This is a genomic window from Streptomyces sp. NPDC054883 (assembly GCF_053610645.1).
This window is the reverse complement of sequence record NZ_JBSGYT010000009.1, coordinates 106,268-161,879: the sequence shown is the minus strand read 5'-3', so window position 1 is coordinate 161,879 and position 55,612 is coordinate 106,268. Positions and strand designations below refer to the sequence as shown.

Below are 55,612 nucleotides of genomic sequence, written 5' to 3'. Positions count from 1 at the left end.
GAGTTGCCTACGGGTCACGACCACAGTCCTACCGGATCCCACTCCGCGAAGAGTGAAGAACTCAGAAGCTGATCACGACATCACACAGGCCCTAGGTCACGGGCACAGGGCGCGGCATGGGGGTGCTCATGGGCGGGTCCTCTCGATGACGGCACTGTAGTGAACCGTTTCGCCGCCCCTGGAGATGACCTCGTGGGCGCGTCGCGCAAGTATTCGAACACATGTTTCACTAAGTGGATGGCACCACTCCTCTTCCCCGACGACCTGATCCACCTCCAGCAGCAGTGGACCCGCACGTACAACCTGCTCGCGGTCCGGCCGGAACGAGGTGGGGCGGAGCTGCGGCGGGAGCTGATCCGGCTCTCCTGCCTGATCAGCGGGCACCCGCTCTGGCGGGCCGGCGGGTACAGCGCGGTCCGGCGGGTGGAGCTGCGGCGGGCCGCCGAGATCGCTGTGGGAGGGGAACAGCAGCTGGTGGTGCACTACGCCGACGGCACCTTCACCGTCTCCGACCCAGGAGCGCGACCGTCATGAGCGACACGAAGGAGCGGCTGGAGCGGTGGCGGGCCGTCCAGGCGTGGCTGACCTGGCAGCAGCACCAGGTCGCGCGCACCATCGCCGCCCTGGAGGCGGCCCTGGCCGAGGAGCAGAGCCGCCTTCCCCTGCCGCCGCCTCCGGACTGGAAGGCGGAGGCGGAGGCGGTACGGACCCCCGGCGGCCCACAAGTGTTGCGTGTTCACCTCGGCGCGTGCCAGATGGGCAAGGGCAAGCCCATCGGCCGGGAGCAGGCGCGGCGCATGCTCGCCGAAGGCGTGGAACCCTGCCCGTACTGCGGCCCGGACACCGCTCTCGGCATGCCCGGCTGACGAACACGACATGGGCCCGCCACCGTCGGACACAAGCCGCACCGACCTCGCTCGGTACGCCGTCCGCGAAGGACACGTCTTGGTCCCCCACGGCCACACGGAGGAGCTGCAAGGCGAACGCCTGGCCGCCGTCCGCATCGGCTCATGAGTCACGGTGGAATATGAGGAAGGCAGCAGTAATCGCTGGTGCGGGTAGCCAGAACACGATGGATATTGCCACAGCCCACCATTCGACGAACCCAAGGGCCGCGGTGGATGCGAAGGCCGTCCAGATGGCGAGCAACGGGGCGACGCAAATGCCGATCCAGATCCATGGCGTCCCTTTGCCCGCCAGCACAGCACACCAGCGCTGTCAGTGTTCCGAACGTGAGGAGCAGCCATATCCGCACAGTGGCGGGCAGCGCCGTGTGCTCGATGCGGCTACTTTTGCCCGCCGCGCTGATCTTGACGATGTGGTCTTTCCAGATGTCGAGGTCCACGGCGGATCCGCTGTGCACGGCACGGTAGAGGTCGAAATCGACCACGAGATCGGTCTCGGTCTTCCCCGAGGGCCTGGTGGTGGTCAGCCGGTTGGGGGTGGCGTCGTCCCCGGGCTTCATATCCGCGACGTGTCCGGTCTCACGGCCCAGGCAAATCGGGATGTCGCGCTGATAGGACCTGAAGCAGGAAGGGTCCAGGTGCTCTCTCCGGCCCCGACCGGCCCTTGGAAGCGCATGCCATGAAGAAGGGAAGCTTGGCCGAACTCGGCGCAGTATGCCTGGGCGCACTGCTCAGCTGCGGTGCCGTATCGCGGCTCGCAGGAGCCAGGCGGCCAAGACGGCGGTGAGGACGATAGCGACCTTCGCCCCGCGGCGTGCCGACGTTGTGTCGCGGGCACGGTCGTACAGGCTCAGCGGCACGCCGGCCAGTGCGTTGCCGGGAGGCCGGCGCGGTACTGACGGATGGGGATGTGTGGGCGCAGTGCGCCGTACGGTTTCCCAGGCGGTGCCCAGCCTCCGCAGTCGTGCCCTGTCGTCACCGAGGCCTCCTGCAGGCGGGGAAGGAGCAGGTCTTCCTCGTCGCGGATGTCCTGGCGGATGACGTCGAAGGCCCGGGAGGTGAGTTCGCGGTGCCTGGGGTGGGCCGGATCTGTGCGCTCGATGGCGGCGACGAGGACGTTGATCTCCTGGTGTTCCTGCTCCACGCGAGAGGTCAGAGCATCGCCGTCCGGGTGGAGTCGCCGCAGGGCCGGCCAGAGAACGGTCTCTTCGGCGAAGGCGTGCGTAAAGGTGAGCTGGATGATGTCCTTGAGGATCTGCTGTCGCTCTTCGGGCGGGTGCGGGTCGGCGTCGTAGCTGCGCATGAGCCGGTCGAGTTCCTCGTGGTCCCGTCGTTGGCGGGTCAGGATGCTGGCTTCCCCGCCGAGCTGCTCGATGCTCTGTCGTGCGATGGACGAGGGCATGGGGTTGCTGCTCACACTTGGGCCAAGAGGATTCCGTCAGCTGTCCGGTCGGTTCGCGGCACGTAGTCAGGGGGCGAGCGCGCCTCACCGGCTCCTGCCCTCTCGCAGGCGCCGTAACGCCCGTCATGGATTGTCGGGTTACCTCGTTTCCGTTGTCTTCTGTAGGCGGGGGGCGTGCGGCCTTCCATCAGGGCGTGCACTCGTCCAGCAGTCTTTCGAAATCACGCCACGGAGCTGCCGGCTGCTCGGCGGCATGGGCGGACGTGTCGCTGCGACGCCTCTGGAGTTGGGGGCTGCGCCGTGGCCCGCCTCCTCGCCTTCGGGTCGCTCTTCGAGCCGTCGTCCACCAACGGGCTATGCGCTGACCTTGCCGGGTGCAGATGCTGTCTTCCACCCACCGGAACACTCATATTTTGGATGAACGGGGTCTGTGGATAACCGGGGCCGGCGGCCCGGCACGGAGATGGCCTGCCGCGGCCATGGCGGGGGCGCAAGCCCCGTTCGAGGGCGCGGCGGCCACCGGTCAACCGGGGGGGGTCGTCTTCCTCGACCGCTTTGACGAGAGCCGTAAAGCCCAGGTTCAGGGCGTCGGAGACCGCGACCGCAGCCAGCGTCCGCGCCACGGCGGACGCTGTCCGCGGCCAGACCATGCGGGCCGCGGTGAGGCCGGTCGCCACCCATACGCCCAGGCAGAACGGGCAGGTCAGCAGCTCCCCGACCGTCTGGTGGCCGGGCTTGGGCATCTCGTTGAACTCCGCCGGGGCTCCTGCTTCCTCCACGTCGGTGAATGGGGCGCGCAACGGCCGGGTGACCTTGGCCTTGCTGAGCAGTCGGGTCAGACGGAAGGTGGCCGTCCCCGTCAGCAGTACCTCCGGGAGCGCCACGGGCGCCGCATCACGGTTGCCACGGGTCCGTACCAGGAGAGCCCAGCAGCCGGCGTAGACCCCGAAACCGGCCAAGGCGAGCCCGTGCCTCGGCGAAGCGTCGCCCGCCCCGGTTGCCGCGCGGCCGTGGAAGTCCGCCAAGCGCCGTAGGCGGGCGATGGTGTAAGCGAGAGAACGGGACGGCCGCACCGTGTTCACAGCTCCTCCCCATCGGGCAGCCGCCGGCACCCGGACGGCTGCCCCGCCGGGCGGCGTGCGGGGGAGTGTCGCGAGTACACCATGTCGCTCATTCCGCGCAGGGGGGTGCGGGTTCATGCGAGGCCCATGCCCCCTGCCGCCATGCTCATATGTCCAAAGGGACATGCATCCACCGTCGAACGTGGGTCCGAATCTGCCTCCTCGTCCGAGCTGCACAAGCGCAGCCGGTCACCGGTCAGCAAGCCGACGCCGAGGGTGGAGGCGTCGTAGAAGTGGTGCCAGTGCAGTGCTGCCTCCGCCCGGTACCGCCTTCACCTCCGCAGACCTTCAGGGCGGTGCCCAGCTGATGTACTACGGCGGCGACATCGCCGAGATCGCCCTGGCCACCGTGCTCGCCGCCCAGTGGTACACCGCCACCGGCCGCGCCCGCCGCCGCGCCCGCCGTCGCTCCACCACGGTCAGGAGGCCGCAGACCGAGGACGCCTCCGCGTGAATCCTCGGCTCCCCCGGCGACATCGGGCGCCCGACAGAGCCTGCCGGGCGGCCGATGACCGGGGTGAGGGCGGAAGGGTCGCCAGGTCAGCTCTTGGCCCTTGCCTTGCGTACGGCCTCCTTGAGGCGCCTGCGCGAGCAGTGGCCGCGAGGCTGACGCCGGTGCGTGGGCGTGAGCTCAAGCAGGCATCGACTGCGGCGGCCAGGTCCTCACGCAGGGTGAAACATCCATGTGCCGGTCGATCATGCCCCGCACCTGCGGTGGAAGGCCGCTGAGATGGACGGCCAGGCCGAGACTGCGGGCGGCATCCAGAGATCGGGGATGGCACCGTCGAACACCGTGTGCTCGTCCAGGTCGAAGACCAGCACGCTCGTAGACCGTCGATCAGTGACGACGTCGCCCCGCCTGACAGCGGAAGGGGGGTGGCGTCATTGGTGACGCCACTCTGCGTAGGGCCTACCGGGCGGACGACTCCAGACCTCACCGGCGCCGTCGGCGACTTCGGCTGGCACATGATCCGCTGCCTCACCACCGGTGCCCCCGCCCTCGCCCCCGCCCCGGACCCGCCCAGGACCCGCCCCGGCCCCGGACCTGGACCGGCAAAAAGCATCCACGCGCCCCCACGGTGACCTTTACCTCCGGTGCGAAGTGTCTCGGCGCCTTTCATGCCGGTACCTGGGATGCTGAAAGCAACAGCCGCCCAGGCCGGAAGAGAGATGGCGGGCGTGGACGAGACCGAGCGTGTGCTGCGGATGTTCACCGGCATGCTCCGTGAGGGGCACCTGGCGGGCTTCGACCAGCTCCCGGAGCTGCTGGCCCAGCACACCAGCCAGGCGGGAATGACGGACGTGCGGCTGTACCTGACGGACCTGCGCCAGCAGGTTCTCATCGAGGTCACCGGACGTGGCCTGGACGCCGCCGAGGGCGGTGAGGTCTTCACCATGGACGGCACGCTGCCCGGACGCGTCTTCGCCAGCAGCCACCCCCAGCGGGGCGCGACCGGCGAACACGGCCGCTGGTGGGTTCCCGTACTGGACGGCACCGAGCGCCTCGGTGTTCTGCGGGGCGATCTGTCCGACGGCGATGGCTGCGAGCGGCTGGAGGCGGTGGCCTCGTTGATGGGCATGCTGGTGGCCAGCAAACGCCCCAGCAGTGACGCCGCCGCCCGCCTGGTGCGTACCGCGCCGATGAATGTGGCGGCGGAACTGCAGTGGAATCTGTTGCCGCCGCGTACGTTCGCCAACCGGGACGTGGTGATCGCCGCGGCGATGGAGCCGGCCTACGAGATCGGCGGGGATGCCTTCGACTACGCGATCGCCGGTGACGAGGTCCACATCGCGGTCTTCGACGCCATGGGACACGACAGCCACGCCGGGCTGACCGCCAACCTAGCCGTGGCGGCCTGCCGCAACCACCGCCGCCAGGACACCGACCTGGTCACCACCAGCGAGTGCATCGAGCAGGTCCTGGTCGACCACTTCGGACACCGCACCTACGTCACCGCGGTCTTGGCCGACCTGAATGCCGCCAGCGGACTGCTCAGCTGGGTCAACCGCGGCCATCACCCGCCGGTCCTGATCCGCGCCGGCCGCTGGACCACCACCTTGAACTGCGCACCCGCCCACCCGCTGGGCACACAGCTCAATCTTCCCGTCACGCTCTGCCGCGAACAGCTGGAACCCGGCGACCACGTCCTGCTCTACACCGACGGCATCACCGAAGCGAGAGACAACCGCGGGCGTGAATTCGGCCTCGCCCAATTCACCGACTTCATCATCCGTCACCACGCCGACGGCCTACCCGTCCCCGAAACCCTGCGCCGCCTCATGCACGCCGTCCTCGACCACCACGGCGGCAGACTCAACGACGACGCCACCGTCCTCTGCCTCGAATGGCACGGCCCCAGCCGCAACACCCACCTACGCCCCACCCACACGACCCCTGAAAGCCCCCGGCCGGAACCGCTCCCCACCCACACCAGCCCCGGCCAGGAATGACCCCAGCGTGCGATCGGCACGGCCGCGTCTTGACGTAGGCGTTAGCCGGACAGCAGCGAGGAACCGGTACGGCAGAGCTGGCCCATCACGACCTGGCAGGGCTGGCAGGAGTTCGCCCACACCCCGCCCCCAGTACCGCCCACACCTGATACCCCTCCCCGTAGCGTTGAGGAGCGGCTGGCCTACCACTCCGCGTTCGTCACCGTCCGCACCCCAGCCATCGACACCCTCGCCACCAGCGTCCGCACCCTGATGGTCCTCGGCCGCCACCAGCAGACCGCCCGGCCGTCCCTGATCGTCACCGGGCCTGCCGCAGCGGGAAAGACCACTGCCCTCCTCCACGTCGGACGCACCTGCCACCTCGCACATACCCGCACTGCGCCCCCACCCGGCAAGCCGTCGGACGTCCAGGTCCCCGTCGCGTACGTTCTGGTCCCGCCGGGAGCGACCGCGAAGATGCTCGCGGCGGAGTTCGCCCGTTATCTCGGCATCCCGATCACTGCCCGGATGACGCAGACCCAGATCACCGAGAGCGTCTGCCACACCTACAACCAGGCCGGGGTCCGCCTCGTCCTCATCGACGAGATCCACCGCGTCGACCCCCGCACCACCACCGGCGCCGAAACCGCCGACCTCATCAAAGACCTCACCGAACGCATCCAAGCGACCTTCGTGTACGCCGGCATCGACGTCACTCAGACGCCCCTGTTCACCGGTGTCCGCGGCGCGCAACTCGCAGGCAGGGCCTCACTCATCCAGTGTGGGCCACTCCCCGCACGCCTCGGCAACAAGCATCCCTTCACCGACACCGTCACCGACCTCGAAAACGCCCTCGACCTCCACCACCACAAACCCGGCACCCTCCCCCAACATGCCGCCTACCTCCACAGGCGCACCGCCGGCCGCATCGGAAGCCTCACCCGACTCATCCGACAAGCCGCCATCACCGCCATCCATGACGGCACCGAACGCATCACCAAAGCCACCCTCGACGCGATCCACCTCGACCACCACGCCGAAACCACACACCAACCAAAAACCCGCACCCCCACCCACCGAACACCGCGCTGACCTGCACAAACACCTGAGAACGCGAAATGACGCCTCAGTCCTTTAGACCCAGACGCCATCTGCAACACCAACAAGATTCTCAACCAACCTGAAAGAACAGCAGGTCAAACCGCTCCCACCCGGCGCACCCCGTTCTCAACCCAACCTGCAATATCCCAGCTCACCGACCCCCTGACATCCCAACTACCCACCCCCTCAACGACACACGGACCTCGTTGCATCACACTGTCCCCGACGCGCGGCACGCGTACCGACCTGACCAGCACAAACCAAGCACCGACCCACCAGACAGCCTCCGCGGCCCCATGGACAACCAAACGCCGCGTAGCAGCATCACCCCGGCGCGGGTCGTACGGGCCCGTACAGCGCCCGCGAAACCGAGCACGGCCACCACGTCTGGACGGGGCGGAAGCCTTCCACAAGGGCGTGACGGCCCTGACTCAGCACCTCGTCCGGCAGCCTGCTCGGCTGCGGGGCAGTCGAGAAGCTGCCGGACAGGGCCGAGCACCGCACTGTAGTGTGGCTGGCCAACCAACGACAACGCCGCGACCGGCCGGATACCGCGCAAATCATCACTCGGCTTCGCCGAGCCAGGGCCGGCCCTTCGGGCCGGTGTCCTGCGCTTCGCTTCGGACGGGTTCGGGGTTCCGCTGCGCTCCACCCGAACGGCCTGAGCAGGCCTGGGTGACCCCATTTCATGGGTCTGAGCCATCATCCCGTTGGGCGGGTCCGCTCCGCTCCCCCACCCGGGTCCTTCCGGCTCCGCCTCCAGGACCAGCCTCCGGCATGGCCCCGGTAGCCCCCGGGGCTGCACCTGCCAGCGCCCGAGGGCATCCTGCCGTCCTGCTCCCGTCAACTGACGAGCCGTCGCGCTTGGAGACGAATGCCGCTTCCGAAGCACCTACTCCTGAAGCGGCCCTAACCACCCTTAAGGCAGTACCCGGCCCCACGCCTGGTTCGCCTGCACTCCCCCATCCGCAAAACCGCCTGACCATTGCCGGGCAAGAGCCCCATTGGACTGACTCCAGTCGGCGATTTCGAGGAGCTTACCGCTGTTTTTATTCATGTATACCTTTCCAGTCGCATTGAACGCGGGGAACCACTTCTGGTTCGCGCCACCCGAACAGGTCCACTGGCGGACAGTGGCCCCATTCGCCTGGCTCCAGTCCGCGACCTCAAGGCACTTCCCACTATTCTGGTTGATGATGTTGCCTGCACCATCAACTGCAGATGCAGGTGAAGAAGAAAGAGCTACTGCAGCACCAATAACCGCCACAGAGAAGGCTCGACGCCCCCTACGAACAACACTGTCCCTCACAAAATCCCCCTCAAACTACCGACAAGTGCCGGCCCGGAAATACGACAATACGGATGCTAACTTGATCTTGATCCCAAAACCAAGACCCACCGCCCACCACTCCTGCCCCCTGTACGGCTGAAGTTAGAACCAGTTCCCTGGGCAAGCTCACCGGCGGGCAGGCTTGCCGAAGAGGCCGACAGCCACGACAGGCTGACAGTCACGACCGCCGAGAAGGCCGCGACCGGCGGGCCCGCTTCCGCCCCGGGCAAGCCCCCTGACGGGTTGGGCAAGCCTCTCGCTCGAGAGCGGGGCAAGCCTGTCTCGGCAACGCTGGCTCCCTCAAGCAGGGTCCGCCTTATCGAGCGAGCCGCCATACTGCACGGGTGACCGGATCTCGCGGGGAGTTGCACGGGTCAGTCACGCCGCTGAGCTGTGGTTTAGCCGATGGCGGGAGACGGATCGGTCACGTAGATGCGGGTGACCGGTCACGGGCTCGGTCGCCCGGTCGGGCAGGCCCAAGGCTAGGGCCGTGCCCCGCAGGCCTGAGTGACTCCGTTTCACGGGGTCCGGTCCTACGGCCCGTTGGGCGGGTCCGCTCCGCTCCCCCACCCCGGTCCTTCCGGCTCCGCCTCCAGGACCAGCCCGCTGACGCGGGCGGCTGGCAGCGCCAAACAAACGCACATCATCAGGCCGGAGTCCTGCGCTGCGCTTCGGAATGTTCGGGCTTCGCTGCGCTCCACCCGAACGGGCCCGTTCCGCGGGCCCGAGGGCCTCCCGCGGAACGCGGGAGGCTGACCCCGTTTCACGGGGTCCAGGCCTACTGGTCGAATGGGAGGAGTGTCGAGCCGAAGCGGAACGTGCCCGCCGGGTGGCCGTACCCGTCAACGTTAATCATCGCCGGCTCTGAACCGGCCTTGGACAGACGGGAATACTGTTGATAGCGGCCGTCCCAGGGGACGATGCAGTCGACCCAGTAGTAGGTCCCCGCCTCCAGGTACAACTCGCGGGTCGTGTAGCCCCCGTCAAAGGACATCGTCCACGTGTAGTCGGAACTCTTCAGCCATATGGTCCGATTGACACACGCCTGGTCGTCGGAGTCCTTCGGATGGCCGTTCAACCAGACACTACGCTGGTTGTACGCCATGACGCCCGCACTTGCGGGGCTCCCCGCAAACGTCACCAACGCCGCCGCAGCCGCAGCCGTCGCCACAAATTTTCCGATCTTTCCAGCCATGCGCTGTCTCCACCCTCAGAAGAACTCTACCCATCGGCACCCACACGAGCAGCCGCCAGCCGCTCTGCCAAGGCAGTGCGATTGGCCTTCGCAACTCACGCTGTGGCGCTCTCTCCAGCGGAGAATCTAGTCATGAGCAAGGCGCGGTAGTGGTCATTGCGTGCAGGGTTTCTGTGCTCTGCCTGCAGTGGGGCGGTCGGGGAGAACGCACAATGTTCGCCAGGGGCTGGTCCCAATGCTGCCGCCCTCCGCGGCGACCATGCGACGGCCCGCGCTCGCCCAACACCCAGGGCCGCCATATCTTCGACAACGCCGACTCCCACGAGCAGACCTAGGACCACGCCGTGCCGTGGTTGCGGCTGAACGTGTTCCGGTCCCTGCTCCTCTCCCGCCTCGGCGACGAGAAAGCCGCCACCGACGCGCAGGACCAAGCCCTCACCGAACTCCCCGCCAGACTGCCGCGCTTCGCCCGTTCAGATGGGGACGGTGTCTCCAGTAACGAAGTCAGGGCCGTGCGGGCAGCGCTCATGGCGTGCGGGGAGGGCCAGGGGACTTGTGCTCTGCGTGGCGTGAGGCGGCCAGGGAGAGTTCACGATGCTCGGTAGGGGTGACGCCGTAAGCTACGCGGAACGCCCGGCTGAACGCAGTGGCGTTGGAAAAGCCCCAGCGGGCCGCGACCGTCTGGACGGGCTGACGGCTCAGATCCGCGCTCGCAAGGTCGGTGTGGGCGCGCTCCAGACGGCTTTGGCGAATGTGCGCCGCGACGGTCAGGGGCTCGTCCTCGAAGAGCATATGGAGAGACCGCAGGGATATGCTGTGTCGATCGGCGATCATCTGCAGGGTCAGGCCCGGATCACACAGATTGTTCTCGATGAAGCGGTAGACCCGCTGCAGCGTCTCCTGCGCACGAGCCTCGGCAGGCGCCTCACCGGGGTCCCCGAGCCGCTGCGCAAGGAACGCCGTGGCCAAGTCGAGGGTGATGGACCCCATCCTGCGCAACTCTTCCGGGTGAGTGCCCGGGCCGCGGGTGAGCAGCGACTTCATGAAGTCGGCGAGGATCGCCCCTGAGCCCGCGTCTGCGGCCAGGCTCTGCCCAAGGAGTCTGTCCACCCGGTTCCAGCTCAGCGCCAGGGCCTGGCGTGGAATCCGCATGATGACCGTCTCCACCTGCCCACCTATACAAGCCCCCTCACTCGGTCGCGACGTGTCCGTGAGTACGAGTCCCCCCGCGAGCACCGAGTCGTTGCCACGCTGAGAGATCCTGAACGTACCTTTCGTGATGAGCGCCAGCTGCAAGTGCTCGGGATCGCCGCGCCGAACATGAGACAAGGTGCGGCGCGAGAGCACTGGTGAGCAAGCCACAGCGCCCAGCCCTACCACTCCGAGATCGAGGTGGGTCACACTCGCCTGGAAGTCGGCCGCATGGCTGGTGCTGAGCGTCACAGGCATCACATCGTTGGACACTGTCTCGCAAAACCAATCGAACCTGTCCCCACGTGCCTCGACAGCATCCGACGTAACCTGCAGTCCCATAGCCCCCCGCACCTCGACGTCTCGGCGACCGCTACTACCGGATGCGCCCCCAGCCCCAAGCACGTCCCGAACGATTATCAGCCACACCAGGCCGAAATCTCGCCATCAGTGCAGGTCAAACAGCCCTGGCTTCGTTCACGTTCAGCAGCACACCAGTCCCGCTGTGGCCTCACTGTGTCACCAGATCTACCGCTGACTGGCGAGCCATCGCGCAAGAAATCGAACACGTGATGGAATAGAGACCCCCTCACCCCGGGAGCAGCGCCACGACCTCGCCCGCCCCGGCCCCCACCGGCAGACCACAGATCGCCACCTGGTCCCTTCGCAGACCGGCCCCTGCGCAAAGTGCCACGCCCCCATATGCCGGTACGGGTTTAGGGCCAGCTTATGCGAGGCGTGCAAGGCCGCGCGGCGGGCGCAGTACGGGAGCTGAAGAGCCGTGTCCGTCCTGCCGCCCGACCTGTCTCGCCTGCGGACACTGGTCACCTACCTGCGCGGCCAGCTCGGCCGCGCGGAGCGCGCGCTGAACGCGGCCGAGGAGGCCAAGGCCGCCGCGGCACTGCGGCGCCCGCAGAGAGAGCCGCCCGCGTGGCTGGTCGAGCGCGGGATCGGAGGCGGCCGGCCCCCGGCCCGAGTCCACGCCGGGGACTGCTGGGACACCGGCCAGCGCTGTGTGCCCGCGACCCCGGAGCAGCTACGCGGCCTACTCGCCGACGGCGTTCCTGCCTGCCCCCACTGTCGCCCTGATACCGCCCTGGGAGTGCTGGAGTGAGCAGCGCCCGCCAGGGTGGAGGGATGAGCCCTGCCCCGCGTGTAGTCGTCTATCCGCCGGACGCCCAGGGCGGGCGCCGCGTCCGCTGCGACGGTGAGATTCTCGGCCGCGCCCTCGGCCCCGCCGACTTGCTGGAGTTCCTGCGGCGGGCCGGCCTGGACCCCGACACCGTCCGCCTGGACGATCCGCTACTCATCGAGTGGCGCGGAGGCGGTCCTGCCGTCTGGAGTCCCTCGGGCGAGCAGTGAGAGCTGTAGTGCGGGCCGCCACCCGATGAGGATGGCGGCCCTGCTGCGCCGGTCAGCGACTCCGGCCCCAGGAGTCGGCTACCGGTTGCGACACCGCACTCCGGTGTCCAGGACAACTCATTTCGATGACACCGGCTTCACCGCGCCAGGCTGTCCCACGCACCACGGCTACCAGCCCAAACAGGGCAATCGACCGACAGGACAGGCCATGCAGCCCAAGGGACAATCACACGCGGCGTCGCAACCAACCTGCGCAGCCAGGCCCCAGCTAGGAACTACACAGGTCAGACAGCTGCGTGCCCCAGACTCTACGGAGATTCGGTGAGCCAGTACAGTCGGCAGGCAACCACTCAGCCAACCTGCACAACCGCAGGTCACAAGCGTGACGACTGCTCAGGGGCCATTGTCTTTAGGACTGTAAAAACAGGCACGCTTATGACAGCGAGCCACCTTCTCGCTTGGCACCTGCCAGCACCAGCTTGGTCACTCTGTGACAGCCATATACCGCGGCTCAGCGTGCCCAGGGACACCCGTCCCGCCCTCGCTGACGCCCACCCAGTGCCACCACCGCACCCATTCACAGGCGCAGTTAGTCTTACGATCATGGCCTTGCGACCCGATGAGTTCTACGACCACGCACGTGCGGCTGCGGATGATGAGCTTCGGCTTCCGCTGGCAAGAATGGCCGGATGGGACATCAGCCCCTTTGAGGCGGATGGACTACGCGTGTCTGCGCTCCGCCCGCCGGTTCTGCCCGAGCCGCGGCGGCACGGTGAGGACCCGACGGACTGCGATGAGTGCCGCTCCCGCGACAAAGGTATCTGGCTCAACGACCGCTGGCGACTGGCCCGGGTACCAGGCGTCGGTGTGCCATTGGTGCTGATGCTGTACCCACGCGACCACTACGACATGGCCGATCTGCCTGACGGGCTGGCCGCCGAGCTGGGCGTGCTCACCACTCAGATCGTCCGCCACGTGCAGGCACTGCCCCACATCTCTCGAGCGCACGTCTACCGGATCGGCGACGGATCCGCACACCTGCATGTGTGGTTCTTCGCCCGGCCCGAGGGACAGACCCAGTTGTACGGGTCGTGGCTGGCCGTCTGGGACGACCTCCTGCCCGAATACCCGGCAGACGTAGCCGACGCAGATGCGACCGCCGTTGCCGAAGCCCTGACCGCCTCGTACGGCGGCACCGCTCATACACCAACAGGCAAATGAGCCCCTCATCCCCTCGCGCGCACCGGACCAGCCAAGGCAGGACCCGCACGCCAGTCGACGAATACCACGCCGGACTGCCCAGCCCGCCTGGCCCACAGCTCCTCGCCGAGGGTGCCGCCTGACCGTGGTCGACCCGGGGGCGACCCAGCAAGGGAAGGACATCGGACTCTGGCTCACCACCCAGCCGCGCGACTGGAGCCGGCTGGACGACGAGCAGCGCGAACGGCTCGGCGAACTCGGCGTGAAGAAGGCCGTACGGGCCCGAAGGACTACCGCGAAGACGGCCGTGACTCCGCCTCCGGGCGGGGTGCGGCGGCCTTCCAGGCGGGCGTTGAGGCCCTCGCGCAGACAGGATTGCGGGATGGGTGACGCCGCGTTCCTCCAACCAGCACGCGAAGGTCCCCACGAACAGGACGTGGCGTGGATAAGGCTGGCGCTGGCACATGATGTCCAGCTCGCTCCGCGCTCGTACCGAAAGCTCTGCGGCAGTTCCAGATTGATCTGATTCCAGGTCAGAAGCCGGAAGGACTCTCTGGTCGTTTTCGGGTATGTCTCCCAGTGAATCGTGGCCTGTGTGCGCTGAGGTTGCCGAGAAGCGGTGCCCGAGTCCACACCGGATCCGCGTATCGGCTGATTGGGCCGCCGGCTACGACGCGGTGCGGCGGGACCACTGGATCGTCGGGTCCGGGCACGTCCTCCCACGAGTGAGGCAGGGACACCAATCCAACAGGGAAGTGAGTACAGCGGGGCCACGGTGACGCCGCCGTGGTGCTTGTAGTCGATCTCCACCGATCTGGCCGGGGCAACCCAACCGAGCCTGACGTCCTGGTCGAAGTCAACGTGGCGGACGCCCAGGTGCCGTGCGGCCTGGTCGGGGCCGAGAGGGACGTGCCGGTCGAGCAGGGCCGGCGGGTCCCGGCGGCGCGCGAGGGCCGCCACCCGACGACCGGGCTGCGCCGGAAACATGATGAAAGATCCCGTTTACTGTCAAGAACCTTGCTTGGGGGGAGTTGGGAGCACCCCGCACAAGCCGCCTACGCGTACGCGAGGGCAAGAATCACCCATGCGGGGGGCTGCGAACCGGTGCCAGACAGGCGGAAGCGGGGGGCGCCTCCGCGGACCCCGCCACTCGCCGGACGGCCTACAGGTAGTCGGCCGGCTCCGCCGCGAAGGTGCCGCCATGCACGCCGCACAGCGGGGTGTCCGTCAGCCGGGACCGATCCACGCGGCCCCCGGGGCGCCGAACGGTGACCACGGCGCCCGGCTGCCGCGCAACGGGATGCGCGAGGTCGGAACCCAGGAGGAAAGGCGCCAGGCGATCCCGTACAGGTCGGCCATCGACATATGCCGACTACCGATCTATGGTGACGTGCGTGGACACCCGAGCCCTGCGCGAACCGACTCTCCTCATCCTCACCGCGATCGCCGACGCCCCGCGGCACGGGTACGCGATCGCCCAGGAGGTCGAGAAGATCTCGGAAGGCCGCATGAAGATGCGTACCGGAACGCTGTACGGGGCCCTCGAACGGCTCCTCGACCAGCAGCTCATCGCCGTCCACGAGGAAGAGGTGGTCGACGGCCGCAGGCGGCGCAGCTACGCGCTGGCGCCACAGGGGCGCGAGGTCCTGGCCGCCGAGGCGGCCCGGATCGCCCGCACCGCCCAGGAGGCTACCCGGCGCCTCGGACTCGGCGCGAAGGCTGCGCCCGGCCCGGTCGGCTTCGCGAAGGGGACGGTGACAGCGTGACCGCGCTGCTGAGGCTCTACCCGGCTGGGTTTCGCCGGGAGTTCGGCGACGAGATCGCCGTGGCCCACCGCGAGGCCACGCGCGGAGCGGGCCGGGCCGCCCGGATCCGGGAGGCCCTGGACGTCACCGGGCACGCCCTGCGCATGCGGCTCGGGGTCGGTTCGGCCCGGCGCTCCGGGCAGCTCCTCGCGGCGGTGGCCCCGTTCGCCATCGCGGCCGTCGGGGCGAGCGCGGTCTGGTGGACCGGGATGATGCTGCCTGCCGTTACAGCGCCCACCCTGCCTGCAGAACTCGCCGTCCCGTTCATCATGCTGGCGGCGACCCACTTCGTCATGGTGCTGGGCGCCGCGACCGCCCTGAGCGGCCACTGGACCGCAGGTGCCTGGACCGTGGCGGCGGGCTGCGCGGCGACCGGGGTCATCGACCTGTACAGGCTCGGCGGAGGTTTCGAGCCCACGTTCTTCGTAAGGACACCGCTGTTTCTCGCCGCACTGGCGGCCCTGTTCTGCCCGGCCGACATGCGCCCGCAGCCGCGCGTCCGTACGGCGGGCGGACTGGCCGCCGTACTGGTGTGGACGGCGTTCCTGACCGGCGTGCTGACCCTGGGCCCCCTGCCGGAGGCAGCCGACGCCCTCCGCTTCGCCGTACCGGCAGCAGCCGGACTGGTCCTAGCCGGACGCCCCGCGTTCGCCCGGCTGCGCACGGCACCCGCCGTCCTCCTCGCGGCCCTGCCCTTCACCGTACTCGGCATGGCCGCCTGGGGATGGGGCGTCTTCACCGGACCTGTCCTGTTCTGTCTTCTCCTTGCCGCCGCAACCGCGGTGAGCATCCGCCGACGCCGCAGCAGCAGACCCCCAGCCACCGACGCCTGACGGCGGGCGGGCGCCGTCCGCGCGGGGTTCGGTGACCACCGTCCCGGCCAGCGCACTGCCACCGGCCCGGCGCTGCCTGCCCGTCATCACCATCCGTCTCCCCCTTCCTCGCGGTTCTCCCCGGTCAGGCGCCGGGCCCAGTGCCGCCTCGCGTACGGCGTGCCGCGGGACTTCCTTTGAGGGCGGGCCCGGCCGGAGGCGGGGCGGGCTGCGGCCGGTATACGGCGCCCGGTACAAGGAGGCCACGGCAGCCGTGCCGCCCAGCACCGTCAGAGTGAAGTCCGCCTGCACCAGACCGAGGTGGTCCCCCCACCACGCGGCCGCGAGCAGAAGCGCCAGCCAGCAGCAGGCGCCGGGCAGCGATCCAGTCCCGGCCCGACAGCGCCCACCAGGCCGCCCGTACCCGGTCCGCGCCCGCCCGGACGCCCCGCCGACGGGTGCGGGAGTTCCCGCCGTCACCGCGTACGCCCCGCGGCCTTGGCCGGTGCGGCCTGCTGCCGGCGGGTGGGGACGGCGGCTTCCGTCGGGGCCTGCTGCCCGGGTGCCGCGGCGGCGGGCCTGGTGATGGACCGGGAGCGGGCCGCCTCCAGGGAGACCCGGGCGAGGCGGCCCACCGTGGTGGAGACGGGCCGTCCTTCCCGGAGGTGTTGTCACCGAGGCGGGCCAGGTGCGCGGCGAGAAGGCCGGTGCCGCCCTGATCGCGGATCTGGTCCATGCGGTGGGCTAGCAGGGGCCACTGGCGAGAGCCGACCAGGAGGCCCACCTGCGTCTCGGGCAGCACGTCCTTGACGACGCCCACGATCGCGGCGTGCGCGAGCCGGTTCACGCCGAGCTGTTCCAGCGCCTTCGCCCGGTCGCCGAGGTCCAGGTCCCGGGGCACACTCAATCCCTCGGTCAGCGGGCCCCAGGAGCGCTTCGCATCCGTACTCGCGGGCGGCTCCCACGGATCGACGGCCTCCCGCACCGGCGGCGGCGCAGCGGCAGGAGCGGGAGCGGTGCCCGGAGCAGCGGCGGGTGCGGGCACACGGGCGTCAGCCGGAGCCGAAGCCGGAGCGGTCGCGAGCGGGAGCTGTGGTCGCCGCCGGAGCGGGCGCGGGTGCTTGGGCCGCAGCCGCGGCGGCGACGGCCTGGTCGACGACCGCTCAGGTGGCGTGCGCGTCAAAGCGACGACCAACCCCGTCTGAACCGGCGCCACCACCGTTCTTTCCTGCCGCGCACGGCGGCGGCGTTGGACCACTTCACGGCCACGGCGGGACGTTGCGGGAGAGCGCGAGAGGGCAGCCGCCCTCTCGCCCCACAACCCGCAGCTGCGCATCTCAGGCCTGCCAAAATGACCGCAGAAAGACAGCGAAGGGCACGGGTCCCCAGGGGCGCTGATGCCTGCTGGAAGCGTCGTGCGAGGAGGAGTCCTACGGTGATCCGGATCTTGGTGCAGGAACCCCTCCCCCGACCAAAACGGATCAGGCCGGGACACTGGGTTGCCATTGACGGCGCGTACCAGCGTCTGGTCCGGGCGGTCGCATCTGAGGACTTTGCGCACGTCGTCGGGGCGGCCAAGGAGCTGACCGAGTCCGTCGCCCGGGTCACCACCGAAGCGAACGGCGACGTGTACGCAGACAACGCTCCGTACAGCGCGCTCCTCAGCGCGGCGCACGGGATCGTCGCTCACGCCGTCAAGCCGAACCTGGCACCGAACGACGTGCTGCGGGCGATACCTGACAACGCACGGAAGATGGCCACGCAGCTCGCGGAGATCCGCGACCGGTACGGCACCGGCCATGGTCGCGCCGACGTCCACGAGGTCACCGAGGAGGTTGCTGAGACGTGCGTACATGCTCCCTGATCTGGGTCCGCTGGGTGCTGGCACGGCACACCACGGTGCTGTTGGGCAACGTGACTCAGCTCGTCAGCGATCTCGAAGCGGAGACCTTCTTCGGCGGGCAACTCGCGAAGCGTCTGGACGCCGCCAACGTCCCCGGACTGAAGGAACCCGAGCAGCGGCGCCTCGGCGTCGCTGTCGGCCGGCGCACGGCCAAGGACGCGGGGACCGTGCGAATTGATGGCGTCCGCGCCTGCTCGACGAACGCGGAGCGGTGGCCCGACGCCTACCGGACGGGCGTCATCGAGAGGGGCTCTTCATCAACGGGGACAACCAGGCCGACGCGTACCCCGCAGCGAGCGCGGACTGCGCCGCCGAGCTCCTGCAGCACCACAGCGATGCGGCCGGTGTGCTCGCGGAACTGCATCGGCTTCTCGGAGCCGCCTCCTGGTCGTCTCTGCAAGTGAGAAAGGCCCTTCGAAATTGTCCATCGACCAGACGTCCTGGGAAGCGGCGGTACGGCACCTCTACGAGGACGCGTTCGCGTTCAGCGCCACCGGTCCGCGCAAGCACGAGGACTGGCGGACCGACGTGCTCGCCGTCATGGAACGCGCCGTCCCCGACCCGCGCGGCTGGGCCGGGCTCGATGACACCGCGAACGAGCGCACGACGGAAGTGCCCGCCTTCCCCTTCCGCCCGCCCCATGAGGCCAATCCCCAGCGTCGGCTCACGCCGGCCGACGTCGGGGAACGGTTGCACGAAATCGACCGTGCGAGCGCCGAGAACCTCCTCCTCGCACTCACCGACGGCGGCTGCACCCTGCGGAACCTCGAACGGTTCACCGAGAGCTTCGACGAGCTGCAGGCCCTGGCCCGCACCATCCTCGCCCGCTATGGGGACACGTTCACCTGCTACACCAATGTCACCGTCGGCGCGGGCAGGGACGGCACGCTGGACTTCGGGGCCTCCCACTGGGGCTATACCCCGATGACGTTCTACTGGGAGGACGCCGGCCTGGTCATCGTCTCCGACACCGAGGTCGGGCTGTTCTGGACATTCGACTGCTGAGCCCGAGAGGAGGAAACCGTGCCGACCCGATCCATCGATGCCGTCACCTGGGACGCCGCGCTGCTACGGCTCCTGGAGGACGTCTACACCCTCGCCAGGAGCGGCCCCCGGCTGCACGAGGGCTGGGCCGAGGACGTCCTCGCCGTCATGGAGCGGTCGGTCGCCGATCCACGGGGCTGGTCCGCCCGGGATTCGGAGACGTTCAAGGAGGGATGGGAGGGCGGTTACCCCTTCTACCCGTTCCTTGCGCTGACCGCCGAGAGTCTTCGCGCCGGGCTCCGGCCGATCACGGCCGGCGCCGCCGTCGAGCTGCTCGCCTCGCTCGCGCAGGAGTGGTTCTTCGAGGGCTCCCCGGTCCGGTCCCGGGAGGACCGGGACGCGGTGCTCGCGGACGCCCGGACCGTGCTGGACCGGTTCGGCCCCGATGCGGCGTTCTGGACCTCCTCCGATCTCGCCCGCACCTGCGACGCGCCCGACTTCCTGGCGCGGGACCTCGAAGGCGGTCACCCCTTCACCGACTTCATGATGGACCTCGGCCTGATCGCGGTGTCCGCGGACGAGGTCGGCGTCTTCTGGTCGTTCAACGCGAATTGAGACAATGATCCGATGCTGACCCGATCCGCCACCTACCCCGACCGGGAGGCCGCCCAGTGGGCCACCCAGCAGGTGGTGACCGCCAACGAGCAGGTCATCCACCGCTGGCTCGCCCAGGGGACGCGGGGTCGCCTCACCATCGAGGCCGCCTAGCCGTCCCGTGAGGAGCCCGTCGGCCGGGTACAGCTGGAGGCGATGCTGCTCGCCGGGCAGGAACCCGTCGACGTCCGCGCCGCCCGCGTCGTACTGCGCCGTGAGCCGCCAGCCCGTACGGGTTCGTCGTTCTGACCACCGTCCCGTTCTACCTGTAGAGGCAACCGACCGTGTTCCTGAAGCCCCTCGAACACGACCGGCGCTACGGCGAGCTCGATCAGGTGCTGCGCGCCTAGCTCGGCCAGCCCGCGAACGAGACGGCGGAGCGGCGCAGCCGCGCGCTGGACGCCTACCTGCGCCACACCTGGCACACCCGCCCCCGGGCCATCACGGAGGCGGAGCGCCAGCTGCGCGAGTACGGACGCCCCCCCGGGCGCATGCGGATCGACCTCGGCGAGTTCTACGCCGTCCCCGCTCGCCGACCACCTCAAGCAGAGCATCGAGGACGGTGAGGTGCCGGCGCCGGCGAACCCGCAGACGCACTGGGAGTGGCACGCACGGTTCCCGGAGACCGCGCAGCTGCTGGGCGTCGGCAACCCATCGGTATTTCGTGATCATTCGTGTCGGGTTCCGGATCGCCGACGCCGGTTGCGGGCGGTTGTGCTCGCGCTGGCGCTGCTGCCCGCATCGCTGCTTCCGGGACGGCGGCCCTGACGGCGGCGCGGGGGGGTGTGTTCAGGGTGACCAGGTGTGCCCCCGGGTCAGGTGGCCGTTGCCCGGCTGCGACACAGTTCGATCAACCGCTCCCAGGCGGGCACCGGCTTGCCGGTCTGCGCTGCCATCAGCGTGACGGCGACCAGGGCGTCGAGAGCCAGGATCGGCTCGGCGCCGTCCGAGCCCGGCGTACGGAGGCCGCCGAAGCCGTTCACCTCGTCCGCGAGCGCCTCCAGCCGCGGGTCGTTGCGGTCCCAGCCGGCGGCCTGGTCGGCGGTCAGGTACAGCCGCTGGAAGGCGGGGTCCTCGAACATCGCCTGCTTCTGCAGCGCCCACCCCGGCACCTGGTCGGGGTACTGCGCCACCAGCAGGATCCACGAGTCGCGCTCGGTCCGCACCGCCTCCGGACTGAGTCCGATCTCCTGGAGGCGGTCCAGCAGGACCACGACCTCCTGCGGCAGGAACAGCCGCTCGCCGGCAGACAGTTCGGCGATCCGGCTGCGGCGCCTCTTCAAGTCCCTGATCTGGTCCCTCAGATCGTCGTCGATCGCCGCGACCGAGGACGAGAACTGTGCGGGCGAGGCCCCCATCAGTTCCTCGATCCGTGCCAGCGGGACGCCCGCGTCCGACAGGGTCCTGATCCGCACCAGCGTGACGATCGCGTCTGCCCCATAGCGCCGGTACCCCGAGACATCACGCGCCGGCTCGGGCAGCAGACCCCTCTGGTGGTAGTGGCGGATGGCCCGCACTGTCACGCCCAGATAGGCCGCGACCTGACCGATGGTCAACAATAGTGCCCCCCGGAAAACCTTCGGAACAGACCGCTTGACCCTGACCCTGCGTCAGAGTCGGACGCTCTACCCATGAACACGACGACAACGTATCGACAGGCTACCGAAACCGCCTTCGCCCGGCCCGCCGCGATCACCGCGACCGGCCTGCGCAAGTCCTACGGCGACCAGCTCGTCCTGAACGGTCTCGACCTGACCGTCACCGCGGGCACGGTCTTCGCCCTACTCGGTCCGAACGGGGCCGGCAAGACCACCACGGTACAGATCCTCTCAACGCTGATCGAATCCGACGGCGGCCAGGCACAGGTGGTCGGCCGTGATCTGGCCCAGGATCCCGGCGGCGTGCGGGCCTCGATCGGGGTCACCGGCCAGTTCTCGGCCGTCGACGGCCTGCTGACCGGCCGGGAGAACCTGATCCTGATGGCGGACCTGCACCACCTGGGACGAGCCGAGGGCCGACGCCGGGCCGACGCCCTGCTGGAGCGGTTCGACCTGGTCGAGGCCGCGAAGAAGCCCATCTCGACCTACTCCGGCGGTATGCGCCGCCGGCTCGATCTGGCGATGACCCTGATCGCCAACCCGCGCCTGATCTTTCTCGACGAGCCGACCACGGGCCTGGACCCGCGCAGCCGCCGCGACCTGTGGGAAATCATCCGCGCTCTGGTCGCCGACGGGGTCACGATCTTCCTGACGACGCAGTACCTGGAAGAGGCCGACCAACTCGCGGACCGGATTGCCGTGCTGGACCAGGGCAGGCTGGTGGCCGAAGGGACCGCGGCCGAACTCAAGCGCCTGATCACCGGCGGCCACATCCGGCTGCGCTTCGCCGACGCGCCGCGCCTGGAGGCGGCCGCCCGGATCCTCGACGTGACCTCACGCGACGACGACGCGCTGACCCTGCAGATCCCGAGCGACGGCGGGGTTGCGTCCCTGCAGTCCCTTCTCGACCGGCTCAAGGCCGAAGCCGTCAACGTCGAGGAGCTCTCCGTGCATACCCCGGACCTGGACGACGTCTTCCTCGCCCTGACCGGCAACCGCAGCAACCCCGCCGCCGACGCCCGCGCCATCGGCAAGGAGATCTCCGCATGAGCACCAAGACCTACGCCCTGACCGACACGGCCACGATGCTGCGGCGCAATCTGCGTCACACACTGCGCTATCCCGCCATGACGACCGGGTCCGTCTTCGGCCCGGTGATCATGCTGTTGCTCTTCGTCGGAGTCCTCGGCAAGACGCTGGGCGCCGGGATCGCCGCGGCGGGCGGGCACCACGGGGGCGGGTACATCGACTACATCGCGCCCGGCATCATCATCACGGCGGTGGCATCGGGCAGCATGGCCACCGCGGTGGCGGTCTGTGCGGACATGACCGAGGGCATCGTCGACCGGTTTCGCACCATGCCGATCGCCCGAGGCTCAATCCTGACCGCACACGTGATCAACAGCGCGCTCACCACCGTGGTGAGCACGGCGTCGGTGATCGCCGCCGCACTGCTCCTGGGCTTCCGGCCCACCGCCCATCTCGCCGCCTGGGCCGCCGCGGCCGGACTGCTCCTGCTGCTGACCTTCGCCCTGACTTGGCTCGCAGTGGCGATCGGGCTGGTCTCGGGAACGCCCGAGGCGGCCAGCAACAGCCCGCTGCCGATCATCTTCCTCCCGTTCATCGGCAGTGCCTTCGCCCCCGCCGGCTCGATGCCGCCCGGCGTCCGCCAGTTCGCCCAGTACCAGCCCTTCACCCCCGTCATCGAAACGATCCGAGGCCTGCTTACCGGCACCCCGATCGGCCACAACGGCATCCTCGCGATCGCCTGGTGCACCGTCATCGCCCTCGGCGGCTACCTCTGGGCCCGCACCGGGTTCAACCAGAACCGCGCCCGCTAGGACGAGCGTGGCTCAGCCCACGCCAGGACGTGACGGGACCCCCACGTCGCGGCGAACGTGACACCCTCCCACGGGTGTCCGGGATCGCCGGCCGTCAGGTGCTCCGCGACCAGGCGGGCCGCCTCCGTGCGCAGCGGGACGGTGCGGCCGACCGCCCGCAGCCGGCCCGTGTGGTCGTGGCGGCCGAGGCCCGCAACGGGGTGGGCGCCAGCCCCTTGCGCGGGGCGTGCAGGGCCGGCGGGTGCAGTACGGGGGATGAGCGGTGTCTGTGCTACCGCCTGATCTTCCGCGTCTGCGGACGCTGGTCACCTACCTGCGCGGGGAGCTCGGCCGTGCGGAACGGGCGCTGAACGCGGCCGAGGAAGCCGAGGAAGCCGCCGCGCGGCGACGGCCACCGGCGGAGCCGCCCGCGTGGCTGGTCGAGCGCGAGATCGGCGCCGGCCGGCCGCCGGGTCGCGTCCACGTCGGGCCACCCGCGCCGGACCGGCGCCTCGTGGCCGCTTTTCCGCATCGCCTGTCAGTCCCCCCGCCCGACAGGTCGTGCGAGCCCGCGCACCGCAACCCGGGCGGGGCCCGCACCGTTGAAACTGGGGTAGCGGCCACGAAATGAGGCGAGAGTTCTATGAGCAGTCGTGTGTTCCTCTCCGCAGGGGCCATCGAGGCCCTCCGGCACATGAAGGAGACGCGGGAGATCAACACGGTGGTATTGCGCCGTGCGGATGTTGCAGGCGCCCTGGTGGTGGAGGTGGAGGCCAACTTGACCCACGAGGAGCTGCTCCAGGCCCTGCCTATCGGGGAGCCGCGTCTGGTCGTCCACGAGCTGTCCTTTGCCTCCCGGGAGGGCGCACGCAGACACGAACAGCTGTTGATCCTTTGGCTGCCGACTGCTGCTGGCGGCGGCGGTCAGATGGAAAGCTACGCGGCGGCCTATGCCTCCCTCAAGAACTGCCTTGGCGATGCCCGCGTCCACCTGACCGCTGAACACACGGACCAGTTGGAGTACCGGAAGCTCGTCGCCCTGGTCGGCTGAGGCTGCACGGGGACGGCGGCGCAGAACAGCGCCACCTGGGACGAGGCCGCGGGCCGCCCACTGCGCGGAGCGAGCCCGGACCGGGCGCTGGGAGCTCCACTGGCCTCAGGGGGAGCAGGTACAGCAGGCGTTCCACCGCCTGGCAGCCCTAGGCGATGTTTCTCGGATCATGTCCGGAGCCAGATCATGAGGGCTGCGAGGGTGACGGTGCCGAGGTAGATGTAGGCGCGTTTCTCGTAGCGGGTGGCGACGGCGCGGAAGCCTTTCAGCCGATTGATGGCCCGTTCGACAGTGTTGCGTTTCTTGTAGATCTCGCTGTCGAAGCCGGTCGGCCGGCGGCCTCGGGATCCTCGCTTCTTCCGGTGGTTTTGCTGGTCGCGGCGTTCGGGAATGGTGTGGGCGATGCCGCGTCGTCGCAGGTAGCAGCGGTTCGTGCGGGACGTGTAGGCCTTGTCCGCCAGGACACGATCGGGTCGCGTGTGAGGTCGTCCGGCCCCGGTGCGGGAGACCGAGATCTGGCTGAGGACGTACTCGAGTTGGGGTCCGTCGCCGTGGTGTCCGGGTGTCAGGACGAGGGCGAGGGGCTGGCATCGTCCGTCGGCCGCGAGATGGATTTTGGTGGTGAATCCTCCGCGGGAGCGTCCCAGGCACTCGCCGAGCTGACCACCTCCTCCAGCCGGACGACCAGTTTCCGCAACACCGGGTCGACCTGGTTTGTCCCCCGGACGGCCCCCCTTTGAGGCAGCGCGGGAGGAGGTGCTGTCCTCGCGCCGGCGGCATGCTGGTGGGCCCGCACTACGGTCGAGTCCACCGACACGTCCCAGTCGATCTGGCCCGCGGCGTCTTCGGCGGCCTGGATCCGTGACAGCAGCATCTTCCACGTTCCATCAGCCGACCAGCGGCGATGCCGCTTATAGACGGTCTCCCACGGCCCGAACCGCTCCGGTAAGTCCCGCCACTGAACACCCGTCCGGACTCGGTAGAGGACCCCGTTGATCACCCGACGGCGATCACTCCACCGGCCCCCACGCGCACCACCAGGAGGCAAGAACGACTCCAGGCGATCCCACTCCGCATTCGTTAAATCCCCGCGACCCATACAGCCAGCCTGACGCCAACACGCCCCCGACGTCAGGAGATCCGAGAAACATCGCCTAGGCGCGTGAGGTCGGCAACCAGCGGTCCCGCGCAGCGATGCTGACGCCCGAAGGAGTAGGGCAACCCTCAGCCATCGCCATGCGGTGGGCCTAACCGAACCGGAGAACGCCTATGGGTTGAAGCCGCCCGGTCACCTCTCGCCCACCGGGCCACCGTTGGGGCAATTTCGAACCTTTGTAGGCGTAATCTTGATGGCAGGGCACGGCGGTATGCCATACACGCCGCGATACCCCTCGGGGGCATCGTAGGAAGCGCTGGGTCAAGACGAAACTCATCAGCCTCTTCCCGAAGCAGTTCACCGACCGCCCGTGGGCCCGCTACGTCAAGCAGGGCCGCGACATGGTCGAGGAAGATACCTCAATCCAGTTCCGGCTGGGCGATCCGACACTGAAGATGATCAAGCCCAAGGGGCGTGGGATAAACCATGGTGTCTTCCTGGTGCTGGACCGTTTCGCGGATGAAATCGGCAGCGCCGCCAGAACCGACACCCTGTGCACGGAGTCCGCAGTGACTGCCCAGCCCATCACGTGACTGGTACCGCGGTCCTCGAACCACGTCACACACACCTTCGACAGGCTCTTGTCGGGCATCGGGGCCGTTAAGGGAGCCTCTCCGGCACTGCGTCGACGGCCACCTCAGCGGGATGCCTTGCGGCGCAGGCGCAGCCACGCCCAGGTTCCGACGCCAGCCGCGGCCAAGGCGGCAGCGGCCCCGAGGAACCAGTGGCCTGGAGATGCCGCTTCGCCGGCCTGGGGGCTGGGCACGGGATCATGGCAGTCGGCGAGGGGTGCGGTGACCCGGTAGCGGGCCCACTCCTTGGCGGGTTTGCCCTTCTCGTTCCAGTGCACGACGTAGACGCCGGGTTGGGCGTCGCACCGGATCCGGACCGTGGCGCTCACATGCTTGTCTCCGTGCATCACCACCGGCCGCGTGAACCCCGGGGACGACAGCTCGACCATGCCGTCGTTGCCCATCTCCAGCCCGTCCTCGGCATGGAGATCCCCGCCGGCCGGCACGGAGCGCACGTCCCAGGGCGACGCCGGCCATTCTATGCCTGCGGGGTAGCGCTCTTCCATGGACTCTGGCGGCCGCGCAGCCACCTGCCGCGCGCACTCCGCCCGATCCGCCGCATCGGCCGGCGCCACCCGTATCCGGCCCCACAACCGGTCGATCTTGGAGGCGTTCTCGTCGCCGAGAGGCGAGCCGAACCGCACCTCATAGGAACCCGGCTCGGTGGCGCAGGAAACTGTCGCCACCGCCTTGAGGAGGAGATCGTCCATCCGGAAGGTGCCATCGGCGGCGAAGGCCGGCGAGGTCACCCGGACGTCGCTGAACGCGTCCCCGGACCTCATAGCCTCGGTCGTCACGATGACCCGCTCCCCCAGCCGGACGGACAACTCCGCACTGCTGGGCAGCGGCCGGGGCGGGTCCTCGGCCGATGCCGCTAACGCGCTACCCGCTCCTGTCGCCAACAGCAACGCCAGCACTCCGACGGCACCGATCCTCGTCGTTTCTATCCACATTTGAACTCTTTTCCTTTCGTTGACGATCTCCAAGCCCCTGCATACTCTGCCTACTCGTCGAACTGACGCGTCATGACGGCTTTTTGCGCTGCGTCATCATCCCGCTCAGGTAGCAGTCCCTTGTCCGCGACCGGGTCCGGACGCTGATGCGGGAGGACGAAAGCGCCACCAAGGCGGTCGAGGAATGCTTCCAGACCGCGAAACAGGAGTGCGGCCTGGACGACTACCAGGTCCGCCGCTACGACGGCTGGCACCGCCACATGACCCTGGCCATCGCCGCCCACGCCTGCCTCACCGTCCTACGGGCCCGCGAACTCGACACCGGGAAAGCAGAAACGGATCCTCCCAGCTCATAGCCCTGAGCCTGCCCGAAATCCGACGCCTGATCAGCCGGCTCACCAGGCCCCGCTCGAGCGTCGACCACGTCCTGCACTGGTCACGCTGGCGCCGGCGACGACTTTTAGGCACGTGTCAGCCACTACAAACGCCGTGGCCACACACCACCAGAAACTGCCCAACCGTCAAGGCAAGCACCGTTGCAGTACTAAGACGACGGCGACCGGCGCGGGCGCAAGAGCTTCGCCTGGACCGACTACCGCGACCTGCTGATCGCGGCCCACCAGTAGCTCGGCGGCCCGATAGTTCTCGTCTGGGACAACGTGAACACCCATCTGACGCCGGGAATGCGGAAGTTCACAGCCGAGCGGGACTGGCTGCACGTCTACCAGCTACCGGCCTACTACACCGGACCTCAACCCGGTCGAAGGCATCTGGTCGCTCCTGCGACGACGTCCTCTGGCGAACACCGCCTTCGCCGATGCAGACCATCTCACCCGGACCCTCCGGACGGGATTACGCACGATCCAGTACCGCAGTGACCTCATCGACGGGTGCCTCACCGAAACCGGCCTGATCCGCACCAGAGCATACTCAGCGATACCATGCTTTAAAGCTCAGTAGGACCCGGGGGCCGGGGGCACTGTGTTCGTATCCCACAGGATGCACACCCTGAACGCGCTATACCAATGACCCTGGAAAGTCGATACGAAAGGCGCGCCCTCGCACGGCGAAGTCCGATGTGTCCCCGTCGCCACGACTGTCGTCCGCCCAAGTGACAAAGGCATGCTCCGAGCTGCCGTCGACAGCGGTCGCGGCACAGACCTGGAATCGATCACCAATCGATGCCGTGCTGACCTGGACCTTTTCACCGAGCGTGCCCTGACTGTCGGAACAGACCTGTGCCATTACAGCAGGGACCGTGTCGACGGTGGTCGCGCTCTTCTCCACCCAGGAGAGCAGGAAGCGCCCGCCCGTCAGCGGCGCGACAGCCGGCCACGAGCGGTTGAAGTCTCGTGGAGGGCCCACGCTCACACTGGTCCTCTCCGTACCGTCCGCCTCGAAGATATTGGCCACGACAGTGCTCTGCTGGACCCCGAGACCGCTTAATGTGGTCGCGTTGATGCTCGCGACGACAAATCCTCCGTTGTCGAGAAGGGTCATTGAATTGGCACCCGGGAACAACCCACCAACGTGGGTCAAGATTATCTCGTCTCCCTGGGGAGATCCATCCAAGTCGAAGACTCTGAAGGTGAGTCGACCTCCTTCGACCCCCGAGGGGTCGTCGGTCCAGGCAATGACGTACCGCCCATCGTCCAGCACCGTGGCGACAGGGCGCCGATGGAACCCTTCGGTGACGTTGGCAGTGAACTCGGGGCCAGCCTTGCTGCCCTCATCATTGAAGCGTTGGGCACGAATACGCTGATCCTGACGGGAGTCCGCCCAGGTGACGACGAACCCACCATCGATCATATTGGTGACGGACGGCCGATTCTCCGGGTCGATATCGGTGGTACTCACCTGGATCTCCGGCCCTGCCTTCTGGCCGTTCAGAAACCTCTGCAGTTTCACCTGAGGAAAGGGTGGGGGCACGTTGAAGGGCTCTTCGATCCACACTGCGACCTCACTCAAACCTGCGGGGCCGGCCGTCGGCCACTGCCGGTTCGTGTTGCTGTCCTCAGGAGTTGACGTGCTGACCTCGAACTCGCCACCGCTCTGCGCTCCGCTTGGCCTAAATCTCTGACCCTTGATGCTGGAATCGCTCCTGTCCGCCCAGACGACCATGAAATTTGAATCGCGCAATGAGACGACTGCCGGCTGGAACTGAAGACCAGATGTCGTCGTATTGACCAGAAACTCGTTGCCCATGTCTGATCTCCATCTCCGACATCTCGCTTGGAAGGAAGGTGCGAGGACAGCGGCCATGTAAATCGTGACATGAACGGGACGCCCTTGCATCCAGAGCGGGCGCTCTAGCGCTCAGGAAACGGGGCGGAGAATTTTAGCGACGTCGGGGAAACCCAGGTCCTCCGCGTGCTTATGTGCCTCAAGCAGCAAGTTGTTCATCTCTCGCTGTCCTGCGCATCGCTGCGGCAAGTACCGCTAGGTCGGCTTAGTCGGCGAGAGCATCTCATCTGCCGGATCAACGATGTGCGCTGACTGAGACTGATCTTGTACGGGGTGGTCTCTCATGGTCGGTCCTGACATCGTGTTTCAGGGTGTACCCACTTGAGTGCCCCCCCCCGGGTGGCCTGTCCTCGGCGGGGTGCTGCCTGAAGTTCAAGTATCACTCTGGCGGGTTCCCACGCGACCCCGGCACTGCAATGCCGGGGTGCGGGCGATCGTCCCCGAGCCCCACGGCGCGACGCAAGACTGCGACCTCGGGGAAGAACACCAGATCATGGGCGGACGAGCGCGTCCCGCTCGACGCCTCGAGTACCGGGTCCCATGCGGACGGCGCGTTCACCGGCGACGGCCGAACCGGCCGCGGCCGGCACTCGCACCGTCCACGGTGAAACCACAGGTCGGCAGTATCGACAACCTCAACCCTTGAACCCAAGGGCCGATACGCTCTCTGGCCGTCCGCAGCCTACGGGTTCGCTAACGAGCTCGTGCATGGGTTGGCGGTGCGACGCTGCCTCTCGATCCCTGATCATGTTTGTGTGGTGGGGAACGGGGCTCGTGCAGCGATCATCAGCGACCGGAGGATCACATGGCTCTCGGCCGATGTGATCGCCGAACTCGTCGCCGAGGTAGGTCCGTTATGGCACGAGCGACACCAGGCGAGACTGGGATCCAGGCCACGGAAGCGGGCCGTTGGCGCGGGTGCACAGCACCGGCTGGTCTTCATCGACCGGCTCCTGGCCACGCTCGTCCACCTTCGCCACGGGGCCACTCACGACGTGCTGGCCTACTGGTTCGGCGTTGGTTCCTGCGCCTGGCAACGGCATTCGCGGCCGAGGTGGCCATCCCCTTCTCCCCCTTCCCGCGGTGGCCCCTGTGGAAGGACGGAGTCAAGATCGACAAGGATCCGGGAAAATCCAGCGGCATCGGTTACAACGCCTTCCACATGGACCTGGTGAACGCGACCCTGCCCCCGGACTACACCACGCTGCTGTGCGTCCGCCCCGACCCGCTCGGCGGCGGCCCCAGCATTCTCTCCGACGCGCACGCGGCCGTGACCCGGCTGTCGCAGGACCACCGCGCCGTGCTGGCCGAGTCGGCCTACCACTACGGGACCTTCTACGACCTGCACGGGGTCGGCCAGGAGTACAAGCCCTTCCCGATCCTGGACGGGAAACCGGGCGAGGGCTTCGTCCGGTTCACCGCCAAGATGCTGGAGAGGTCCGAACTCGGCCAAGAGCACGCCGACGCCGCCCGCGCGCTGGGCGGAGGAGCTCGTTGAGGCAGCGCGGGAGGAGGCGCTGTCCTCGCGCCGGCGGCATGCTGGTGGGCCCGCACTACGGTCGAGTCCACCGACACGTCCCAAGACGGTCTCCCACGGCCCGAACCGCTCCGGTAAGTCCCGCCACTGAACACCCGTCCGGACTCGGTAGAGGACCCCGTTGATCACCCGACGGCAGTCCCCGGGTCATGGGCCAAGGAAGTCACCTCGGGCGTTTCGCGCCCTTGTCCGCCCAGCTCCTGGCCGCCCTCGCCATCGACTGGGCCCAGTAGGCCGCCCCGGCATGCCGGCCCGTGCCGGCGGCCGTCACCTCATGTTCCGGATCCCAAGCTCCGATGGGTCCGGCCATTCGGCTTGAGATGGCCGGTGTCCGGGCAGGCGGCGAGACACCGAGGCGTCCCTTCCCTACCTTCGACGGTGTTCCTTGCCCGCTCGAAAAAGGTGGATGCGCGCGATCTGTGCGTTTTCTCGTCACCGTCCTCGCCGCCGGCATTGTAGTCCCCGGCGGTGCGTCCGCCACCAGCGCGGACGTGAATGTCAACTATCAGCCCCAAGACTCCTACACCTTCGTCTTCGGCGACTGGACCCAGGTCACCGGCGACGACCTCTTCAACGCCGGCCACGACAACACGGTCGGCTCGAAGAACTGACAGTGACAACCCGCAATGCCCTTGCCGGACGGCAAGGGCATTGCCCTGTGCTGCTTCCCGGGTCCTCGAAACCAGTGATGAAGCCAAGGGATGAAAGCCCGGTCCGGCGGGGGCGCGGCGAGGAGACAGGGCCCCAGGGGCCTGATGCGCTCGACCGGCGCAGGACGCGCCTCGACTCCGGGGCCCCGGAAGAGGCCATGCGGTGTGGAGTGTCCGCAGCGTGGCGGTGATGCGGTGTGGTTCTGTCCAGCGAGGTTGTGGACGGGTGCAGGTCACGGCTGAGGGATCTCGAACGGGTGAGGGCCCTCCGGTTCGTGTGGAGTGCGACATCTACACCGACCAGAAAGGCCCTCGCGGCACACCGTAACCCAGCCCTGACCGAGACCGGACGGCTGCGCCTTGCAGCGCTGCATGATCGAGGACAGCCGTCCGCTGCGCCGGGCCGCCGAACGCTTCCAGGCCTCACCCACCACCGGCGAGCGGTGGGCCGCCCGTTACCGCGCCCTCGGTGAGGCGGGCATGAGCGACCGGGGTCCTTGCGCCCGCACCACAGCCCCCGACCGCACCGCGCCCCGCCCCGCCCGCCGACAGGACTGAAGAGGTGGCCCGGGTCACCGATCCGGCCCAACCGCCGTAACCGGCCGTTCGCCCGTGCTGTTTGAAGGGTCGCACGTGCCGTACTCCCTGCGGCAGGTCCACATTCATGAGGAGATCTTGATGTCGCGTATTACAAAGGCCGTAGCGATTACCGCCTCAGCCGCTGCCATCCTCGCCGGGGGCGCCGGCCTGGCAGCCGCGGACGCCACGGCCGAGGGCGCTGCCATTGGCTCCCCCGGCGTCCTGTCCGGCAACGTCGTCCAGGTGCCCATCCACATCCCCGTCAACGTCTGCGGCAACACCGTCAACGTCGTCGGCCTCCTCAACCCCGCCTTCGGCAACGTCTGCATCAACGACGGCGGGCGTGAGAAGGAAGACCACTACAAGGCCGAGCACCACCACAAGGACCAGCACGGCGAGTACTGAGCACCACAGGCCTCTGGCCTGCCGGCAGCCACAGTGCCGGAGCCGACAGAGCACGTGATCCTCTGAACCAGCCGCACAGCACACCCCCTGAGGCTCCGGCCTCCCCGCACGTCCCGGGGAGGCCGGACCGCCACCCGCCACGGCACACAGTTCGCGCCCCGAAGGTGGGATTGCCCGCAACGTGCCACGCCGGCCCGGGCGGCGGCGCTGCGGTCGGCGGGTACGCCTACCGCTTCGGAGGACGTGATGGGACGAGACAAGCCCGGCAAGCCGCACAAGCAGAACAAGACCGGAAGGCACCCGCAGCACACCATCGCGCCCGCGGACAGCCACGCCCACGGCAACTTCTGCATCTCCGACGACACCACACACCCGGGCAGCGAGAACCGGCGGATCGACAATCGCCTCCTCAGCCAGGCCATCGGCACAGCCATGGACGGCTGCAACAGCTGCCACGACCCGCTGCTCACCCTCCTCGCAGGGGACCCGCCACCACCGCCCGCGTAGTCGAGCTGGCATGCATCGCCGTCCACCAGGTATACGGAGGGCTACCCGCCTCCATGACCCAAGACGACGCCGGCGGCACCGCCGGCCCCGAGTTCACGCGCATGGCCCGCAGGCCTCGACGGCGCAACGACGCGATGTTCACCGAATGCGAACACATGGCACCCGCCGAACGCCGCCACGCCGCGAACACCGCCCTCGACACCCTCGCCGACTTCATCAGCATCGACGCCTGAACGCCGACCCCTGCCTCCCGGTTCACCGCACGAGGAACCTCTCAATCACCGCCGCCAGGTCCTCTGGGCTCTCGTCCGGGGCGAAGTGACCAGCGTCGTTGAAGACCTCGAGCTGGGCGTTCGGATACCACTGCAGCCAGGTAGACCGCATGGTGTCGGGACCCATCGCCGGGTCGTTCGCACCGGCCACTACAAGAACCGGAGTCGGGTTTCCCTCAATCCGATTGTGGATGTCGGAGCCGCGCGTCCAGGATTCGAGGTACGAGTGCAGGGCCGCCGGGGAGGAGCGTTCCGAAGCCCTCACTCTGGCATCTAGCCATGCATCATCGTGACGACTGCCGGTGGTAACCTCGAAGATCGTCCTGCGGTTGCCGGACTCCTCCACGGCCCCGGCGAACAGCTCCCACATCTCTCCTTCGAGCGGGAACCCGGACGCGGGGACCGGTGAGATGCCAATGATCGAGCGGACCCGCGAGGGGGCGTCCAGCAACATCAGCTGGGCCGCCTTACCGCCCATCGAGTGACCGATGACCGAAAAGGTGTCCCAGCCGAGGTCGTCGCCGACGGCGAGGGCGTCCGCCGCGACTTCCTCCATGGTGTACATGCCGGGGGTATCCATTGCCTCGCCGTACCCACGGCAGTCCATGAACGCGTAGCTGAACGCCCTCCCGTTCAGGTGTCGCCGTAGTTGGTCGAAACTCGACCTGTCGCTGAGCCAGTGGTGCAGTGCGAGAACCCCTTCGGGCCCGCTGCCCTGTACCTCGTACGGAACTACTTGTCCTGTTACCTGACCTGTCACAGGGTTGGTTCTCCCCCTGCCGGCCGAGCCCAGAATCCCCTCCGCTGAGGCTTCGCCCCAACGGCGTAGCGGGCGCGAGCGGACGGCCGAAGGCAGTGAGACGCCACGCCCTTCCACCTATCCGCCCGAAAGCCTGCTTACCGACCGTTCCTGGTCCGCCTCCTCCCGCCCCGAGCGGAACCGCCAGGCAGGCGGGCAGGCGGGCAGGCGGGCAGGCGGGCAGGCGGGCAGGCGGGCAGGCGGGCCGCGGTCTCGTACCCGAACCCCCGGCCCACCAACCGCCCGCCCAGCACCGTGCCCGCCAGCACGCTGCCAGCGGCACCGCGCTGCCTGCCCGTCACCACCACCCTCGATCAAACCCCGGGCTCGGCGCCCGCCTCACGGGCGGCATGACACTGCACTTCTTCCGGAGGCCGCACCCGCTGCCCGGCCGTACGCCGACCGGGCTGCGGCCGGTACACGGCGCCCCGGTCCATGGTGGCCAGAGCGGGCTGCTCGGGCTTGCCGAGTCCAGGCGTTTACGTGGCAAGGGAATGACGGCCCGTCGGGGTGGGGCCTCAGTCGCGATCCTTATCCCACAGGCTTTCCAGCGCGAGCGCGCTCTGGGCGCCCGCCCGGGCCCGGACCGTGATCTGCCGGCACAACGCGTCCAACGCGGCCCCGTCGTCCGCGACGTACGCCTCGACCACCGCCCAACCCGGCAACCCGTCCACGCCCGGCAGGCGCACCAGGCGATGGTCACACCGGCCGGTGATCAACACGGCCAGCAACGCCAGGTACTCACGCTGCAAGTCGGAACCGAAGCCGTCAGCCTCGCCGTCGGGGCCGGCCAAGAGAGCGGGATGCCCGCCGGCCAACAGCGCGCACGTCGCGTCAGCAGCCCGGATCACCGCCTCGAACCCTCTCGCACCGATCCGTGCCCGCAGGCCCTCCAAATAGGTGCCGAGTAACAAGTCATCTCATTTGGTCAGCCTTCGGTAGCAGATGAGGATGCAGGCGATGCTGGTGAAGGCAAGGAAGTGTTCGGCCTTGCGTTCGTAGCGGCGGTGTAGGCGGCGGCAGCCGGCGAGCCAGGCCATGGTGCGTTCGATGGTCCAGCGGTGGCGGCCCAGTCGCTGCGAGGACTCGATGCCCTTGCGGGCGATGCGGTGTGTGATGCCGCGCTGACGTAACCATCTTCGCAGGTGGGCGTAGTCGTATCCCTTGTCGGCGTGCAGTTTGCCAGGCTTGCGCCGTCGGCGGCCGCGGCGCGAGCGGATGGGCGGTATACCGCGGACGAGGGGTTCGAGGGCCTGGCTGTCCTGGAGGTTCGCCCCTGACATTCCGACGGACAGGGGCAGACCGGTCCGCTCGGTAATCAAGTGGATCTTCGATCCGAACTTACCCCTGTCGACAGGATTCGTACCCGTCAGGTCCCCTTTTCAAGGCCCGCATGTTCACCGAGTCGATCGCACAGCGGGACCAGTCCAGCTCGCCACGGGCACCGAGCTCATCGAGGACCAGGCGGTGGAGTTTCACCCACACCCGCGCCTTCGTCCACTCAGTGAACCGCCGGTGGGCTGTCGCCCCCGACGGCCCGAACGACGCCGCAGGCAGCTGCTGCCAGGTACAGCCCGAAGTGGCGACGAACACAATCGCTGCCAGCACCTCCCGGTCACCATGCCGGCGCCGGCCACCGCCCTGAGGCCTCGACGGCGCCTCCGGCACCACCTGCTGGAACAGCACCCACAACTCATCCGGCACCAGCCGCTCAACAATCCCCGCCACGACCGACAGCCTACCCAAGCACCCAAATGAGATGACCTCTTAGAGGTCGTTTTACCCTGGATTGCAGGATTCTGTTGTGCTTCGTGAGGCGGTTGGTCGCGGTGCGGTGGTGACCATGGGTGGAGTCGGTGCCTGTGGAGCGGGTGGGGTGGCGGGTGGGGCGGGCTGGTTCTTGTTCCTGTCTCATCTCAGGATGTCCAGCCATGGGCGGCCCGCGTGCTTCCGGTGTCGCAGCTGTGCGCCTGGGCGCACTCGGTCCGCGGCAGTACGCAGGAACCATGACAATGCGACGCCCGTATCCGAGTGATCCGTCCGATGCCCGCTGGGAGTTGATCGAACCGGTGCTGTCCGCGTGGCGCTTCGAGCGCCGTGGCAGGGCTCTGGACTTCGGCCGGCCGCCGCGGCATGACCTGCGCGAGATCATGAATGCGATCCTCTACGTAGACCGCACCGGCTGCCAATGGGCTTACCTCCCGCATGACTTCCCGCCGCACCAGAGCGTCTACGGCTACTTCGCCAAGTGGGCGGATGAGGGCGTGTTCGCCCAGCTCAACGGCCTGCTCAGGCAGCTGCTGCGCGAGAAGGAAGGGCGGGGCGCGGAGCCGACGGCCTGCGTGATCGACGCCCAGAGCGTCAAGACCTCCACCAGCGTCCCCGCTGCCGGCCAGGGCATCGACGCCGGGAAGAAGATCGTGGGACGCAAGCGGAGCATCGTGACCGACACGCTCGGCCTCCTGCTAGCCATGCTGGTGACAGCAGCGAGCGTGCAGGATTCCGTCGCCGGCACCCGGTTGCTCGACCAGGTCGCCGCCGAACACCCCGCCATCCGCAAGGTGTGGGTCGACGGCGGCTACCGCCAGCACCTCGTCGAGCACGCCGCGACCCTCGGCATCGACATGGAGATCACCGCCCGCAAGCCCGGGACCAGGGGTTTCACTCCCATCCCGAAGCGTTGGGCGGTTGAGCGGACTTACGGCTGGCTCATGCTCCACCGCCGCCTGGCCCGCGACTACGAGACCCTGCCCACCCGCTCCGACGCCGTCATCCACCTCCCCATGACCGACCTCATGGCCCGCCGCATCACCAGCGAGAACACCATCTCCTGGCGCGCCCCAAAGAACGACACTGAACAACCCATCCCGGGATGAAACATCGGACGAAAACGACCTCTCAGCTCAGCGTGCGCGGCGGCCCAGTACACGATCGAGGTTTGCACGCCAAGTTGTCCTTGATCAATGACCGCTCCCTTTGTGCGTCTCACCTACGCCGAGGTCTAGGCGCATGGCCTCCCTTATGGACTTCAGCGGGGTCCACAAATCCTTCAGTAGACGCTTGGCCTGCTCAACGGTGTCGTTTGGCTGCGGGACACCACAATCGATGCGTCGCAACAACCCGTAGATGATGCTGATCAGGTCGTTCACGCTGCGGATCTCGTCAAGCACTGTGTCCGAGACGAGCATTTGCGCTTCGTCAAACTGGACCCGGTGGACACTCATGGCGGTGGCGGCGGTCTGGCGCACCTCGTCTGTCAAGGTACCGGTCGCCATGGCCTGGACGTAGTCAGCCAGCGCGTAACGGCAGCTGCGAGCCCCGCTGTTGACACCGATGTAGCAGTTGCGAAGGCTGTCAAAGCGCTGGCGCTCACTCTCGCGACTCAGCGTCCGAAGGGATGTGCGTTGGGCCAGGTAACCCGATGTCACGGTTCCGCCAACACCTGCAATGCCGACCAACAGAGTGGCTAGGGCTGCGTCCACCGGCCCAGTACAGCAGGTCATGCTCATCTCAGTATCCATGGCATGGCAACCTTGACGGTTCATCACACTATGCGCGTAATGAGTGCGCTCAGCCACTTGTCATTTGGTTCCTGTCCGTTACGGCGCCCCGTCTTGTACCGGCGAGCGCGGCTGCCGTTGCCCAGGTCCAGATCCCTGATCAGCCAGCCTTGGCCGGGGGGCCGGAGCCGGTGACCGGAAATCGCTCTATCGCTCACCGTGACTGATCGGATTCGCTTGGCATCCAGCCTGTCGATAGCCCAACGAGGAGTACTTGTGACCAGCAGCGACGAAGCGACCGTCCCGGCCGCCCCCGACGGAGTCCAGCTCGTTCCCATCCACATCAATCCGGTCGAGGTCCCCGCCGGCGTCGGTGCCCGTGACGCGCTGCTGCGGGCCATCGCCCAGGAAGCACAGCACCTCGCGGACAAGCTGCCCGGCCAGGCAAGGCCCTCGCCGACCTCGCCCAGGCTTACGCCTTGGTGACCGCCGGCACCACCGTGGTCGCCGACCCGGCCACCCCCTCGGGGCGCATGCTGTCCCTCAACACCAACGTCATGTCCCTCACCACCCAGAACTACCTGACTGAGACGGGATCAACGATGGGTGCAACGCCCGGGCGCTGAAGCACGCCCAACGGACCCGCCACGACAATCGCGTGGCGGGGCCGTCGAACCAGCCGCCCGGCACCCGGCCGTGGACGTCCCCGAAGTCGGCCTCCGCATCGCTTCCCGGTGCGTGGGTCTGCGGGACGAACATCTCTGCCGGCCCGCGGCCGGCCTCCGCTCGACCAGGAGGTCGTCCAGCCAGCCCTTCGGCGCCAGCCACAGCGCACCCGTACGCTCCATAACCCTCGCTGCCCCGGTGCTCCTTCCACGCTCGTCGCAACGTCAGGTCGTTCTGCCACGGGAAGGGTCAGTGGTGCTGGACTCGACATCCTGGGTCACGACTGCGGTGCTTTCTCGGATGCGGATGAGGAGTCCGGCGCCGGTCTCTGCTCTAGGTCCAGGTGATGGTGATGTGGCCGTGGCCGCCGTCGCCTCCGCCGGCGGCGCCGAAGAGGCTGCCGCCGCCTCCGCCGCCACGCCTGCCGTTGTCGCCGCCGCCTTCTTTGTAGCCGCTGCCGCTGCCGCCGCCGTCACCGCCGACGCGGTTGCCTCCGGAGCCGCCCCGGTGGCCGTCGCCGCTGCCACCTTTGTTGCCGGCGGTGACTTCGCCAAGCAGGTTGCACCGGTCGGTGAAGTCACCGCCGCCACCCCAACCGCCACCACCTCGCGATGCGCCGCCTCCGCCACCGCCCCCACCGCCGGCGGTGACGAACCCGTCGACGGTGGTTGCGCCTCCACCGCCGCCCGCGCCGCTGCCGTCGGCGCTGTGTTCTCCTCCCGTGCCGCCTGCTCCGGGGTTCTCGCCGGCGCGGTTGCCCGCAGGGGTGGCGCCCTGGCCGCCCACACCGCCAGCGCCGGACTTCCCGGTAGTGGCGGCGGTGGCGCCGCTGCCGCCGGCGCCGTTCGCCCCGGCACGGTTGTGGAACTTTCCGCCTCCGCCCCCACCGGCCACGAAGCCGCCGATGGTGCCGCCCGCGAAGTTCTTCAGTTCGCAGACAACCCGACCGCCACCGCCCCCGCCACCGCCACCGCCGTAGGCGCCGCCCCCGCCCCCGCCCGCGCCCATGGCGGTGATCGTGACCTTGGCGCCGGCCGGGATGCGAGGCGAGGTGAAAGCACCACTGGCCTCGCGCTCGAACTTCCCTCCGGCCGGTGCATGGGCACCAGCCGGAGCGGGCAGGGCCAGGAGACTGCCGACGGCCAAGGCGGCCGCGGCTGTCAGGGCGCGATAGGGGAATCGGGCGGTACGACTGTGCATGGGCTCCACCGTTTCAAGGCCAGGGGCGCTCGGGCCGGCCGGTTGAGTAACCGACCCCTCCGGGGCACCCAGACGGCCAACAGGCGACCCGGCATACAGGACACCACTACTCACTCCAACGAGGACATGCCGGCGGGCTGTCCTGTGTGCCCGAGGAAGCCGTTCCAGCCTCCGGCCGGACCTGGTGCGCGCATGCAAGGGAGTCTTAGGCGGCAGGGTCTGTCGTCAAAGTGATCTTGGGTTGTGGAAGTGGAACCCGGCGCCCACCCGACGAGACAGCCGGTCCACCAGCCCGCCCACCACGCGCCTCACAAGACGAAGCGGGCCGCCAGAGAATCCGACGGACCGTCACGCAAGATCGAGGCTAGCTGTTAGGAATCGGCCACGGCTCCGGGGGCTTTCGAGGCAGAAGCAGCGGCCGTCGTTAACCGATAACGGGCAAGGCCTCCCCGGTGGCAGGTGCCTTACTCCTCACCCTTATTTTTTTGGTAAATACCCCGCGTAAAGCCCAAGAGGCCCGTTGACGTATGTTCCCCCGGCCCCGAACGCCTGAACGTTTGAATTCGCGCCTGCTTGCTCACCGAAGCCGTAGACGACAGAGCCGGTGAAGCCCGAGAGGTCGGCGCTGGCGTACCTTGCGTTGACCTTCGCTGGACCCGCCGTGGCTGTCGTCGGGTCACACATCACCAAGGCGTAGGCGCGGGCAAGCTCCTCCAACGCTTTGGACGCCTGACCCTGGGACCTCTCCGCGAGATGCTCGGCCTCCTTGCCGATGGCTTGTAGCAGGGCGTCGCGAGCCTCGGCCGCAGCAGGCACCACCTTTACAGGGATCACCAGGGGGACCTGCTGGATTCCCTCCCCAACGACGTCGGCGGTGGGCTCTGTTTCACTGTCGGCCATATGTACCTCTTGGGCTTGGGATTAGGGTCTCGACCAGGCTAGGGTCGCGCGTGATGTCCCAGGGTAGAAATGGGTCTAGGAAATCGGCCATATTTGGCTGCTCGGCGATGCGTTGGCATGCCCGGTCGTGCGTCGTGCAACCCGGTGAGACAGCGATACCCGGAGCGAACCGGGGCGCTCTGGCGACGTCAGAGACCAGCGACTTCAACCACCTCGCTGAGCAGGCAGCATTCTGGCCGCACGATGATCCGAAACGGAAGCCCAAACTGTCGGTCTTGCCAAGGTGGGGCCTGGTCGAGGCGTAACCCCCTACCCATGCCGAGCGTCGTAGGTCGCCTCCTGTATCGAGATCGGACGGCTGTGCCTTGCAGCGCTGCGTGATCGAGGACGGTCGGTCGCTGCGCCGGGCCGTCGGACGCTTCCAGGTCTCACCCACCACCGGCGAGCGGTGGGCCGCCGGTTACCGCGCCCTTGCCGAGGCAGGCATGGGCATGCTGGGGGCGTTGTGGGGCCGTGTCAGAGGAGTGCGGCGCCTGTGGTGCCACTGCCACACCGGTTTGGGGTCACTGGTTCGGCCCATTGCCCGTGACGGGTGGGCGGCTCGGGGCGTTGTGGGGTGCGTCGTCCGTGCCGTTTTGCCCGGCAAGTTGTGAGAGCCAAGGAGATTTTGATGTCGCGTATCGCGAAGGCCGTAGCCGTTACCGCCGCCGCCGGTGCCGTCCTGGCAGGCGGGGCCGGCATGGCCGCCGCCGACGCCACTGCCGAAGGCGCCGCCATCGGCTCCCCCGGCGTGCTGTCCGGCAACGTCGTCCAGGTCCCCATCCACATCCCGATCAACATCTGCGGCAACACCGTCAACGTCGTCGGTGCTCTCAACCCGGCCTTCGGCAACGTCTGCATCAACAAGAGCGGCGATGACAAGGAAGACCGCTACAAGGCCGAGCACCACCACATGGACCAGCACGGCGAGTACTGAGCACCGCAGGCCCCTGGCCTGCCGGCAGCCGCAGTGCCGGAGCCGACAGAGCACGCGATCCTCTGAACCAGCCGCACAGCACAGAGGCGGGCGACCGGTTGGTCGCCCGCCTCTTGCATGCCTGGCCGGCTATGGGCAAGCCCCGCAACCCGCGGTGCCGCCCGTACGGCCGGCTCACCGGGCGCAGCCGGCGGCGGCCGCAGTCATGGCGCCGATACGCTGGCGCGACAGCTGCGTGCAGCGGATTCCACCTCCCGGGTGCCACTCCATCACCGGCCCGACCTCCCGCCCGTGCTCCCGACACCAGGAGACGGGCAACGACTCCCCCGCAGTCGTGGCGCTTGCACGCGCACGCCTCCCCCGGGCCGGCGTACGCGACCGCGTGGCGTTCCACGCCGACCGATCCCGCCGAGGCGGCGCCCCGCAGGCCGGCCGGCCGGCCGGCCGGCCAGGTGAGCGTGGGGCGCAGGCCACCGGATCCGGAACGGAACCGGTCCATCACCCGCACCTCCCCCATGACCGCCAACTGGCCGCTACCGGCGCGTTCAGCCGGCGCAGCGACGCCCCGAACTCGTCGGCCGCCAGCTCCGCCACCGTGTCCTCGTCCGTGTCGGTGGACCAGCCGGACAACACGTCCTCCCCGTTGGCGTCGTCGGCCAGGGTCAGCCACGGGTCATCGAGCCGGAACCTGTGTGTGGCGCCGTCGGGGCCGGCCAGCACCAGTGAGGCGACCGTGGGCCCCGTGGGGATTCCGATCTTGTCGTGGGCGAGGAGCCAGGTGACCACCTGGGAGCGGTCGAACTGCGGGTGCACGTCCGTGCCGGCGACCGGGTCGGGGAAGTCGTCATGCCGGCGGCGCCAGTTCACGACCGCCGCCCGGCCCACCCGGGCGATCCGCGCCACCTGCGCCAGGAACACCCGATCAGCGCCCGGGGCAATCGGGTCGAGGGCGGCGAGGGGGGAACGTCGGCCCGCCGCCACGGTGCGCACCGCTCGCCAGTCCACCGAAGGCCGGACCACCTCCAAAAGCGCGACGTCCCGGGCGTCGTACAGAGGGACCGTGGTCACCCCGCCCTGCCGCTTGTAATCCACCTCCACCGAGGCGACCGGGGACAGCCAACCCAGCCGCACCACCTGATCGAAGTCGGTACGGTTCAGGCCGGGCCCGGAGACGGCGCCGACCTCACGGGACGGGACTGGCCGGCGCAGAGTAGGTCGCTCCGGCCCGGTGGGCGAACCTGTGCCGAATGCGGCATCGTGGTTGTTGGGTGCAGCGGCTTTCCGAAATGCCGCGGACTGGGCGAGGGGAATGGCAGGTGAACATTCCCCCTTTGATTTATTCGCCAACCTTTAGGAGGGGCAACATGCCCCGGAGTCACGCGAGCACGCGCTGGGTCCTCGCGATCACGACGGTCTGGCTGCTCCTTTTGACGGGAAGCCCCTTCGCGCGGGCCGTTACGAATATCCAGCCGATCCGGCCGGGCACCTGGCAGACGATGGCGCCGAACACCGACGGGGCGACGGGTATCAGCACCGTTTCCCAGCGGAACGGCCACCTGGACGTCTTCTGGGTGGGACCCGACGGCTCGATCAGGTCGACCTGGTGGGACAGCGACCCGAACGGCGCCTGGGCCAAACACCAGCCGTTCAGCATCACCCCACCGAACAGCGCTGCTTTGAAGTCGGGTATAGCCGCGGTCTCCCAGCGGAACGGCCACCTGGACGTCTTCTGGGTGGGACCCGACGGCTCGTCAGGTCGACCTGGTGGGACAGCGACCCGAACGGCGCCTGGGCCAAACACCAGCCGTTCAACATCGCCCCCGCAAACAGTGCCGTCCCGAACTCGGCCATCAGCGCGGTCTCCCAACGGGACGGCCACCTGGACGTCTTCTGGATCGGGCCCGACGGTTCGATCAGGTCGGCCTGGTGGGACAGCGGTCCGAACGGCGCCTGGTCCAACCGGCCGTTCAACATCGCACCCCCGGACAGTGCTGCCTTGAATGCGGGTATCTCCTCCGTCTCGCAGAGGGACGGCCACCTGGACGTCTTCTGGATCGGCCCCGACGGCTCGATCAGGTCGACCTGGTGGGACAGCGGTCCGAACGGCGCCTGGTCCAACCAGCCGTTCAACATCACCCTGGGGCACAGCGCCGCCCTCAAATCGGCCATCAGCGCGGTCTCGCAGCGGGACGGACACCTGGACGTCTTCTGGATCGGCCCCGACGGCTCGGTCAGATCCCACTGGTGGGACAGCGGGGCGAACGGCGCCTGGTCCACTCACAGCCCGTTCAAGATCGCACCGCGGCACAGCGCCGCCTTGAATGCGGGTATCTCCTCCGTCTCGCAGCGGGACGGACACCTGGACGTCTTCTGGATCGGCCCCGACGGCTCGATCAGGTCGACCTGGTGGGACAGCGGCCCGAACGGAGCCTGGTCCAACCAGCCGTTCAACATCGCACCCCGGGACAGTGCTGCCTTGAATGCGGGCATCTCCTCCGTCTCGCAGAGGGACGGCCACCTGGACGTCTTCTGGATCGGCCCCGACGGCTCGATCAGGTCGACCTGGTGGGACAGCGGCCCGAACGGAGCCTGGTCCAACCAGCCGTTCAACATCGCACCACAGGACAGTGCTGCCGTGCCCGGCGGAAGCACCCCACCCCAGCCGAACCCGCAGAATCCGCCCGCACCCTCGGAGGAGCAGCGGTTCCTCGACCTGATCAACAGTGCGCGTCAAAAGTTCGGGTGTGTCCCGCTGAAGGCCGATCCGAAACTCACGGAAACCGCGCGCGCCCACAGCAAGGACCTGGCCGGCAACCCGAACCTCACGGCTACGGGCACCGAGAATCGCGGTCACGTGGGCAGTGACGGCTCGCTGCCCTGGGACACGAATGGCGGCGCGACCACCGGGCGCATCCACGGGGACCTGGGCGCATCGGCTGCCCAAGCCCAGGGGGAGAACGTCCACTGGGGCAAGGGAGACACCTTCGACAAGGCGATGGACGACTGGGTGAACCACGACGAGGGGTCCAAGTGGGGCCACAAGTACAACATCATGGGCTGCGACCCCGATGACCCGAAGAACCCCTACTCCAACGGTGACATCTCGCGCTACAACCCCCCGCCCACCGTCAACTACAAGCTGGTCGGAGTCGGTATAGACCAAGCCGCTGACGGCACCGTCTACATCACCCAAGACTTCGCAGGCTGACTCCCTCGGTCGGGCGTGCATCCGCCACGTTCCCCGCACCAAAGCCCCCGGCCCTGGCGTCGAGACAGACGCCGGGGTCGGGGGAGCGTACGCGGGCAGGGGCGCCGCTCGGGCGGGGGCCGGGCCGCCAAGGCGGAGATGAGGACGCTCACGGCCGAGTCGTCCGTGGGCGTCGTTGGGCGTCGGTCAGCTCCGCTGCATGGCCTTGAGGTCGCCCAGACTCAGCTCGTTCGTGCCTCGTTCGGCCGCACCGCTCTGGGTGCAGGCGAGGATCGCAGGGTGCGCCTTCTCGTACGCGGCGTCGGCGGCCGTGCTCTGACCGTCGCTGTCGGCGAGCTGCGTGAGGTAGGACGCCAAGGCATGGAGCCTCCGACTGAAGAGGTGGCCCGGGTCACCGATCCGGCCCGACTGCCGTAACCGGCTGCCTGCCCGTGCTGTTTGAAGGGTCGCACGTGCCCTACTCCCTGCGGCAGGTCCACATTCACTAGAAGATTTTGATGTCGCGTATCGCAAAGGCCGTAGGTTACCGCCTCAGCCGCTGCCATCCTGGCCGGCGGCGCCGGCCTGGCAGCCGCGGACGCCACGGCCGAGGGCGCTGCCATTGACTCCCCCGGCGTCCTGTCCGGCAACCGGCTACCGCTGGATCGACATCAAGAGGTTCCGGCTCCCCTCTGACTCTCCCGGTGATCTCGACGTGATCGCGGCCTTGATCGCCAATGTCCAGTTCCGCGACGACTACGCGGGAGGCGGCGTCGACCCGGACGGCACGCGCCATGGCCCGTACTGGACGCACGAGGTCACCGTCGACGCCTACCGAGCCAACACCCGGGACGACGCGGCCAAAACCCTCCAGAGCTGGGCCGCCCAACATGGCCCGCTTCCGAGCTCCCTGGAAGACGTTCTGGCACGTGAGGTCCACCCCACCGTCCGGGCGGCTACCAGTTGCTACGAGCTCTCGAATTTCGGCCCCGCAGCGTTCCACGACTGGGGAGGGGTGCACATCAATCTTGTAAGAGCCCAGTTGTCGTCTATAGAGCCACGGAACCGGCGTGGTAGGCGCTGCTGGCACGGCTGGAGGCCCGCTCGCCGGAGTACCGGGAGCTGTGGGCGCGGCACGAGGTGGTCGGCCCGGCCGGCAAGACGAAGTTCATCCGCAACGAGCACGTGGGACTGCCGCACGTGGAACACACCAACCTGTGGCTGGGCCCGGCGGCGGGCCCGCGGCTGGTGGCGTCGCTGCCGATGGCCGAGGAGACCCGCGAACGCCTGGAGCTGCTGCGGCGCCTGTCGCCCGCCGCGGCCTGAGCGCGACAGCGGCCGCCTTCGATGCGGACGGGCTGGGCGACAATCCTGGCGGCGAACGCGCAGGCCGCCCGCCGTGCGAAAGATCGCGGGGCGGGCGGCCTGCGGCTACGGGTCCGATGGCTCAGTCGTCGGACAAATCGTCCGCCGTACCGGCGACGGCCGGACCGTAGGACGCCGGAAGCTCCCCGGCCACCATCGCCACCGCGGCACGAGCCGAATCCGCCTCGGACACCGAGCCGTCCCGCAGGAGCACGGTGTATCCGCTCTCCCCGGCCGGCCTGATGCCCGGAGCATCCCGGGTGAACGGATATCCCGTCGTGCGGCTGAACCCGAGATCGGAATGGGTCAGGTAGGGGAACAGAGCGGCGAGCCGGGGGACGAGACGGGCCTCGTGCGCCAGTGCGGCGATGCGGGGATCCGCACTGCCCTCCAGCCGGTCCCAGGCCGCCTCGACCTCCCTGCCCTCCTCGTACGCCTCGGCCAGCTCCGCCAGTTCCATGAACGGAAAGGCGGATGCCAATTCACCGAGCCGTGCCCCGGAGGACCACAGCGACACCGCACGCACCATGGCGTCGAGGTCCTCCGTCTTGCCCGAGGCGAGCTGTACCCCACGCCCCCAGATCCGGCCGAGGAAGACCCTGCGCACGCCTCCGAGGGAAATCTGAAACTCCCCACCGGGCGCCGGGAACATCCCGTACAGCTGGCGCTTCCTCCCCGCTACCTCGCGGACCTCCAGAGGCCCGGCAGCCAGTTCCCGCGACCTCGTCAAGAAATAGGCTCCGAGGCCTCCTGCCGTCCGCAGCTCCGGAAACAGCACCGGGTCCGGCCTTGCCTCCTCCGGGTCGTCCACCATCATCCCGCGCTCCGCATCATCGTTGTCGGTCATCACTGGCCCGCGGCCTTCCGCAGCTCCCTCCAGTCCGGCTCGTCGGGGAACACCTGCTCTCCATTGGACCACCACTCGATCTTGGACCAGGGCCTCTCGCCCTCTTCCCCGAAATGAGCCAGATAGGCGCTCTTTCCGACCACGCTCATCTCCCAGACCGTTCCGAGGCCCGACCCGTTCTCAGCGGCCTTGTTCTTGCCCGCCTTGACGCCCGCGATGTAGGCCAGCCGGAACTGTTCCTCGTGGGTGTCGCCGCGCAGGCCGTCCAGCAGGACGGAGAGCCTGACCTTGGTATTGGGAACGTCGGCCAGCACGCCCGTCTGCCAGAGCGGGGTGCCCGCCGGGGCGTCGCCGTACTTCTTGTGGTTGTACGTTTTGGCCCCGATCTCCCCGGCCAGGCTGTCCGCCCCCGGGTTGATCCCGAGGACGAGGTGGTCGCCGCCGGCACCGCTCTCGCCACAGGTGTTGTGCACCAGTACCGGCGTGGTGCCGGCCAGGACGTAGAACGTGTGCAGGCCGTCGACGGTCAGGTTGTAACGGGTCGCCTTGCCCGCAGTCCGCCGGACCTCGACCACGCGAAGCGTGCGGCCGTCCCGAGTGACGAGCGCGTGACCCGGGACCAGGGCCGCGGCCGGGACCCAGCTGTGGGTCGTCGCGTCCCAGAAGGGGTGTTCCGAGGTGGTGTGGACGGCTTCCACGTCACCCGGGGACAGCTCGACGACGACGTCGACCAGATCGCTGTCGTCGTGGGCCCAGGTGGCCACGACCGTGCGCCCGCCGGCGTCCTGGCCGCTGTCCGGGTCGGCCGCCTCCACCGCATCGCCCGGGACGACCTCGGCGATCGGCTTGGTGCCGCCCCCGTCCAGCAGGACGGGGGTGTCCGGCGAGAAGCTGCACGTCGTCCCGGAGTTGCCGGTGACCGGCTCGTCCGCGTGGGCCGTGGAGGCCGCCGCGGATTCCGCGGCCTGCTGGTTCGTGCCCTTCTTGGGGGCCGCCGTGTTGGCGCCCTCCGCGTCGTGGGCTGCTTCCTTCGCCGCGCCGCCCGCGGAGCCCGCGCCCTTCGATCCCGCCGCGCTGGACTCACCGGACGGCTTGACGCCCCGTGAGGAGTCCTCACGGGCCCCTTCGGTGAGCCCCTCTCCTCCTGGGCCGGGACCGCAGTCGCCCAGCAGCGCCCCGCAGGTCGCCACGAACGCCGCGGCCGCGCCCTCGGCACATGCGGGGCCGAGCAGGCCGCCCGACTCCGCGGTGCAGGCGACGACCGCGACGACGATCACCACCACCACCAAGGCCACCACGACGTACGGTGCGGCCTTCTCGACGTAGTGGCCGACGCAGCCCCAGAAGCCCGAGCAGCCTCCGCCCCCCTTGTGGCCGCCGCTGGACGTCTTCGTCGTGACCGTGGTCGTGGTGACGGTCTTCTTCGGCGGCGGCGGCGAGCCCCCGCAGTCGATGACACAGACGTTCATGGACGGGTCCAAGTACCAGTTGTCCATGCCGCTGGCGTCGCTGCCGCTGGCCGGATTGTCGGCCGCGTAGGTGTACCCGCCCATCTGATTGGGGTCACCGGCCTGGAAGACCGGGTCCGGGCTGAGGAAACGGCCCGTCGTCGACTCGTAGTTGCGGGCACCGAGCAGGTTCAGCCCACTGGAAGCGTCCAGGGGCTGCCCCAGGAACCCCCTGTTCTCGTCCGCGGAGACCCACGAACCGGGTTTCGTACCACGTGCGTTGCCGTACGGGTCGTAGGCACGGCGCGTGGCCAGCAGGCTGCCCGCGTCCACGGAGACGGTGGGCGTGCCCTGGGCGTTGCCGATCTGGTAGCTGACGGCACCCGAGCTGGTGCGGGTGACCGTGGTGCCGTCGGGGCCCGCGTAGTGGCGCAGACCCGTCCAGGTCTTCGCCGCCACGTTCAGAGTGATCTGCTCCGCGCCGCCGAAGAGGTACAGGACGCGGGTCTTGTCCGTCCCTCCCGCGCCGCCGGTCTGCATGAGCAGCTGCCCGTCGGCGTCGTACAGGTACTTGCTGGAGGACGTGGTCGTGCCGGTGCCCGTGGTGACCGTGGCCGTACGGCCCTCGGGGTCGTAGGTGAGGGTCTGGGTCTGCCCGGCCGGAACAGAGCCCGTGGACGCCGCCTTCCACACCTGTCCGGCGCCGCCGCAGGTGGCGAGGGTCAGCTGGGTTCCGGCGGTGGCGTTCGCGGCGGGGTCGGTCAGGCAGACCGCGCTGTTCGCCGCGTTGACCACGGTGCCGGTGGTGGTCGCCTTCCACTTCTGGCTGGCGTCCGCACTGCAGGTGTCGATCACCACCAGGGTGCCGGGCGCCGTCGCGTTGGCGACCGTGTCCAAGCACATGCCGAGCACCCTGACGGTGCCATCCGTGCCGATCGCCCAGGTCTGCGCCGTGCTGGTGCCGCTGCACGCGCCGACCTGGACCTTGGTGCCCGCCGCGGCGGCGCCGCCCGCGGTCTCGATGCAGAGCTTGCCGCCCCCGGCCAGGGCGAAGCCGGTGGTGAGCGGTCCCGTGGTGGTGACCTTCCGGCTCATGGTGTTGCCGGCGTTCTTGTTCCCGTACGCCGGATCGGTGTACGAGTTCGCCCAAGTGGCCGAGCCGTCGGCGGGGCTGCCCCCGGTTGTGGCGCCTGCCTGGTTCGGCAGGGTCGAAGCGGCGGTGCCGTTCGTGCCGGCGTAGGCGATGGACTGGGTGGTGTCCGCCAGGGCGTTGCCGCCCGGGTCGTGGTTGACCATGCCGGTGCGGTCACCGAGCTGGTCGAAGGTGTACGTCTGCCAGTACGGGGCCGGGCCGCCGACCGTGGTGGTCTTGATCTGGCCCGAATTCGTGGTCTTCACACGGGTGGTGGTGCAACCGCCGATCGCGCCGACGGGCGCCGCCGAGGGGGAGGTGATGCCCGCGGTGTCCGTCCAGGCCTGGGTCAGGCGCTGGAAGGAGTCGTAGGTGAAGCACTGCGTGTCGTGCGTGGTGTTGTTCTGCAGGTCGTCGATCGCGGTGATCTCGCCGACCTGGTTGTAGCGGTAGTCGACGACGTCGAGCGCCGTCGCCGAGGTCTGCACCATGCTGCTGGTCTGCGTGGTGCGCCCGGTGGTGCCGTCGTACTGAGCGAAGGTGGCGAGCTGCTTGCCACTCGCGCCGTAGTTCGTCTGCTTGGTGCGGCCGAACTCGTCGTGCACGGCCGCCGCCAGGTAGGCGGGGGTGTTGGCCGCGGAGATGTACCCGCCGAATGCGGACAGGGCACCCTGCTGGGTGTAGCCGTAGTCCACGTCCTCGGCGGGGAGGTTGCCGTCGGCCTGGTAGTGCGTGGTCGACAGCAGGCCGGTGGTGGGCGTGTAGTCGACGCTCGTCCCGTAGGTGACGGTTCCGCTCGCGGGAGCGGCGGACTGGCCCGGCGCGGCGAAGCCGTCCGAGGCGGGGATCGTCACGGTCGTACCGAGGGGCTGGTAGACCGTGTTGTAGCCGGTGACCGCCTGGGTGTAGGCCTTGCCGGAGGCGCCGCCCACATACCGCGTCGAGGAGGTCGCGTACCCCTTGGCCAGGGTGTCGTACAGCCAGCTCGCCTGGAGTTTGGCCGGGTCGGGGGTGGCCGACCACGGGCCGGTGTACTCACCGGTCCTGCGGTTGCTCCAGTCGTAGGTGTAGGACATGGTCTGGCCGCGGCTGTCGGTGGCCTGGACCAGGTTGCCCGCGAGGTCGTACTTGTCGAGCGTCGCGGTGCCGGTGTTCGGGTCCGTCTGCGAGAGCGTCCGGCCTAGCGGGTCGTAGGTGGTGGACCAGGTATTGCCGGCGTTGTCCTTGATCGTGGCGGGCTGGCCGGCCGGTGTGTAGGTGTAGCTCGTGGTGGAGCTCGCCGCGGGGACCGCGTTGGCCGTGCCCTGTCGCCAGAGCACGGTGCTGTTGTCGGCGGCGACCACGACGACGGTGGAGTCGGCCCGCGTCCGGAAGGTGGATCCGGTGGACGCGGCAAGGCCGGTGGTCCACTTGGAGACGTTCGAGGTCGTGTAGACCGCGAGATTGCCGTCCGTGCCGAACTTCGCGTAGGCGCCGGGGTTGCCTGCGGTACCGCTTGCCCAGATCTGCGCGCCGGTGGCCAGTGCGGTCAGGACCAGGTTGCCGTCCGCCTGCATGGTGAGGCGCACGCTGTTGGAGGCGAGCGAGGTACCGGAGGGGATGACGTCCCCGCCGTGCAGGGTCACCGTGGCGTCGGTGTTCTTCACCACGGTGCGGACGGTCTGGCCGATCGCGTTGGTGAAGGATGCGGTGGTGCGTCCACCGGCGGGGGACGTGCTGTCCGTCTCGTCCGCGCCCGGGTAGCTCGTGGAGGAGTGCCACTGCTCGACGGCCTGGTGCCAGAGCGTCGAGGTGAGGGCACGCCCCAGGCCGTCGTAGGCGGTGGTGGACTCCGACGGGATCTGGTTCTCGTTGGCCGCGAACAGCGTCCCGGTCGGCGAGGCGCCCGGATCGTAGTACGCGGAGTACGAGGTGACGGGCCAGCCGTGCGAGTCGTAGAAGGTGTCGGCGACGATCCGGCCGGTGTCGCTGTCCCCCTGCGGGGTGCTCTGCACCTGGCGTTGCTGGAGCATGCCGTCGTAGAGGGCGACACTGACGGAGTACGTGCCGTCCTCCCGCAGCGTCTTCGAGGTGACCGCCGAGGGCGCGCCTGGCTGGGTGACGGTGTCGCCCGGAGCCGCGACGGCGCCCGCGTTGATGGAGTAGGAGAAGGTGCGGTCCGGACTCTTTCCGGCGCTCTTGTCACGTCCGGGGAGCCACACCGAGGTGCGGCGGCCGAGGGCGTCGTAGGCGATCTCGGTCTTGCGACCGTTCGCGTCGGTGTTCTGCATGGCCAGGCCGCGCAACGGGGAGTGGGTCGAGGACACCACCCAGTTCTGGCTGTTGGTGGTCCTGATCGTGGTGGGGGTGACGTTGTTGCCCGCACTGCTCCATGCGGGGACGAAGTCGGTGTGCGTGTTCTGCCCGGTCGCGTCGAGCGCGTCCGTGACCCGGCCGATGCCGTCGTACTTCATGGCAGCGGTGGTCTGCCAGTTCTCGGTGCTGCCGGTGAACCCCGTCGCGATCTGCACACCGGTGGCGGCGGCGGTCGCCGACACCTGGCCGAAGGTGCCGAGTCCGGCGAGGCTGCCGTCGCCGGCGTAGAAGACCTTGCGGTCCGAGAGCAGGTTCGCCGCGGTCGCGGCGGCGCAGGGGCCGCTGACCGAGGTGACCTGGTCGGGGTAGGAGATCATCCGCGGGTTGCTCGGTGGAGCGTTCGCGTACGCCGTAGTCGTGCACCGCTCCTGGGAGGGGTCGCTGACGTCGCCGTGCGCGTCGGTGGTGGAGAGCCGGCCCTGGGCGTCGTACGCCGTGTCGGTCCGGGTGTGGCGCCAGGTGCCGTTGGCGAGCTTCTCGTAGCCGTGCGTCTGGCTGTTCTGCATCCGGTACGCGGTCAACGCCGGCAGCGTGGACAGCGCCGGCTTGGTCTCACCGGGGTGTTCGGTCTGCTCCCAGCCGCTCCAGGCCGTCTGCGCGCTGCTCGCGACGCTGGTGTAGGTGAAGGGAGCGCTGATGTCGGTGGCGACGACGGTGCCGCCGGCCGCCGTGTACGTGTCGTTCTGCAGTTCCGTGCCGGCCAGCTGGTCGGAGTCGGTGACCGTCTGCACGACGGCGCCGCCCACCCTGGCGTCCAGGGTCACGCTGCGGCGGCTGCCGTCGGCCTTGTAGTCCCCGTCCATGCCCTGGAGGTAGGTGGACACGGTCTGGGTGACGGGCTCGGGGGCCCGGCCCGTCTGGACGGTGACCGTGCGGAAGCCGCGGAACTGGTTCCACGTGCGGTACTGGTCGTCGCTGTTGGGCGAATCGTCGCGGTGCCAGGCCGCGCCCGCGTACGTGTACGTGGAGACGCGCGAGGCAGACCCGGCGGGTGCCGCCTTGCCGTCGGGCCGGTAGGCGGAGGCGATCGTCAGGTCCGAGGTGGTCACCGTGCTGACGGTGACCTTGTTGAACCAGTCTGCCGTCGGCTTCGAGGACCCCGGCACGCTCCAGTACGCGGGGTAGCAGGACTCGGTGTTGGAGTCCGCGGCCGCGAAGGTGAGGATCTTGCCCTGGCAGGGCGCCTGGTTGTAGTCCACGGCGATGGATTCGCCGGTCTCGGTCTGGATGCTGGACATGCGCGGGTGGTACAGCGGAGGGGCCGAGGGCATCACGTCGTTGACGCGGTTGTCGATCTCGGTGCCCGTGAATGCCACCTTGTTCAGGGTGATGTCGCTGTTGCCGTTGCCGTAGGTGTCCTTGCCGGTGTGCTGCACCGTCTGGAGCCACATCACCGCCTGCAGGAAGCCCGAGTGCGCGGGGTCCACGGAGGTGCCGGTGACCGGGTCGACCGTGCCGCCCGCGTCGGAGAAGACGTGGGCGAGGTGGTAGGAGTCGACGGGGACCAGCTTGTCCGTCGTGGCGTCCTTGACGTGGACCTGGGTGGTGATGCTGTCGAGTCGCGTAGTCGACCAGAAGGTCGGGCCCGCCGTCACGCAGACGTCCGTGGGCACCGTGGTGGCGCCGTCCGGGATGGTGGTCTTGTCCGTGGAGTCGCAGTGAAGGTCCCACGGGGTGTCCGGCCAGTGCGAGGCGTTCTCGTCCTTCAGGTTGCCCGCAGAGCAGTCGGTGAAGGTGCTCGTCGTCTGGCAGCGCTGCTTGGAGTTGAAGACCACCTGGGCCGACGGGGTGCGCTTGGCCAGCGCGTCGGCGACCGTGTAACCGTAGGAGATCGAGGCGAGGGTGCCACCGCGGGTGTACGGGGTGAGTGTGCCGAACTTTCCGTCGTCGGCCTGGCCGCCGCCGAGGCTGTAGTAGTTCGACTCGCTGGTGTAGTCGTACCGCTGGACCAGGCCGTTCGGCGAGACGACGAAGTCAAGGTTCCAGCGCCAGCCCTCCGGCTTGGCGCACCGCGAGGCCTTGCCCTTGGCCGAGTCATAGCAGGGGTCCGCGGACTCCGGGTGGAGGACCGGCAGGCCCCAGGCCGAGTTGGTGCTGTCGTCCGTGGGAGTGCCCGACTGCGGGACGCCGGCGGCTACGCCCGAGGGGGCGTGGGTGGAGCCGAAGTAGGCGGCGGTGCCGTCGGACGACAGGACACGGAAGTAGGTGCCGTCCTGGAGACCGTTGGCCGCGCCGGACATTTCCTGGACGATCGTTCCGTCGTCGCCGCGCAGCTGCCACTGGCGCAGTTCGCCTGGAACGTTCGGGTCCTTGGCGATGGGCACGAGTACGCCGGAGTGCGGGCCGAAGGAGATCTGGGCGTTGGCGCCGCTCCAGCACTGGTCACCGGAACTCTTGAGGACCTTGTCGCCGGCGGAGTCGCGCAGAGTGCCGCAGCCGCGGTACGTGCGCTCGACGAAGCCGGGGTCGTAGCTCCAGCCGTCACCGATCCAGGTGGACTGGGAGTTGCGGGCCGAGGTCTCGCCGTCCACGGCCTGCGAGTCGTAGGCCAGGCCGACCGACGGGGCGTTGCCACCGAGGCCCGCCGGTACGCTGATCGGGTACGAGTAGGTGAAGGCGCCTGCGCCGCTGGCCTGCCAGCTGCCCGAGGGGTTCAGCGAGGTCGCGGAGTAGTCGCCCTGGGAGCCGCCACTGCCGGAGGTCACCGCGAGGGTGGTGGACTCGGCTGCCGCGGCCGCGGTCGCCGCCGTGGTGGAGAACGAGGCGTACGTCGCCCCGGTCACCGAACCGGTCGCCGCCGCGGGCTTCGCCGCCGGGGCGGCCGCCTTCAGCTCGACCCTCGCGGTCAGCTGATCGGCCGTCGCGCGGTTCTCGAACTCGATCGGTGTCTGGGTACGACACTCGGCGCGCTGCGGGGTCGTCAGAGCGCAGGCCGGCAGCTGCACCAGCTGGAGGCGGGAACCGTAGCCGCCACCGTACGCCTTGGCGAGCGCGGCGTAGTCCACGACGACCTGCACGGGAGCGGCAGCGGTGGCCGGTCCGGCCTGCGCCACGGAGAGCAGCATGCCGTTGGCGCCAGCCTTGAGGGCCCGGTCGTGCGAGGCCACCTCGACGCGCACGGCGGCGTCGGACGCGGCCGGGGCCTGCCCCTGGGCGCCGACGGTGGCGGGGTGCACGGAGGCCACCCATACGGGCAGCGCGCCGGCCTTGACCGGCTTGCCGGTCGGCTCGTTCTTGTTCGTACCGTCGGCGGCCGCGGGCGCGCCGGCCGCGAGCTGGACGGTTGCCTTGCCGGCCTTGGGCCACACCGGCGCCGCGGCCTGGTACGTGCCCAGCGGCTTGAAACCCTCCGGCTGACCCGCCGACTTTCCGGCGGTCAGCTTGTGGCCGGCCACGCCCGCGGTGGCGGGGACCTTCTGCGGCTTCCACACCTTGCCTACGAAGTGGTAGTCCCCGGCTTGGCCGCCGCGGTCCTCCCAGTCGGCCTTTCCTGCTCCGAGCATCCCCAGGTCGAGTCCCTGGGTGAAGACGACCGGCAGGAGCAGTGCGAGGGCGGCGACGATCGCCAAACCCGCAATGCGTCTGCCGTGCCATATCCGGAATCTGACGGTCGCGAACCAGCGACGCCGTCGTGCCACGTGCATCCCCCCACACAGGCGGCCGGATGAACGCGGCCGCCGAGTTGCGACCACACCAGTCGTGTGATCGTCCGGAGGCTATTGATACGAATGAGGCTTAATCAATACGGTGACTCGGCAGTGGGTTCGAACATAATCGGCCATCCATGAAGGCGCTTTGTGCACCTTTTACGTAGGACAAACTTCCAGCCAATCCGACAAATCGCCGAGCTCTCGACCCGTGAACCGTCTCAACGGGACGGCCATACATGGGGGAATCAAGGATTCCACTCGGCACACTCTTGCAAGGAACTTGACTGATGATTGACCGAAGAATCCGCGATGCGAGCAGATCGAAACGTCTGACGATGTCTCAGAAACTGCTCGTGGGAATTTCCGTTCTCGCCCTCGGTTCGCCCGCGGCACCGGCCCTGGCCACGAACGGAACCGCCGCGCCGGCCCCCGCCGGCAGCATGCTCGCGGCCCAGCAGGAGGCCGCGGCGAAGCGCGAGGCCGTTCCGGTGGACTCGCTCACCACCCAGACCTCCGACACCGTGGCGAACCCCGATGGATCCTTCACGTCCACCACCCACCTCAAGCCCGTCCGCATCCGCAAGGGTGGCTCCTGGACCCCCGTCGACGCGACCCTGCGCAAGAACGCCGACGGCACCTGGTCCCCCGCCGCCAGCCCGCACGGGGTGACCCTCTCGGGCGGTGGCACTGGCCCGGCCGTCCGGCTCGCTCACGAGGACGGCAACAGGCTCGCGTTGACCATGCCGTTTGCGCTGCCGGCCCCCCAGGTCTCCGGCGCCACCGCGCTGTACCGCTCGGTGCTGCCGGGTGTCGACCTGTCGGTGTCCGTGACCGACCAGGGCGGATTC

The 55,612-nt window shown here is 68.7% G+C and carries 52 protein-coding genes and 8 pseudogenes (1 of these 60 only partly in view); 38 read left to right on the top strand and 22 right to left on the bottom strand.

The genetic code is table 11. The annotated features are described in order from the left end of the window. Positions 1 to 237 precede the first annotated feature (237 nt). Together ACWGH1_RS10115 and ACWGH1_RS10110 are read left to right on the top strand one after the other, a co-directional pair. Entirely contained in the window at positions 238 to 534 is a 297-nt protein-coding gene (locus tag ACWGH1_RS10115; RefSeq protein WP_453357118.1) for a hypothetical protein, read from the top strand. Beyond that, positions 531 to 866 (top strand): DUF6233 domain-containing protein, encoded by a 336-nt coding sequence (locus ACWGH1_RS10110; RefSeq protein ID WP_453357117.1) that lies wholly within the window; start codon positions 531 to 533, stop codon positions 864 to 866. The genes ACWGH1_RS10115 and ACWGH1_RS10110 overlap by 4 nt, the downstream gene beginning before the upstream one ends. 149 nt (positions 867 to 1,015) lie before the next feature. On the opposite strand, the gene ACWGH1_RS10105 is transcribed toward ACWGH1_RS10110, so the two are convergent. From ACWGH1_RS10105 to ACWGH1_RS10095, 3 genes are all read right to left on the bottom strand, one after another. After that, positions 1,016 to 1,465, bottom strand: coding sequence for a hypothetical protein (locus ACWGH1_RS10105; protein WP_453357116.1), 450 nt, complete (start codon positions 1,463 to 1,465; stop codon positions 1,016 to 1,018). Positions 1,466 to 1,755: 290 nt separating this feature from the next. Further along, on the bottom strand, positions 1,756 to 2,307 hold the full coding sequence (locus tag ACWGH1_RS10100) for a hemerythrin domain-containing protein (RefSeq protein ID WP_453357115.1): 552 nt from the start codon (positions 2,305 to 2,307) through the stop codon (positions 1,756 to 1,758). 221 nt (positions 2,308 to 2,528) lie between these two features. After that, positions 2,529 to 3,506: a DUF1360 domain-containing protein gene (locus ACWGH1_RS10095; protein ID WP_453408596.1), complete on the bottom strand. Its 978-nt coding sequence runs from the start codon at positions 3,504 to 3,506 to the stop codon at positions 2,529 to 2,531. Between the two features lie 169 nt (positions 3,507 to 3,675). Here ACWGH1_RS10095 and ACWGH1_RS10090 point away from each other — a divergent pair, with 169 nt between their 5' ends. From ACWGH1_RS10090 to ACWGH1_RS10080, 3 genes are all read left to right on the top strand, one after another. After that, positions 3,676 to 3,882, top strand: coding sequence for a hypothetical protein (locus tag ACWGH1_RS10090; RefSeq protein ID WP_453355388.1), 207 nt, complete (start codon positions 3,676 to 3,678; stop codon positions 3,880 to 3,882). A 752-nt stretch (positions 3,883 to 4,634) separates the two neighbouring features. Further along, entirely contained in the window at positions 4,635 to 5,879 is a 1,245-nt protein-coding gene (locus ACWGH1_RS10085) for a PP2C family protein-serine/threonine phosphatase (RefSeq protein ID WP_453355391.1), read from the top strand. A gap of 84 nt (positions 5,880 to 5,963) precedes the next feature. Further along, positions 5,964 to 6,950, top strand: coding sequence for a TniB family NTP-binding protein (locus tag ACWGH1_RS10080; protein ID WP_453355390.1), 987 nt, complete (start codon positions 5,964 to 5,966; stop codon positions 6,948 to 6,950). 928 nt (positions 6,951 to 7,878) lie between these two features. Here the strand turns inward: ACWGH1_RS10080 and ACWGH1_RS10075 are convergent. The 3 genes from ACWGH1_RS10075 to ACWGH1_RS10065 form a co-directional block, all read right to left on the bottom strand. After that, entirely contained in the window at positions 7,879 to 8,226 is a 348-nt protein-coding gene (locus tag ACWGH1_RS10075; protein WP_453355387.1) for an RICIN domain-containing protein, read from the bottom strand. Positions 8,227 to 9,067: 841 nt separating this feature from the next. Then, positions 9,068 to 9,484, bottom strand: a complete 417-nt coding sequence (locus ACWGH1_RS10070; protein ID WP_453408595.1) for a hypothetical protein — start codon at positions 9,482 to 9,484, stop codon at positions 9,068 to 9,070. Positions 9,485 to 10,009: 525 nt separating this feature from the next. Further along, entirely contained in the window at positions 10,010 to 10,933 is a 924-nt protein-coding gene (locus ACWGH1_RS10065) for an AraC-like ligand-binding domain-containing protein (RefSeq protein ID WP_453357269.1), read from the bottom strand. A gap of 523 nt (positions 10,934 to 11,456) precedes the next feature. Between ACWGH1_RS10065 and ACWGH1_RS10060 the strand changes: the two genes are divergently transcribed. The 11 genes and pseudogenes from ACWGH1_RS10060 to ACWGH1_RS10010 form a co-directional block, all read left to right on the top strand. Continuing rightward, on the top strand, positions 11,457 to 11,789 hold the full coding sequence (locus tag ACWGH1_RS10060) for a DUF6233 domain-containing protein (RefSeq protein WP_453408594.1): 333 nt from the start codon (positions 11,457 to 11,459) through the stop codon (positions 11,787 to 11,789). A gap of 23 nt (positions 11,790 to 11,812) precedes the next feature. Beyond that, positions 11,813 to 12,037 carry a hypothetical protein gene (locus tag ACWGH1_RS10055; RefSeq protein WP_453357233.1) on the top strand — a complete coding sequence of 75 codons (225 nt, stop codon included), beginning with the start codon at positions 11,813 to 11,815 and terminating at the stop codon, positions 12,035 to 12,037. Between the two features lie 603 nt (positions 12,038 to 12,640). Further along, complete coding sequence (locus ACWGH1_RS10050) at positions 12,641 to 13,258, top strand: hypothetical protein (RefSeq protein ID WP_453357234.1); 618 nt, start codon at positions 12,641 to 12,643, stop codon at positions 13,256 to 13,258. A gap of 1,361 nt (positions 13,259 to 14,619) precedes the next feature. Beyond that, on the top strand, positions 14,620 to 15,003 hold the full coding sequence (locus ACWGH1_RS10045; protein WP_453408593.1) for a PadR family transcriptional regulator: 384 nt from the start codon (positions 14,620 to 14,622) through the stop codon (positions 15,001 to 15,003). Then, the gene (locus ACWGH1_RS10040; protein ID WP_453357219.1) at positions 15,000 to 15,875 is read left to right on the top strand and encodes a hypothetical protein; all 876 of its coding nucleotides are present in this window, start codon (positions 15,000 to 15,002) and stop codon (positions 15,873 to 15,875) included. The genes ACWGH1_RS10045 and ACWGH1_RS10040 overlap by 4 nt, the downstream gene beginning before the upstream one ends. 1,429 nt (positions 15,876 to 17,304) lie before the next feature. Beyond that, a complete protein-coding gene (locus ACWGH1_RS10035; RefSeq protein WP_453408592.1) occupies positions 17,305 to 17,718 on the top strand; it encodes a hypothetical protein in 414 nt (137 codons plus the stop codon). Further along, positions 17,700 to 18,161 carry a hypothetical protein gene (locus ACWGH1_RS10030; protein ID WP_453354767.1) on the top strand — a complete coding sequence of 154 codons (462 nt, stop codon included), beginning with the start codon at positions 17,700 to 17,702 and terminating at the stop codon, positions 18,159 to 18,161. The genes ACWGH1_RS10035 and ACWGH1_RS10030 overlap by 19 nt, the downstream gene beginning before the upstream one ends. 16 nt (positions 18,162 to 18,177) lie before the next feature. After that, positions 18,178 to 18,762, top strand: a complete 585-nt coding sequence (locus ACWGH1_RS10025; RefSeq protein ID WP_453354768.1) for a hypothetical protein — start codon at positions 18,178 to 18,180, stop codon at positions 18,760 to 18,762. A gap of 18 nt (positions 18,763 to 18,780) precedes the next feature. After that, the gene (locus ACWGH1_RS10020; protein ID WP_453354769.1) at positions 18,781 to 19,356 is read left to right on the top strand and encodes a hypothetical protein; all 576 of its coding nucleotides are present in this window, start codon (positions 18,781 to 18,783) and stop codon (positions 19,354 to 19,356) included. A gap of 12 nt (positions 19,357 to 19,368) precedes the next feature. After that, positions 19,369 to 19,667: pseudogene (locus tag ACWGH1_RS10015) on the top strand (RNase A-like domain-containing protein). A gap of 12 nt (positions 19,668 to 19,679) precedes the next feature. Next, positions 19,680 to 20,085 (top strand): annotated as a pseudogene (locus tag ACWGH1_RS10010) (contact-dependent growth inhibition system immunity protein); the annotation flags it as partial. A 125-nt stretch (positions 20,086 to 20,210) separates the two neighbouring features. Here ACWGH1_RS10010 and ACWGH1_RS10005 read toward each other — a convergent pair. After that, positions 20,211 to 20,951 (bottom strand): MerR family transcriptional regulator, encoded by a 741-nt coding sequence (locus tag ACWGH1_RS10005; RefSeq protein WP_453354770.1) that lies wholly within the window; start codon positions 20,949 to 20,951, stop codon positions 20,211 to 20,213. Positions 20,952 to 21,026: 75 nt separating this feature from the next. Here ACWGH1_RS10005 and ACWGH1_RS10000 point away from each other — a divergent pair, with 75 nt between their 5' ends. From ACWGH1_RS10000 to ACWGH1_RS09990, 3 genes are all read left to right on the top strand, one after another. Further along, the gene (locus ACWGH1_RS10000) at positions 21,027 to 22,043 is read left to right on the top strand and encodes an ATP-binding cassette domain-containing protein (protein WP_453354771.1); all 1,017 of its coding nucleotides are present in this window, start codon (positions 21,027 to 21,029) and stop codon (positions 22,041 to 22,043) included. Beyond that, on the top strand, positions 22,040 to 22,834 hold the full coding sequence (locus ACWGH1_RS09995; protein WP_453354772.1) for an ABC transporter permease: 795 nt from the start codon (positions 22,040 to 22,042) through the stop codon (positions 22,832 to 22,834). The genes ACWGH1_RS10000 and ACWGH1_RS09995 overlap by 4 nt, the downstream gene beginning before the upstream one ends. A gap of 622 nt (positions 22,835 to 23,456) precedes the next feature. Then, positions 23,457 to 23,864 carry a cofilin family protein gene (locus tag ACWGH1_RS09990; RefSeq protein ID WP_453354773.1) on the top strand — a complete coding sequence of 136 codons (408 nt, stop codon included), beginning with the start codon at positions 23,457 to 23,459 and terminating at the stop codon, positions 23,862 to 23,864. 167 nt (positions 23,865 to 24,031) lie between these two features. On the opposite strand, the gene ACWGH1_RS09985 is transcribed toward ACWGH1_RS09990, so the two are convergent. Then, a protein-coding gene (locus ACWGH1_RS09985; RefSeq protein WP_453408591.1) for an IS5 family transposase occupies positions 24,032 to 24,963 on the bottom strand; the annotation gives its coding sequence in 2 pieces (ribosomal slippage) (positions 24,032 to 24,595 and positions 24,598 to 24,963; 930 coding nt in all). 398 nt (positions 24,964 to 25,361) lie between these two features. Here ACWGH1_RS09985 and ACWGH1_RS09980 point away from each other — a divergent pair. Then, on the top strand, positions 25,362 to 25,553 hold the full coding sequence (locus tag ACWGH1_RS09980; RefSeq protein ID WP_453355466.1) for a hypothetical protein: 192 nt from the start codon (positions 25,362 to 25,364) through the stop codon (positions 25,551 to 25,553). 104 nt (positions 25,554 to 25,657) lie between these two features. On the opposite strand, the gene ACWGH1_RS09975 is transcribed toward ACWGH1_RS09980, so the two are convergent. Further along, positions 25,658 to 26,578 (bottom strand): hypothetical protein, encoded by a 921-nt coding sequence (locus ACWGH1_RS09975; protein WP_453355465.1) that lies wholly within the window; start codon positions 26,576 to 26,578, stop codon positions 25,658 to 25,660. A 140-nt stretch (positions 26,579 to 26,718) separates the two neighbouring features. Between ACWGH1_RS09975 and ACWGH1_RS09970 the strand changes: the two are divergent. Both ACWGH1_RS09970 and ACWGH1_RS09965 read left to right on the top strand, forming a co-directional pair. Then, a pseudogene (locus ACWGH1_RS09970) lies at positions 26,719 to 26,901 on the top strand (IS701 family transposase); the annotation flags it as partial. 195 nt (positions 26,902 to 27,096) lie between these two features. Further along, positions 27,097 to 27,505 (top strand): annotated as a pseudogene (locus ACWGH1_RS09965) (transposase); the annotation flags it as partial. A 57-nt stretch (positions 27,506 to 27,562) separates the two neighbouring features. Here the strand turns inward: ACWGH1_RS09965 and ACWGH1_RS09960 are convergent. Further along, positions 27,563 to 28,750: a hypothetical protein gene (locus ACWGH1_RS09960; protein ID WP_453355464.1), complete on the bottom strand. Its 1,188-nt coding sequence runs from the start codon at positions 28,748 to 28,750 to the stop codon at positions 27,563 to 27,565. A gap of 743 nt (positions 28,751 to 29,493) precedes the next feature. On the opposite strand from ACWGH1_RS09960, the gene ACWGH1_RS09955 reads away from it, so the two are divergent. Beyond that, entirely contained in the window at positions 29,494 to 29,964 is a 471-nt protein-coding gene (locus ACWGH1_RS09955; protein ID WP_453355463.1) for a helix-turn-helix domain-containing protein, read from the top strand. After that, complete coding sequence (locus tag ACWGH1_RS09950; protein WP_453355467.1) at positions 29,850 to 30,287, top strand: TauD/TfdA family dioxygenase; 438 nt, start codon at positions 29,850 to 29,852, stop codon at positions 30,285 to 30,287. The genes ACWGH1_RS09955 and ACWGH1_RS09950 overlap by 115 nt, the downstream gene beginning before the upstream one ends. Positions 30,288 to 30,310: 23 nt before the next feature. On the opposite strand, the pseudogene ACWGH1_RS09945 reads toward ACWGH1_RS09950, so the two are convergent. Further along, positions 30,311 to 30,467, bottom strand: a pseudogene (locus tag ACWGH1_RS09945) (transposase); the annotation flags it as partial. Positions 30,468 to 30,745: 278 nt separating this feature from the next. Here ACWGH1_RS09945 and ACWGH1_RS09940 point away from each other — a divergent pair. From ACWGH1_RS09940 to ACWGH1_RS09920, 5 genes and pseudogenes are all read left to right on the top strand, one after another. After that, positions 30,746 to 30,937, top strand: coding sequence for a hypothetical protein (locus ACWGH1_RS09940; protein ID WP_453355462.1), 192 nt, complete (start codon positions 30,746 to 30,748; stop codon positions 30,935 to 30,937). A 314-nt stretch (positions 30,938 to 31,251) separates the two neighbouring features. Next, a pseudogene (locus tag ACWGH1_RS09935) lies at positions 31,252 to 31,518 on the top strand (leucine zipper domain-containing protein); the annotation flags it as partial. Positions 31,519 to 31,654: 136 nt separating this feature from the next. Further along, positions 31,655 to 31,960 carry a chaplin gene (locus ACWGH1_RS09930; protein ID WP_453357847.1) on the top strand — a complete coding sequence of 102 codons (306 nt, stop codon included), beginning with the start codon at positions 31,655 to 31,657 and terminating at the stop codon, positions 31,958 to 31,960. A gap of 246 nt (positions 31,961 to 32,206) precedes the next feature. Further along, entirely contained in the window at positions 32,207 to 32,467 is a 261-nt protein-coding gene (locus ACWGH1_RS09925) for a hypothetical protein (RefSeq protein WP_453355392.1), read from the top strand. A 53-nt stretch (positions 32,468 to 32,520) separates the two neighbouring features. Then, the gene (locus ACWGH1_RS09920; protein ID WP_453355393.1) at positions 32,521 to 32,700 is read left to right on the top strand and encodes a hypothetical protein; all 180 of its coding nucleotides are present in this window, start codon (positions 32,521 to 32,523) and stop codon (positions 32,698 to 32,700) included. A 22-nt stretch (positions 32,701 to 32,722) separates the two neighbouring features. On the opposite strand, the gene ACWGH1_RS09915 is transcribed toward ACWGH1_RS09920, so the two are convergent. The 3 genes from ACWGH1_RS09915 to ACWGH1_RS09905 all read right to left on the bottom strand — a co-directional run bounded on the left by ACWGH1_RS09915 (position 32,723) and on the right by ACWGH1_RS09905 (position 35,275). Then, a complete protein-coding gene (locus ACWGH1_RS09915) occupies positions 32,723 to 33,427 on the bottom strand; it encodes an alpha/beta fold hydrolase (protein ID WP_453355399.1) in 705 nt (234 codons plus the stop codon). A gap of 629 nt (positions 33,428 to 34,056) precedes the next feature. Then, the gene (locus tag ACWGH1_RS09910; protein WP_453355394.1) at positions 34,057 to 34,452 is read right to left on the bottom strand and encodes a hypothetical protein; all 396 of its coding nucleotides are present in this window, start codon (positions 34,450 to 34,452) and stop codon (positions 34,057 to 34,059) included. Between the two features lie 6 nt (positions 34,453 to 34,458). Beyond that, positions 34,459 to 35,275 (bottom strand): IS5 family transposase gene (locus tag ACWGH1_RS09905; RefSeq protein WP_453355400.1). Its coding sequence is split into 2 segments (ribosomal slippage): positions 34,459 to 34,918 and positions 34,917 to 35,275, totalling 819 coding nucleotides; the frame shifts between segments, so codons are not numbered across the junction. Positions 35,276 to 35,544: 269 nt separating this feature from the next. On the opposite strand from ACWGH1_RS09905, the gene ACWGH1_RS09900 reads away from it, so the two are divergent. After that, positions 35,545 to 36,414, top strand: coding sequence for an IS5 family transposase (locus ACWGH1_RS09900; RefSeq protein WP_453355395.1), 870 nt, complete (start codon positions 35,545 to 35,547; stop codon positions 36,412 to 36,414). A gap of 84 nt (positions 36,415 to 36,498) precedes the next feature. On the opposite strand, the gene ACWGH1_RS09895 is transcribed toward ACWGH1_RS09900, so the two are convergent. Further along, complete coding sequence (locus tag ACWGH1_RS09895; protein WP_453355396.1) at positions 36,499 to 37,059, bottom strand: hypothetical protein; 561 nt, start codon at positions 37,057 to 37,059, stop codon at positions 36,499 to 36,501. 255 nt (positions 37,060 to 37,314) lie between these two features. Here ACWGH1_RS09895 and ACWGH1_RS09890 point away from each other — a divergent pair, with 255 nt between their 5' ends. Both ACWGH1_RS09890 and ACWGH1_RS09885 read left to right on the top strand, forming a co-directional pair. Continuing rightward, positions 37,315 to 37,524 (top strand): hypothetical protein, encoded by a 210-nt coding sequence (locus ACWGH1_RS09890; protein ID WP_453355397.1) that lies wholly within the window; start codon positions 37,315 to 37,317, stop codon positions 37,522 to 37,524. Continuing rightward, positions 37,518 to 37,664: a hypothetical protein gene (locus tag ACWGH1_RS09885; protein WP_453355398.1), complete on the top strand. Its 147-nt coding sequence runs from the start codon at positions 37,518 to 37,520 to the stop codon at positions 37,662 to 37,664. The genes ACWGH1_RS09890 and ACWGH1_RS09885 overlap by 7 nt, the downstream gene beginning before the upstream one ends. 373 nt (positions 37,665 to 38,037) lie before the next feature. Here the strand turns inward: ACWGH1_RS09885 and ACWGH1_RS09880 are convergent, their stop codons facing one another. Next, positions 38,038 to 38,904 (bottom strand): hypothetical protein, encoded by an 867-nt coding sequence (locus ACWGH1_RS09880; RefSeq protein WP_453408590.1) that lies wholly within the window; start codon positions 38,902 to 38,904, stop codon positions 38,038 to 38,040. A 477-nt stretch (positions 38,905 to 39,381) separates the two neighbouring features. Continuing rightward, positions 39,382 to 39,804: a hypothetical protein gene (locus ACWGH1_RS09875; protein WP_453357517.1), complete on the bottom strand. Its 423-nt coding sequence runs from the start codon at positions 39,802 to 39,804 to the stop codon at positions 39,382 to 39,384. A gap of 365 nt (positions 39,805 to 40,169) precedes the next feature. Here ACWGH1_RS09875 and ACWGH1_RS09870 point away from each other — a divergent pair. Together ACWGH1_RS09870 and ACWGH1_RS09865 are read left to right on the top strand one after the other, a co-directional pair. Next, positions 40,170 to 40,292, top strand: a pseudogene (locus ACWGH1_RS09870) (IS481 family transposase); the annotation flags it as partial. Positions 40,293 to 40,474: 182 nt separating this feature from the next. Further along, entirely contained in the window at positions 40,475 to 40,780 is a 306-nt protein-coding gene (locus ACWGH1_RS09865; RefSeq protein ID WP_453408589.1) for a chaplin, read from the top strand. A 498-nt stretch (positions 40,781 to 41,278) separates the two neighbouring features. On the opposite strand, the gene ACWGH1_RS09860 is transcribed toward ACWGH1_RS09865, so the two are convergent. Both ACWGH1_RS09860 and ACWGH1_RS09855 read right to left on the bottom strand, forming a co-directional pair. Then, positions 41,279 to 41,911: a hypothetical protein gene (locus tag ACWGH1_RS09860; RefSeq protein WP_453357753.1), complete on the bottom strand. Its 633-nt coding sequence runs from the start codon at positions 41,909 to 41,911 to the stop codon at positions 41,279 to 41,281. 244 nt (positions 41,912 to 42,155) lie between these two features. Next, positions 42,156 to 42,434, bottom strand: coding sequence for a hypothetical protein (locus ACWGH1_RS09855; RefSeq protein WP_453408588.1), 279 nt, complete (start codon positions 42,432 to 42,434; stop codon positions 42,156 to 42,158). A 342-nt stretch (positions 42,435 to 42,776) separates the two neighbouring features. Here ACWGH1_RS09855 and ACWGH1_RS09850 point away from each other — a divergent pair, with 342 nt between their 5' ends. Further along, positions 42,777 to 43,988: a CAP domain-containing protein gene (locus ACWGH1_RS09850; RefSeq protein ID WP_453357182.1), complete on the top strand. Its 1,212-nt coding sequence runs from the start codon at positions 42,777 to 42,779 to the stop codon at positions 43,986 to 43,988. 186 nt (positions 43,989 to 44,174) lie between these two features. Here ACWGH1_RS09850 and ACWGH1_RS09845 read toward each other — a convergent pair whose 3' ends face one another. Beyond that, a complete protein-coding gene (locus tag ACWGH1_RS09845; protein ID WP_453357181.1) occupies positions 44,175 to 44,345 on the bottom strand; it encodes a hypothetical protein in 171 nt (56 codons plus the stop codon). Positions 44,346 to 44,531: 186 nt separating this feature from the next. On the opposite strand from ACWGH1_RS09845, the gene ACWGH1_RS09840 reads away from it, so the two are divergent. Next, a complete protein-coding gene (locus ACWGH1_RS09840) occupies positions 44,532 to 44,663 on the top strand; it encodes a chaplin family protein (protein ID WP_453357184.1) in 132 nt (43 codons plus the stop codon). Positions 44,664 to 45,029: 366 nt separating this feature from the next. Continuing rightward, positions 45,030 to 45,293: pseudogene (locus ACWGH1_RS09835) on the top strand (MmyB family transcriptional regulator); the annotation flags it as partial. Between the two features lie 121 nt (positions 45,294 to 45,414). Here ACWGH1_RS09835 and ACWGH1_RS09830 read toward each other — a convergent pair. Next, a complete protein-coding gene (locus tag ACWGH1_RS09830) occupies positions 45,415 to 45,939 on the bottom strand; it encodes a DUF6193 family natural product biosynthesis protein (protein ID WP_453352854.1) in 525 nt (174 codons plus the stop codon). A 239-nt stretch (positions 45,940 to 46,178) separates the two neighbouring features. Further along, positions 46,179 to 54,683: a ricin-type beta-trefoil lectin domain protein gene (locus tag ACWGH1_RS09825; protein ID WP_453352855.1), complete on the bottom strand. Its 8,505-nt coding sequence runs from the start codon at positions 54,681 to 54,683 to the stop codon at positions 46,179 to 46,181. Positions 54,684 to 55,099: 416 nt separating this feature from the next. Here ACWGH1_RS09825 and ACWGH1_RS09820 point away from each other — a divergent pair, with 416 nt between their 5' ends. After that, positions 55,100 to 55,612, top strand: the 5' portion of a protein-coding gene (locus ACWGH1_RS09820) for a LamG-like jellyroll fold domain-containing protein (protein WP_453408587.1). 3,909 nt of this gene lie beyond the right edge of the window; 513 of the gene's 4,422 nt are visible here — the first part of the coding sequence; the start codon lies at positions 55,100 to 55,102; its stop codon lies beyond the right edge, outside the window.

Coding starts and splice junctions, on each gene's coding strand:
- ACWGH1_RS10050 (WP_453357234.1), top strand. CDS start 12,641: ATGGCCTTGCGACCCGATGAGTTCTACGACCACGCACGTGCGGCTGCG.
- ACWGH1_RS10100 (WP_453357115.1), bottom strand. CDS start 2,307: ATGCCCTCGTCCATCGCACGACAGAGCATCGAGCAGCTCGGCGGGGAA.
- ACWGH1_RS09920 (WP_453355393.1), top strand. CDS start 32,521: ATGACCCAAGACGACGCCGGCGGCACCGCCGGCCCCGAGTTCACGCGC.
- ACWGH1_RS09880 (WP_453408590.1), bottom strand. CDS start 38,904: ATGCACAGTCGTACCGCCCGATTCCCCTATCGCGCCCTGACAGCCGCG.
- ACWGH1_RS09855 (WP_453408588.1), bottom strand. CDS start 42,434: ATGCTGAACGGCTGGTGTTTGGCCCAGGCGCCGTTCGGGTCGCTGTCC.
- ACWGH1_RS10095 (WP_453408596.1), bottom strand. CDS start 3,506: ATGAACCCGCACCCCCCTGCGCGGAATGAGCGACATGGTGTACTCGCG.
- ACWGH1_RS09930 (WP_453357847.1), top strand. CDS start 31,655: ATGTCGCGTATTACAAAGGCCGTAGCGATTACCGCCTCAGCCGCTGCC.
- ACWGH1_RS09900 (WP_453355395.1), top strand. CDS start 35,545: ATGACAATGCGACGCCCGTATCCGAGTGATCCGTCCGATGCCCGCTGG.
- ACWGH1_RS10055 (WP_453357233.1), top strand. CDS start 11,813: ATGAGCCCTGCCCCGCGTGTAGTCGTCTATCCGCCGGACGCCCAGGGC.
- ACWGH1_RS09865 (WP_453408589.1), top strand. CDS start 40,475: ATGTCGCGTATCGCGAAGGCCGTAGCCGTTACCGCCGCCGCCGGTGCC.
- ACWGH1_RS09990 (WP_453354773.1), top strand. CDS start 23,457: ATGAGCAGTCGTGTGTTCCTCTCCGCAGGGGCCATCGAGGCCCTCCGG.
- ACWGH1_RS09960 (WP_453355464.1), bottom strand. CDS start 28,750: ATGGGCAACGAGTTTCTGGTCAATACGACGACATCTGGTCTTCAGTTC.
- ACWGH1_RS09895 (WP_453355396.1), bottom strand. CDS start 37,059: ATGGATACTGAGATGAGCATGACCTGCTGTACTGGGCCGGTGGACGCA.
- ACWGH1_RS10000 (WP_453354771.1), top strand. CDS start 21,027: ATGAACACGACGACAACGTATCGACAGGCTACCGAAACCGCCTTCGCC.
- ACWGH1_RS10070 (WP_453408595.1), bottom strand. CDS start 9,484: ATGGCTGGAAAGATCGGAAAATTTGTGGCGACGGCTGCGGCTGCGGCG.
- ACWGH1_RS09995 (WP_453354772.1), top strand. CDS start 22,040: ATGAGCACCAAGACCTACGCCCTGACCGACACGGCCACGATGCTGCGG.
- ACWGH1_RS10065 (WP_453357269.1), bottom strand. CDS start 10,933: ATGCCTGTGACGCTCAGCACCAGCCATGCGGCCGACTTCCAGGCGAGT.
- ACWGH1_RS10110 (WP_453357117.1), top strand. CDS start 531: ATGAGCGACACGAAGGAGCGGCTGGAGCGGTGGCGGGCCGTCCAGGCG.
- ACWGH1_RS10045 (WP_453408593.1), top strand. CDS start 14,620: ATGGTGACGTGCGTGGACACCCGAGCCCTGCGCGAACCGACTCTCCTC.
- ACWGH1_RS10085 (WP_453355391.1), top strand. CDS start 4,635: ATGTTCACCGGCATGCTCCGTGAGGGGCACCTGGCGGGCTTCGACCAG.
- ACWGH1_RS10105 (WP_453357116.1), bottom strand. CDS start 1,465: ATGAAGCCCGGGGACGACGCCACCCCCAACCGGCTGACCACCACCAGG.
- ACWGH1_RS09925 (WP_453355392.1), top strand. CDS start 32,207: ATGGGACGAGACAAGCCCGGCAAGCCGCACAAGCAGAACAAGACCGGA.
- ACWGH1_RS09980 (WP_453355466.1), top strand. CDS start 25,362: ATGGTCGAGGAAGATACCTCAATCCAGTTCCGGCTGGGCGATCCGACA.
- ACWGH1_RS10115 (WP_453357118.1), top strand. CDS start 238: ATGGCACCACTCCTCTTCCCCGACGACCTGATCCACCTCCAGCAGCAG.
- ACWGH1_RS09875 (WP_453357517.1), bottom strand. CDS start 39,804: ATGGCCGACAGTGAAACAGAGCCCACCGCCGACGTCGTTGGGGAGGGA.